This is a genomic window from Scytonema hofmannii PCC 7110, from assembly GCF_000346485.2.
Taxonomy (GTDB): domain Bacteria; phylum Cyanobacteriota; class Cyanobacteriia; order Cyanobacteriales; family Nostocaceae; genus Scytonema; species Scytonema hofmannii.
Window position 1 is genome coordinate 6,925,954 of record NZ_KQ976354.1, and the last position, 57,671, is coordinate 6,983,624.

Consider the following 57,671-nt stretch of genomic DNA (forward strand, 5'->3'; position numbering starts at 1 on the left):
TTGAAGTGATGGATACCATCCCCGCCATCCCCGAACCTACCACTCCCGCCGGATTAACCCCAGCTACTGCCAAAGGACGGATTGTATTTGAGGATGTCAGTTTCAGTTACCCCAGTCGAGATGGGCGGCTGGGGCGACTCGTGTTACAAAACATCAATCTGACGATCGAACCGGGACAAACGGTGGCATTCTTAGGGGCAACAGGTTCCGGCAAATCCACCTTGGTGAACCTGATTCCTCGTTTTTACGATGTGACGGCTGGACGAATCGCCATCGATGGGATCGACGTGCGGGATATTCCCCTGGAAACCCTGCACCAAATCGTGGGTGTAGCCCTCCAAGAGTCGGTACTGTTTAGCGGCAAACTGCGGGAAAACATTTGCTATGGCAAACCGGATGCGACTGAAGACGAGATGATTGAGGCAGCTCGGGTGGCAGATGCCCACGGGTTTGTGTCAGCCATTCCCGAAGGCTATGATGCTACAGTGGCAAGACGAGGAGCCAACTTTTCAGGCGGACAACGACAACGCCTGTCCATCGCCCGTGCGGTTGCCGTCAAACCCAAGATTCTCATCCTGGATGACAGTACCAGTGCCCTGGACATGGTAACGGAAGCACGGGTACAAGATGCTTTGAAAAGCCTGATGGCAGACACCACCACGTTGTTTGTCGCCCAACGGATCGGTACGGCAATCGCCGCAGACAATATTTTCCTGCTGGAAGCTGGAGAAATTATTGCTCAAGGAAACCACGAGCAACTCCTTCACAGCAGTTCCCTGTATCAGGAAATTTACCATTCTCAATTGGGAGGTGTCCTCGGATGAAAAAGCCTTTGCTGCACCGAAAGGTAAAATCCAAAGCTGGGGAACCTCCCGCCGCCCAGCCACCTATGAAGGTGTTAGGACGGTTGTTCAGTTACGTCACTCGGTATACCCTGGAGATTGTCGGAGTCATTGCCTTACTGTTGCTGAGCACGGTGTTAAACCTGCTCATTCCCTATTGGCTAGGAGTAGGGTTGAACAATTTAAGCAGTGCTCCCGATCCAACGGCGATCGCCCAACTGGCTATCGGGATGGTAATAGCAGCCATTTGCAGTTGGGGTGCCATGCTCTGGCAAAGTCTGATGCTGAATCGCGTGGTGCAACGGGCACTCTATCGGTTGCGGCAAGAGTTGTTTGAGCGGATGCAAAGGCTGTCGCTGAACTTCTTCGATCGCCAATCAATCGGGGAGTTAATGAGCCGCGTTACCAATGATACGGATGTGGTGGCCCAATTCTTCCGCAACAGCCTCAATTCACTCGTCAGCGAAACGTTACAATTAGTCTTCCTTGTTTTAGCCATGTTCCTACTGAACTGGAAAATGGCGATCGCGGCTTTAACGATTGCCCCAATGGTTGTGGTGTTTTTGGGCTTCATCAGTCAGATTGCGGGGCCTGTGTTTGCCAATCTTCAAGAACAGATTGGTGAACTCAACGGACTGCTGGAAGAAACCGTCAGCGGGCAGAAGGTTGCGATCGCTTATGGACGACAGGAAGAGGCGATCGCGACTTTTGAGGATGTCAGTAAGCTAGTTCGGGACGCAGGTGTCAAGGCACGCTTGCTGGCCTTGGTAAGTCGTCCCGTTACCCTCGTGTTGACGAATCTGGATGTGGCGCTGGTGGCACTAGTGGGGGGACTACTAACCTTGCAAGGACAGGCAAATGTGGGAGTTGTTGCAACATTCTTGCAATACACTCGCCAGTTCTCGATTCCGATCGGGAGTCTTGCCAATAACTTGGATGGTTTGCTGGCAGCGATCGCGGCAGCTGAACGCATTTTTAGCATTTTGGATGAACGGCCAGCCATTGTAGACCAGCCTAACGCTCCAGAAATGCCACCAATTCAGGGTCACGTGGTAGCTCGGGATGTAGACTTTAGTTATGTTCAAGGTAGACCCATCCTAAAGCACAACACCTTTGAAGCTAGACCGGGGGAAAAAATTGGCTTGTGTGGACCAACTGGAGCCGGGAAGAGCACCATCATCAACCTGATGACTCGGTACTACGACCTCGATGGGGGCGAAATTTTGATTGATGGGCACAACATTGCTACCGTCCAACAGGACAGCCTGCGACGGCAAATTGGCATTGTGTTGCAGGAGGCATTTTTATTCTCTGACACCGTTATGAACAATCTGCGCTATGCCCGCTTAGATGCCACCGAACAAGACTGTATTGAAGCGACCAAACAGGCCAATGCTCACGACTTCATTTTGCATCTGCCGGATGGCTATAATACGATGTTAACGGAACGGGGCAGTAATTTAAGCCAAGGACAACGGCAATTGCTGACCATCGCCCGCATGATGATTCAGAATCCCCGCATGGTCATTCTGGATGAAGCGACTAGCAATGTGGACACCCGCACGGAACAGAAGATCCAAGAAGCTTTGGATCGATTAATGCAGGGACGTACTAGCTTTGTGATTGCCCACCGTTTGAGCACAATTCGCAATGCCGATCAGATTCTGGTGCTCAAGGCAGGTGAAATCATTGAGACGGGTTCTCATGACGAACTGATGCAAAAACAAGGATTCTACTATGACTTGTTTATGAGTCAGTTTAAAGGTAAGTTAGTCACCTCATAATCAGGCTTTCAGGCACTAAACTGCTAACTTATGCTTCTAGATCCGGATTCAGTTGTCGTCCGGTGAATTCAATAAAGTATAAATTTAAATATCTTATATTCATGAAATGAGGGACGCACCCTGTTGCACATACCGTGCAAATGAATTATGACAGCTTATTGAGTATCAACAAAAGTACCAATTAGCCGATTTGCGTCCAATGATTTGGTAGATCGACATTTTCTGGTAGACGGGTTGTCACATCACCAGAAGCTACTGTAATCTGATGCGGTTCTAAATTTTTGACACCTGTTAGGATGGCTCCTTCCAGTTTGACATCACTTAAGTTTGTCATACTAAGATTGGCTCCTATAAGGTTTGCCCCGCAAAGGTTAGCTTCATCCAGAATTGCCATTTGGAAGTTTGTCCCCATGAGGTTCGCACCATAAAGATCGGCTTCCCGGAGACTAGCTTCAGATAAGTTGGCAAAAAAGATTTCTGCGTGCTGTAGTTTAGCTGCATTTAAATTTGCTTGTTGCAGGTTCGCTCCATTCAGGTTTGCTTGTTGCAAATTCGCTCCAATCAAACCCGTTCCCTGTAAGTTGGCTTTCCCAAGTTTCGCCCCTTGTAAATTAGCAAGAAATAGCTTTGCCCCTTGTAGGTTAGCAGCTTTTAAATTGGAACCGCACAAATTAGCCTTATATAAATTCGCTCCTTGTAGATTTGCTCCGCGCAAACTTGTTCCTGAAAGATTGGCTGCACGTAAGTTTGCCCCACATACCCAAGCACGATTTAAATTGGCTCCGGAAAGATTAGCTTCCTCCAAATTCGTTGATTGCAAGTTGGCTTCGTACAAAACAGATCCGCAGAGTTTTGCATTCTCCAAATCTGCCTCGGACAAATCCGCACCACGCAAGTCTGCTTCACTTAAATCGGCTCCTCGCAGGTCTGCTTGTTGCAAGTTTGCTTTGTGCAGGTCAGCTCTTTTGATATCCGCATTCCGCAAATCAATTCTTTGGTTGGGCAAGTCTTTCTCTGCTTCGCGCCTACCAATAACAGTCAGCGCCGCTTGAAGATCTGTACGAATGTTTAATCTTTTCTCAAAAAACGCTTCTTGCTGCTCAACAGAATTTTCTCGCACAAAAGCAGTGAGTATTTCCATGATTGTCCAGTATTCTTTGGGACAATCCTGAGCCACTCTTTCTAGGGTATAAATAGCACCTGTTCTTGTGGCAACACTTTCATGTCCAAGCTGGGTAATTGCAGTCATAAATTTTTCTGCAATCAGCTTTTCTTTAGCTAGTTGAGTGTTTTGTGTCTCAATTTCATTGCTTTTTTCTGCTGCGATCGCTCCCATTCTGCTGGCTTCTACACGTTTGGCGGCAAAGTAAGCATTCATCATCACTGCTAATCCTAGAAAGAAAGTGGCAGTTGTTGATATTGCTTGTGTTCTAGTTTCTATCTTTTGTTCTGTTGACAAGCCCTCCATTTTGGTAAATGCGAAGCAAATGAGGATTGGTGATAAGCTAAACGTCGCTGCGATCGCTATCAACCAAATTTTTAAAGGGTCTGTTTTCCTGGCAGACATAACGGTGGTATTTCTCACAACACGGGAGTTTTACGTAGATTATAGGCGAAAAGAGTATACCATGTATCTCAAAATTGTAAGATATACTCCTTAAAAAATGGTTACGCTGATTCTTGTTAACTCAATCATATAAAAACTCTCATGACTAAATAAATTAGAAAATCATAAGTTAGCATAGAGGCTAGGGGTTTATGTTAGTCATGAGACGTTTATTAGCCAGTGAATGTTGCCTTCGCAAATGACAGTAATTTTCAGGTTAATAGACTACAGGGAGTGGAGTGGGCTTCCTCGCCCGCCCTCTCGAATGTACGGGCGGGGACGCCCGTACCACAAGAGCATAGTGTGGTTAATTTATCTGAAAACTACTGTAATAAGCTAGAACTACGAAGGCAAAGGGATTCACTGGTCACTGGTCACTGGTCACTGGTCACTGGTCACTGGTCACTGGTCACTGGTCACTGGTCACTGGTCACTGGTCACTGTAGAACTTGTTCGTATCTTTTACCAGCAGTTTCCCAAGTAAAATCTGTTTCTACAAGTTGCCTGCCATTGTGAGATAATTCTGCTCGTAACTGCGGGTTTTCAAATAATTGGCTGATGGCATTAACATACTCGGCTGGTTGATTGGCTCGTAATGCTCTGAGTGGTAAACCCGCTTCATCGACAGCTAGCCCTTCTAAACCGCGATCGCTTGCAACAACAGGTACACCTGCAGCCATTGCTTCTAATGTTTTATTTTTAATCCCAAAGCCACTTCGCAGTGGCACTACGCAAACGGTAGATTGATGTAAATACTCTGCCATTGAAGGAATGCGACCAGTCACCACTACTCCTGGGCGATTCTTCAGTTCCAAAACGGATGGTGTAGGTCTAGCACCGACAATACTAAATGTAGCATTTGGATAGCGTTTTTGCAGTTCTGGTAACACTGTTAAAGCAAAAAAACGCGCCGCATCAATGTTGTGAGATGCATCCATCGCTCCCACAAAAATTAGCTGATGTCCCCTAGGATCGTGAGAACGATAGGGAAATAAATCTAAATCGACACCATTAGAAATTACCTTAATGTCAATATCTGGACGGAGTTTCAAAAATTCTTGTCGGTCGTCTTCAGTCGTAACGACAATGTTGGAAAATTTAGTACAGTAGCGTTTTTCATAACGTTTTAGGACGAAAGACAAATACAGGCGATCGCGTAGCGCATTCTGCGAAGCCCCCATCTCTAAATGGTCGCGTATCCAACCATAGACTGAACTGTGGACATCCACAACGGTATTTACACTGTTACGAAATTCAGGGCGAATATATATTTCGTTGACACTATGCTCGCAAGTGATTGCGTCACACTTTTGCGCCCGGACATAATTATCTACCAAAGCTTGAATTTCTGGTGAATAGCGATATAAAACATTAGCTGGAATCGCCTTTAGCACTGAATTCGTGAAGCGTCTCGCTTTTGCCAAGAGACTAGCCATACCACTTCTGTTCTGAGGTTCTGGGGGTAGGGGAAAAACCACGAGTTCACTAACCCAATTGCGTAATTCTTCTACTTCTGCATCAGATACTGCCTTATGGCGTTGTGTCACAAGAGTCACCTCATGATTTTGATGCAGGTATTTAAGTAAGTTAAATGTTCTAATTTCTGTTCCACCCCGACTTGGAGGGTAAGGAAATGTGGACGATAGCATAAGGATACGCATATAATTTCTGTTATCTGTCTGGTTATTGGTATATTCTTATTCCAGTATAACCGGGCTACACTTGCATAGATTGGAATGCAGGCGGTAAGAAAAGCCAAGGCTACATATTAGTTTTAACATCTAATTTTCAATTGTCTAATATTTAACTGCCTTGAGTATTTGTATAAATAGAGTTAACACTGACAGCAAAAAAATGAGCAACCAACCATTCTTAACAATTGTTACCGCCACCAGAGGCAGTTTTAGTGATTTTTGGTTAGAACAGTTATTGAAAATTAAGGGAGATGTGCAATTTATTTTAGTTTATCCTCCTGAGGCAAGTGTCAAAAAAATTGATGACCCTAGAGTAGAATTTTTAACGAGTCCCTTTAAGGGTGAAGTCATGCAAAGGTTTACGGGATTAATCAATGCTAAAGGCAATTATGTCATGGCATTAGATGACGATGACTTTGCACACCCCGAACTTTTAGAATTAACAGTAAAGTATTTTCAAAGATTTCCTGATAGCTGGGTTTTACGTCTCAAAATTCAAAATATCAATGATGATGATGAAGCACGTATCAAACAAGATTGGGAAACGATCCCTGAAGTAGAGCAATTAGAGATTTGTCAGAAAACTCCAGAGAACCCGTATCCTTTTCAACAAGGAAATTACAAAGGTTTACTAGAAGTACCCATTGCTCCTCTAGATAAACCATTAGACATTCGCCATATTATTTTTCCCTGGAAGCAAAGAACAGACCAAAATGGGATTCATTTTGAGAATTTTAATAACAGAGTCTGGAAAACAGAGCGGGTTAAAGCAGCCCTTCACGAACTTTCAGGGGCGATGAAAATAGTGGGTGCTTTAACCTGGCTACCTGCATGGAGTTTGGATAGATTGTTAGGCTTATTTGTGCAGGCAAAGTTTTATCAAAAGGATGCTATCATCGGTCATGCTCCACCCAAGCCCGAACAAATTAGATACATTGTGAGAGACTCTTCTTTAAAGGAGACTAGACTCTATTTGATGGCAGACCTACTATTAGTTAAATGTTATCCTCAGTATGGATACTTTTGGAATTTGATATTTTGGCAATTATACACTATACCTAGGATAATAGGTAAGTCAGTCAAATTAAGATTTTTCAAATTAAAAAAGAATAAAACTGAAAACACGATAGCAATAGAGGGGTAGTTTGGTTGTTGGTTTGTTAAGACGGGTACGTTCATCAAATCTTTGCAATATACTTCAGTACTCTCCCCGATGTTACAGAGTTTGAAGATCAATTAAAAACAAATAAATTACCAAAACAATTTACCATCCCATATCAATACTGCAAGGGATAGCGAAAATGAGAGGTTAAGCAAAAATGAGAAACCGGGTTTCTGAACCTTAACTATCGTTAACCGACAAGTATTGGATTCACTGCAACGCGCTACCTTAGCAACAGTAAAGAAGCCCAGTCATGCGGGCGATCGTACCCTTATGGAGAAAAAGCAACTTTTATTATGAATATTATTTTAATGGGTTATTATGGGTTTAAGAATGTTGGTGACGATTTGTGTATCCAAGAACTAATTAAGTATTTTTCTGACCAAGAAGTCATTACAAAAATATTTGTGTTTTGTGAAGACAATTATTATGAAACAATGAATAGTCAAGTTGTCTTTTGCAACACTCGGAAATTATCAACAATTCAAAAAGCTTATATACTTTCTCAAAGCGATTATTTAATTTGGAGTGGTAGTACTTATAACTTAAAAGATAACTCTGGAAAATTGTTGATGATGCAACAATTGGCAAAAATGATGGGTAAGCGTTTCTGTTATTTAGGTGTAGGTTTAGAAGCTTTTGAGTCGGAAGAATTAGAAACAAAAGCCAAGTTTTTGCAAAATGCAGATGTACTATACTTAAGAGATAAAGATTCCTATGGCTTGGCTGTTACTCAGCTAAAGTCTGTTAAATCTTATTTAGGAGGTCATTTAGCATTTCTTAACGTGGATGGATATGAAAAGTTTATTAAAAGCGATCGCTCAAGTCAAATAAAAAATATTTCATTTACAGGAAACTTTTGGTGGGGTGAAGGAAGGGCTGAGTTTTATTCACAACAGCTACTCCCATTGATTGAAAACTTTAATTCAGTAATTCATTTATTACCTGCTCAAGTAGATGAAGAGAAAAATGATAATAATTTTCACAAACTATTGAAAAATTACTTACCCGATCAAAATTGCAAGCTGCACTCATGGAATCAACCAGAAGATTTTGTGGAAATTCTCAGCCAGATGGATTTTCACTTTGGAAATAGGCTTCACTCTATCATACTTGCCGATATTTTGGGAATACCCAATGTAGGAATTGATGAATATATTTCTAAAAACTCTAAAATCAAAAACTACATCGATAAAACAGAAATGTTGCATTTACACAGGATGTTAAATTTCATGGAACCAATAGACATTTGTATACTTGAAAAAGTATTCCATGAATATCAAAGACCGAGTGAATTTGTTTTGAACGAGTCGAAGACCGCGAAAGAAGGTATAAACTTGGTTTTGCAAGAGCGAACGCAGACCAGTTTACCAATATCTCCTGTACCAGTTGAGTTGGGTTCTTAAAGCATATCTGAAATATTTCCCACTTGCCAAACACCAAACAAAGTATTAAAACCTGAGAATTTCTCGCTCATAGTTTTCAGGAAAAGGTGTTATTTCCCAGACTATGCCTTCTTGTGGTTCTAAAGCAACTTCCACAAACAGTTGTTTGACTGTAGTTGTAGCTACATCTTCATTATTAGGGAATGGCTGCAAATCTTCTGTCAAGAGTCTGAGTGTAAAGCCACCAGGAATAGCTAATTCCTCCACAGCGTTACGCAACTCAAAGCGCCAAATTATGACCTCTTCTTGTTGTTTTGGTAATATTCTAAGTTCGTATGATTGACCTGCGATCGGCAATTGGCGAGAGAAGAATGTATCTAATTGTATTTTTTCTTCCGTACTTCGCGCTCCTGCTGCACTGTGTTGTAAATTAAACCTTTCCCATCCAATGGCTTCAGCCAATTGGGAAACACCGTTTTCCAGCCAAGCTAAAAGCGACCATTCTTCTTGTATTCCCAAGCGTCGCTGATATAAGCTTTTTCGCCAACCCCCATGCTCCATTAATCCACCCCAAAGTTGAAAAGGGATTTCCATCCTGGGTGAAACAATCTCGCTCTTTTCCAAACGGGAAATGAGGTTCTGTGCTTGTTCTTGTAATAAAGTTGGCAATGGTTGAATGCTACTCCGTGTAACTTCTGGCGGGCAAAGTTGATATGCTACTGCTAAAGTACTGATATCCTCAATGATATCTGTTGCTTCTAAAGAATAAGTGCGATCGCCTGCGTCATAACTTCCTTTATTTTTCAGTTGTTCGTGAGTACAATAGCCCCAAACTTTAACGTATTCATCATCTGGTTCGACTTGTACTGCTAAATAATAATCCCCTGCCCAACTGGGTATATCTACCCATTCTTGTGGAACGCGCAATTCACTCATATCCATTTCCTCACTAGGAACCAAAATCAATCGAGTTTCGCCGATCGCGATAGCGGTTCCATTGACAAACTCCCAAAAACTTGGTAAAGCCGCACTACCTAACCAAGGCTTTGCCTGGGATGCTAAGTCTTCTTGCAACCACGGTAAGATAGCAAAAAGGCAAATTTTATTGATATAGGCTTGATAGCGAGAAGTTTGGTGAGAAAAAGACGTATTTTCTTGCCAAATCTGATTTTGAACGTTTTCTGGTACTTCTAAAATCAAGTGAGTTGGCGAAGCAAAGGTAAAAACGGTAGGGTTTCCAGTCATGGCAGTTATTTTAGGGACTAAATGTTTTTACGGAGCAAATAAAGGTTATAAGACTTTTTGATTTTTGTCTTGCATATAGTAAACTTGCAGCCATTCCTCCATTACAGCGCTGGTACTTTTAAGTATGTCTGGTGTCATAGAAATATGCAGGTTTTCTTGACTCCAGCTAGCTAAAGACTTCAGCAATGTTTCCCTCGTTTTTGTCAACCGTCGCGAAACAGTATATTGTTGAACTTGTAGTTGTTTAGCAATCTGTTGTTGAGTTAATCCTTGAGTATAGTAGAGTTGCAAAATTTGTCGGGCTTGCGGATCTAATTGGGTAAGCGCCTCTATCAAGACTTGATTAATCTCAGATTGGCGAGAACCCCTTAACTGTTGTTCTTCTTGGGCAATAATATAAGTGAGGGGAGAGTCTAGTTCATTTGATGGTATATTATCTAGCCACTCACCGGAATCTTCTGAGTTAACGGGAGCGTTAAAAGAAGTCACATTAGGATAAAGGTACCTACGTACAGCTTTGGCAGAAGCAAGTAGCCAGGTTTCTAAAGTTTGGGGGTGAACTTGCTGATGGGTTTGTGAGTTGTAAGCTTTTGCGATCGCCTCCCAAGTTTGATTATCTGGTTTGGACAACTGACGACTGGTATGGGCTTGAGTTGGTACGTAAAGCAACTTGAAGCAGTTCCAGACAGTCATGTAAGCAACAATAGTGTCTCTAGGAAAGCTCTCAGCTTGCAATGACTCTTCCAATCGCTTTTTACTAATTTTTCGCAAGAGTCCCCAATCCGTACAAATATCTATTTCATGACGTTGCCTGAAAGTTTCGCGAATGGCAAGCCCGAAGACTGTACTGGCATAGTTTTTTAAGCTAGAACCACTATTAGGGTTAAAACCTTTGAAGATTTTATCAACTTGGGTAATAGCTATCTGAAAACAGTCCGATAGCTTGTACTGGGTTGTGGCAAAGCTAGCAACTATTTTTTGAGATGTCCAGTAGCAGGGTTCTTGTAAGTAAGCAATGGTATGTTCTTTGGCAAGTGTTACTGATGACGATTTGCGTAACTGATTATATAAGAAGCTAATCCAAAAGTCTTCGTCTGTTTCTTGTGGGGTTTGCTGTATTGCGTTTGCTATACTACGACGTAGCTTAGCATCCGTTACCCAACGACAAAAGCGATCGTCGGCAAATACTAAAAAAGTCGAAAAGATTTCAACAAGGTTGTTTCGAGGGTGCATAAAAATACGCAATCTGACCTAATAACAAGTGTAGGGTCGAGCAAAGACGCTTCCCCAAAACTTTACTACAAACAGCTAAGGTAATTTTCAGAAAAAAAATGTGTCCACGCGCAGTTGGTACTAGTCGCTCAACCTACACTCAACAAACAAGTGCTGCTAAACTTTGGCTACTACTGGTGGGAGTTAACCAGTACCAAGATGAGCGACTCCCAAATCTGAACTACTCAGCCTTGGATTGTCAGGGGTTAGCAAAAGCTTTGGTTGGAGCAACCGAGCATTTTCCGCAAAAAGAGATAAAAATTTACCATGATTTTGCTCCACAATTACCTTACTTAGACACTGTTCGTGCTAGCCTTCAAGAAATCTCCACGGCTGCTCGCCCACAAGACACAATTCTATTTTATTTCTCCGGTCATGGAATATTTGTGCCAAACACTTATCAAACATTCCTATGTTTGGCAAATACTCAAAAAGATGACATACTCAACACGGGTTTAGCCATACAAGAACTGTTGCAATTGTTGGGGAAATGTCCGGCACAAAATCAGCTAGTCTGGCTTGATGCCTGTCATAGTGGTGGAATGACACTTAGGGGCGCAACCGTAGCAGAACCTTTACTGAATGCTACACGTCAACTGGTGGAAGTTTTGCAGAAAGTCGCTGCGACGAGTAAAGGATTTTATGCCCTGCTTTCTTGTGACACCGATCAGCAATCTTGGGAGTTTCCAGAACTAGGGCATGGGGTATTTACTTATTATTTGATGCGCGGATTGCAGGGAGAGGCAGCAGATTCACAAGGAGCGATTTCTGCTGATGGTCTTTATCGCTATGTTTATCACCAAACTCTACAATATATAGATAAAACGAACCAACAACTGCGCCTGATTAATCAGCAGAAACGTGGCAAAGGGGACACTCAGTTGTTTCGGGAATATCCCTTACAAACTCCTAAACGAATTGTTGAAGGCGTTGGGGAACTGATTCTTGGTTCAATTGGGGCAATTGAGGAATCACGTCCCAAAAGGCAAGCACTTGTTGCAGAAGGATGGAGCGGTACTCAAACAACACTTGCTTTTTGTAAAGTTTTGCGTAGTGCTGGTGGCTTTGAGTTGGAGTATTTACCTCGACAGGGGAAAGCAACTGCTAAAGAGGTTCGAGAAGCAATTCAAGAATTTTTGTATTTACCAAACCAAAAACAACATAAAACTGAAAAACCAGCAACAGTATTGTTGTATTTGCGCGGACGATTGGAGGAAACCCCTACAGGAGAAGTTGCCTTAGTACTTTCAGAAGATGTTTGGTTGAGCCGCGCTTGGTTGAGACAACAGTTACGTCGCTCTCAAGCCGCCCAACAGATTATCATTTTAGATTTTTTGGCGGGGGAGAGCGATCGCACCCTCCTACAGGAATGGATTGAAGATTTGCAAATCGGCTCTGAAAAAGCACAATGTATTATTGCTGCGAACTCGCCCCGTCACAATTTAGAACAATTTGCAGATGCTCTGGTAAATACTCTCACAACAGCTTCTAAACCGAATGGCTTATCAATAGCGGGTTGGATTACTCAATTGCAAGTCCGCTTGGCTGGAGCTTTTCCACTCCACATTTGGCTATCAGGTACGCAAGGTATTATCGAAATTATACCTGCATTTACCGAGACACGCAGTCAGAAGAAAGCGGCAGCATTGGACTTAGGTATTTGCCCTTACAAAGGTTTAGAAGCTTTTGGTGAAGAAGACGTTCAGTATTTTTACGGTAGAGAAACCTTAACCCAACAGTTGATTAACGACTTAGCACGCAATTCATTCCTGGCGGTGGTAGGAGCTTCTGGTAGTGGGAAATCCTCCGTCGTACAGGCGGGATTAATGACTCAACTGCGTTCTGGTAAACAATTACCTGGTAGCGAAAATTGGTGGATCAAAAGTTTTAGACCTAGCGCCCGACCCCTAGAAGCGTTATCGCGACGATTGGCGGCTTCGGGACAAGAGGACAAGGGGACAAGGGGACGAGGGGAAGTAGGGGGAGAAATGACCTCCTCATCTCCTCACCTGATACTAGAAGGGTTACTCTACCAAGGGGTAGAGGGTTTTGTCTACTGGGTACGCAGCCGCCCGGAACCAATGGTAGTTTTGGTGGTAGATCAGTTTGAAGAACTTTTCACTCTTGCTCCTGATGAAGATAGAAAGCGATTTTTAGAACTTGTGTTGGGTGCGATAAAATACGCTTCTGACAGGTTTAAATTAGTCATCACTTTACGAGCAGACTTCATCGCCCCCTGCTTGGAAGTACCAGCACTGGCTATACTACTACAACAGTCGAGTGTACTGGTTCCTCCCAGATTGAGTCATGATGACTACCGCCGTGTTATTGTCAACCCAGCCGAACAAGTCGGTCTAAAAGTAGAATCTGGACTCGTGGAAATTCTTTTACAGGAGTTAAACGACTCTGTAGGAAATTTACCGCTCTTAGAATTTGTACTGCAACAGTTGTGGGAATACCGCCAGGAGGGCGAGCTAACTTTAGCCGCTTATCAGCAACATCTTGGGGGAATTAAAGGTGCTCTAGAACAAAAGGCACAAGCAGTTTACGATGGTTTAGATAGTCTTGCACGAGATTGCGCTCGCTGGATTTTTCTGTCACTGACTCAGTTAGGAGAGGGTACAGAAGATACAAAGCGAAGGGTATTGAAGTCGGATCTGGTTGTGAAAAAATATCCCGCCCCTTTGGTGGAAAGAACATTGCAAGCTTTAACTGCGGTAAAACTCATAGTCGTCAATCTGGAGGATGAGGGGAAAGTAGGCGGGGACAAGGGGGACAAGGGGAACCAGGAGGAAATACCACCTGCTTTGTCTCTACCTGCAAATGCGGTGACTATAGAAGTTGCTCATGAAATTCTCATTCGTCACTGGTCAACATTGCGTTGGTGGCTGGAGGAAAATCGCAGTAAATTGCGGCTACAACGTCAAATTGAGCAAGCAGCCGTTTTGTGGAAGCACAAAGACGAACAATCTGATTTTTTATTGCGGGGCGTGCGTCTGGCTGAGGCGGAAGAAATTTATGTCAAATACACTGATGAATTGTCTGACGATGTCCAACGGTTTATTGCGGCTTGTCTGGAGGAAAGACAACGACAACAACTCGAGCAAAAGAAGCGATTGCGACAAGCTCAAAGGGCTGTTGCAGTTATGAGCGTACTTGGTGTTACAGCGACGGGTTTTGGTGGATTGGCTTATTTCAAACAACAAGCAGCCCAGGTTAGGGAAGTTGCTGCTTTGAATGCATCATCTGAAGCGCTGCTATTATCCAATCGTCAGATGGAAGCATTAATCGCAAGCGTGAAAGCTGGGGAACAGTTTAAGCAAGTTTTTGCACCTGCAAAAGATGTGGAGCTAGCAACTGTGGCGACTCTCCAGCAAGCCGTTTACCAAACTCAAGAGATTAACCGCTTGCAAAGTCACGCTCAACAAGTGAATGCTGTTAGTTTTAGCCCTGGGCGTAAACTTCTCGCCTCCGCCAGCGATGATTCTACTATAAAAATTTGGAGTGAAGATGGCAAATTAATCTCTACTTTCCCAGCCCAGGAAGGTAGAGTGACGAGTATCGCTTTTAGTCCGGATGGTAAATTTCTTGCCTCTGGAAGTACTGATAAAACTATCAATATATATTCTATTGATGGCAAGGTAGTACAAATTTTGACAGGACATAGTGATATCGTTACGAGTGTTAGTTTTGGGACAACCCTTGTGGAGACGCGCCATGGCTCGTCTCTACATTCTTTTTCGGAGAGGGGAAGACAGGGCGGAGACTTTATCATTGCATCTGGTAGCAGAGATAAAACTGTGAAACTCTGGCGCATGGATGGCGGGTTAATTAACACATGGAATGCCCATAACGGCTGGGTTAATAGTGTTACCTTTAGTCCAGATGGTAAGTTTCTTGTCTCTGGTGGTGAAGATAACGTTGTCAAACTTTGGAATGTAGCTGATGCTAAATTAATGAGAACTTTTACCGGACATACAGAACGGATTACTCGTGTCAAATTTAGCCCTGATGGTAAAATTATTGCCTCTGCTAGTGGTGATAAAAGTATCAATTTATGGAAGTTGGATGGTAAATTATGGCAAACTCTGGGGGGTAAAAAGGGTCATACTCAGCAAGTCAACAGTATTAGCTTTAGCCCGGATGGTCAACTTGTTGTTTCTGCTGCTGCTGACGGTACTATTAAGTTTTGGAGTTTAGATGGTACTTTGTTGGCAGCTATTAAAGGGCATGATGAACAAGTTAGAGATGTAAATGTTAGCCCTGATGGTAAAATTCTTGCTTCTGCCAGTGATGATAAAACTATTCGGTTTTGGAACTTAACCAATAGTAGCAGAGCGCAAGAAGATAGTATTTATAGTGTGAGTTTTAGCCCGGATGGCAAAGTTTTGGCCTCTGCTGGATGGAATGGAGAAGTCAAATTATGGCAGCATAAAAAAATGACGAGTGCGTCTTTATTGAAAGCTTTTAAGAGCGAGCAAGATATCATTTATGCTGCGATTTTTAGTTCTGATGGGAAAACTTTAGCAACAGCTGGTGACAATAAAAGTATTAAAATTTGGAATCTAAGAAATAACCAGTTAATTAAAACATTAACAGGGCATGAAAAAAGAGTGACTAGTATCAGTTTCAGCCCAGATAATGAAATCATTGCCTCTGGAAGTGCAGATAAAACAATTAAGCTATGGCGTCTTGCTGATGGCAAGTTATTAAAAACACTGTCAGGACATAATGATGAGGTGACAAGTGTCGGTTTCAGCCGGGATGGTAAGATGTTAGCTTCTGGCAGCTATGATAATACTGTGAAACTTTGGGGTGTGGATGGCACTTTGGTGAAAACTTTGAAGGGTCATAGTTTAGCGATCGCACACCTTAGTTTCAGTCCAGATGGCAAAACCATAGCTTCAGCAAGTTGGGATAACACCATCAAACTTTGGAAAGTTCCAGATGGTGGGTTAGTTAATACTCTCACAGGGCATACAAACGGTGTAAAGAGCTTGAGTTTCAGTTCAAACAGTCAGATACTAGCTTCTGGTAGCGCTGATGGTACTATCAAACTATGGAACGCCATGGATGGTACTTTGATGAAAACGCTATTGGGACATACTGGTGAAGTGAATAGCGTCAGTTTCAGTCCAGATAATAAACTGTTAGTTAGTGGTGGGAATGCTGGCATGATGTTGTGGAATTTAGACTTAGATAATCTTATGCAGCAGGGATGTACAAAGCTAAAGAATTACCTAAAAAATAATCCGAATGTGAGTGAGAGCGATCGTAATATTTGTCAAGCATCCAAATAAAGGATTTTGTAAGGGACTTCCAAATAAACAATATCCAACTTTCTCTTGTGGTGTGGGCTTCTAGCCCGCCACTGATATAGGGGTTGCACAAAGTTTTACAACCCTTGGTTATGCGCTACAAAACTTTGGCAATGGAAGCGCTTATTGAGGTGGACTGCTACCGCCATTGCGATCGCGTAGATATTCCCAAATCCGCCGAATCTCGGATCGGAATTCTTGGCGATCGCGCTCAGCTTCCTGGGATGCAATACGTAAAGCAACCTGATGGTCACGGGCAATGTCAGCAAGTCGGTTGACAGTTCGCTCCAATCTAGCGGCTGTCTGGCTATTGGCACGGGTTTCCCGTCTATTTCCATTCTGGATTGTGCGAATTAGGTCAATTTCGTCCCCTAATTGCTCTAATTGCTCGTCAATGTTGTCCAAGCGTGCGGTTATGTCTTCTGGTTGTGCGTTGGTCATTTGTTTTTCTCCTTAACTTGCCCTTGGCGTTCAGCGATCGCAAAGCACATTCAACGAATAATTCAGAATTAATCGAAATAATAAGGCTTTCAGCCTCTACGGTGGGGGGCAAGCTTTTACTTTAAAAAACGGCAATCTTTTCCTTTAAGTCACACACATATACTTTTACAACATACTTTAAGAAAAATTAGAAGGAATTATGGCTCTTGCGTACTTAACGTGCTAAATTGAGTGGCAAAAGAAAATGACTGACCTGCTCTCTGACCTGGTATAGCGCGACAAACTTCTTAGCTTAGGCATCCACATAGCGATACGCATGGACGGCGTTAGCGCTTACGCTATCGCCCATCTCAAGTCAAAAAGACTGCACAAAATTACGCACTCTTGGGAGAAATCGCCACCCTACCACAGGCACTTTGTCAGCAAGTCATAATGATGTAGGGGTTGTTTGCGGTAATTTATGGGTGTATGGCGCGAGAAGTCCGCTAATTTGGTCAAATTCTTGTCCGTTAGGCGAAAGCTATTGATACGAATTGCTACCCTAGCTGCCTTGCTTGGAGCGATCGCAACTTTTGCAAAACTGTATCCCTTTGAGGGTGTTGGTGAGTGGACTGGTATCGGAAAAGACTCAAATAAATCAGTAACCACAGAGCAAGAAATCAATCCCAAAACTAAAGAAGTTATTAAAATAACAAAGAAGGAAACTGAAAACTTCCAATCTTCCAAGACTCTGTGGGATTGGTTGCAACTTGGTGGCGCGATCGCTATTCCTTTCGCACTATTTTACTTTGAACAAAGGGAACAGAGACGTTCTGATAAACGCGCTCAAGAGGAGAAAGAGCAGGCGGAAGAACAAGCTAAGAGTGAAAAAGAAATAGCAGACAAGAATTTACGTGAACAGGCGCTTGAAGCTTATATTGACCAAATGTCCGAACTGCTAATTGATAAAAAACTAAAAGTATTGATTGATAAAAAATTAGAAAAATCAGACCCCGAATACCTTGTGCTAGATGCAGCGCTTGATATAGTGCGTGCTAGAACATTATCGATGCTGCGAAGGTTAGATAAAGACGAAGAACGGAAGGAAAGCATTGTTCGATTTCTGGTTGATGTAGGACTTACAAGTAATCTGGATTTGAGCACTGCCAACCTCAGTGGTGTTAACCTCAGTGGTGTTAACCTCAGTGGTGCCAACCTCAGTGGTGCTGACCTCAGTAGTGCTGACCTCAGCAGCGCCAACCTCAGTAGTACCGACCTCAGTAATGCCAACCTCAGCAGTGCCGACCTCAGTAGTACCGACCTCAGTAGTGCCGACCTCAGCAGTGCCATCCTCGGTGATGCCATCCTCATTCATGCCAACCTCGTTAATGCCAACCTCAGCAGCGTCATCCTCAGATATGCCGACTTCGTTAATGCCAACCTCAGCAGCGCCATCCTCAAAGATGCTTACCTTAGAGACGCCGACTTCAAGGATGCCGTTCTTATCGATGCCAACCTCTTTGATGCTTGCCTTAGAAACGCCAACCTCAAAGATGCTAACCTCAAAGATGCCAACCTCAGTCTTGCCGACCTCTTTGATGCCAACCTCTTTGATGTCAAAAACCTAACTCCTGAACAAGTTAAAGAAGCCCAAAACTGGGAGAAAGCAAAGTATAGTGAGGAATTTCGTAAGCAACTGGGCTTGCCACCGGAACCTGCTAAGTAGATCGGGAGAGAGTGCCTGCTTGAGCAATTCGGCAGTATAGCCGTTACCGAAGGTATCGCCTACCCTGTATTGCCAAATCCCGCCAAAAGATGTACTAGTATCTTGCGGAGTTTGGCGAGTTTTTATGAATAAGGCGCAAGCAGCACAATTCCTTGGGGTCAGTGTCTGATTGCTAGAACGTTTCGTCCAGCAAGGAAAAATCAGCGTTCGGTATGAGAAAGGTAAGACCCGACCTACAGCCAATTTTGATGAAACGGAACTGGCAAGATTTAAAGAGGAATTGAATCAGCCTGGTTACAAACCTGCTGTAGAATCCCGCCAAATAGCGTCAGTGGAACACGGGCAGAAAGATACAGAAAATTCCCAGAGTGAGGAGTTGGCGGATTTTGACGAAGATCCACCAGATGATGTTCGCCAAATCACGACAATCAAACACGACCAGCAAGATACAGAAGTTTACTCGGTTGGCGAGATTGCGGAGTTTGGCGAGAATCCCAAAGTGATCGAACAACTGTCAGCAGTCATTGAAGCGTTATTAGCTAGGACTGGGGATGATACTCGTGTCCGCGTAGGTGAAAAGTTGCTACTAACCATTGCTGAAGCTCAAGAGTTAACTGGGTTACCTCGCCAAATTCTGAGAGACGCCATTACAGAAGGAACTCTTAAAGCCAAGCTAATTGGTCGGACTTGGCGGATTAAGCGATCAGACCTGGAAGAGTTCGTAGAACAGTTGTTCTGAAACTCGCCAAATGCAGCCGTATTACTTTGAAGCCTTAGACCTTCTTGCAATTAATGCACAAGCTATTGATTTAGTTTGATTCGTGTTTTTAGGGTTAAGGCTAGAGACGCTGAGATGAAGTGCCAACACTATAACTGATCTTCTATCGAATCTTTTATCAGCTTAGCTCCTTTTGCAATGTCTTTGCGAATTCCATCCAATTTTTCTGAAGGTACCCAATCACCAATGTGAGTAACTCGGTACTCATCTGTACGTCCTGTTCGTTTAGTCTGTGTAACGAGATTCGCTTTGACAAGAACTTTTACTGCCTGCTGAGCTTTCCGCATACTCATTTTGCAAATCTCTGCTGTCTTACGAAGGCTTGCAAAGCAGACTCCTTCAGGCTTACCGCCTGTTCTACGGACTATATGAGCATAGATTCTAAACTCATAGGGATCTAGTCCATATTCGTCTAAAAGGTTGTGAATAAATGCGACGGATGATGGGAGAGGGGTTGCTACTGTAGAAGATTTAGACTGTTTGCCTGACCTATTTTCCTGAGTTGGCATACTACGTATATTGTACTTGCATATGAACATTGTAGCTTTACCCACGCATTATATGCCATAGCTCTGTTATTGTTTATATGTATTTTTTAGTAGTAAGAACTTTAAAGTTATTCCTTGGGCTGTGCAAAAAATTGGTATGATAACAATACAAGGTACGACTGGAACGTTTAAGGGGCTTCCCTAGATACCTTAAGTTCGTGAAAACAAATATTTTTACTTTGGGATAATCAAAAAGGAGAGCAGCAGAAAGCAGAGAGCAAAGGGTTTTCAATTCCTTCATCTTTCTTTATCTAGCTATATTGATTATCTTTACCAAAGTTTGCTATATCTCATAACATCAAACTTACTTACCCAGTTTTTTGTTATAAAAAATTTTATATAGTAAACCATGCCACACCCGTAGCACTTGCTTTTACAGTTTGCTAGTATTATGATGTCTTTAAGTATTAAAAACCCGGAACCTAGGCAAATCTCAAGCCCAGGCAGCCGAGCTCTTTTCTCATGTGTTTTTTTAATTTTATCACGATTGGGAGCTTGGCGGAAGCTTGGCAGGAGCTTTTTTCTATCCAGAGGTTTTTTATAGGCTAAAACCTACTGTTAAAGGAAGTAATAGTGAATACACCAAGCCACAATCAAAATCCTTCGCTCAATTGTGATATGAACTCAAACATTAAATTGACAAGCGAAACTAAGGTTAGTTGCCCTGATGAAGGTTTGCATCTCGAAATTAATGGTGAAGATTTCAGTGGTCAAAATTTGACTAATCGTCGGTTTAATGGAACAAGATTTAATGGGTGCAACTTCAGCTACTGCATTCTCAATGGTGCAAAATGCCAGGAAGCACAATTTACGGGAGTCAACCTATCTAACGCTAAATTCATTGGAACTAATTTATCTAAAGCAAAGTTTAGAGAAGTTAATCTAAATTCAGTTGATTTTACGGGCGCGGAAGTGAACAACGCCGAGTTTGCCAAGTGTAAAGGCTTGCATTACGAGGTGAAGCGGGATTTAGAATCTAGGGGTGCAAAATTTTTTGAGGATGTTGATTCTCCGACAGGTAAAGTCCAGATACTGGAAAAAATTATTATCCCCCTGCTCATTGGGCTAATTGGGAGTGGTGGCATAATTGGGCTTTTTTCGTCAAAGGAGCAACCTTCTCCCATTATTGTACCATCCACCAGCAAATCCCCACCACCTAGAAACAACTAAGACCAGATTGGCACCAGGACGAGTTATCGTCCTGGTGATACTATGTCTAGGTTCATAGTCTCCTTCCTGTACAGATGTCTTATTTTGGAGCGATCGCCCAATACCAAAAAAATACACCTCATATAACCTGTAATGCAGGTTATATGCACCGTTATGGAAATTTTTCCTTAACGATATCAACTTGGCAACTTGCCAGTAATTTTAGCTGTAGCGAACTTACCAAGAAGCTCAATAATTTTTGCAAGGCTATTGATAATTTTGGCATCTTCCAAGGTTTTTGCGTTCTACCCAGCTTTTTTTTGCAACGCCGTCGATTTTGAAGTAACGGTCGGTCGATTTTGCTCGTTTGGCTCATCGCATAGGTGAGACGTTGACAGCCGCGACACGCCAGTTTTGAAAGTTTCAGGTACAGAACTCCCACTTTTTTACCGCATTTTGGACAGAGAATCCACGGTCTTAAACCACCGTAGTTACACTGGTACCATGTCAATTTGACGACAAACTCACGCCGACAGAGATTGAGCGTCACGTGCTCAAGTCCTTCATGAATCTTGTTTTTGAGGCTTGCCACTTGAACTCTTGGACACGATTCCACAGTATCTTTTCTAGCCAAATAGCTTGGTTTTCTCCCCGATCCAAACCCACCCATAAGTGTTTTTATCCAAATAATTAGGGAATTTTTGCAGATTCTATCACGAACATCGCTCAAAAGTCTTATTGGGCAAAGGTTTCGAGTGCAACCCTTGTTGTCGCGCTTCTTAGCACTCAAGATCGCGTTCTTTTATGCAGTCTTTAACGGCACCAAGCAAAGTGGAGAAAGACTCATCCAGCGTCATTTCATCATCGCTCTTGTACTGCATCTCATTGGCTAGACTTGCCAACTTACCAAACTGACGGCACGTCCACTTGGTAATGACCAATTCAGCCAGGGCATCAATATTGACGCCGCTAACCGTCCGATCCACAAGCGATGCCAGCTTATTTCTGCCGCCGATACGCTCAAGCAAGCCATTGTCAGCCAGCCAACTGGTAACACTAAGTAAGTCAGTTGGCTTGTGTTTGGCAGCCAACGCAGCACAAGCCTGGTAAATATCCCTATGGGCGCTGATGTAAAAATGCTCCGGTTTGAGGCGATCTCCAACACGCATAAAAGCATTCTCATCTAACAAAATTCCACCTAAAACCGCCTCCTCAACCTCAATGTTCTGGGGCGGCAGCTTCCAGGGTTCAGCCGGGATAAGCGCAAAACAGGACACGTTGTAAATTTTTGTTGCAGACCGTGTTTTATTGATTTACCAACTTGCCTATAAATGATACTGGAGCAATCAAAATTTTGCACGGGAAAACTAAGCTTTCACCCCTTTTCGTCACTTACACTTGCTCATAAATAATCATTTTTGGTGATGTTTTGATATTTAGCCGACATCAAGCCACGTTTGAAACAACGGTAAATCAATGGTTTTGACCAGATGCGTTACAAAACTTTACAATGTGTCCCAATTTGCACGTATCCCGGCGGACACCCAATTAGTTTCAACTCTTGTTTAGTTTTAAGGTGAACTTGGATTTTTAGGTTTGATAAAAATACAATTGACCGTGACATGACCATTAGAAGAGTAGGTACAAGTTGTACAACGGTTAGTACCATTCACTCCCTGTTTATTGGTGCCAGGAGCATTGGTGGTTTCACAACTTTTCTTTTCAGTTGAACCACCTTGTGGCGCTGCAATGGGTAGGTTGGAACCGGGTTTTGCTGGACGTGAACTGGCTAAGGTGTATTTTGTGGAGTGAACGGCATCGCTACAGCTTTGGGATACAACTTCCGCTTGGGGTTGTGTAGCTATTGCTGTAGTGGAGACTAGCGCAGTTGCTAGAATAGTGATGCCCATAATGGTTGTGCGAATGCGATTTATCATAAGACGTGATTTGGATTTGTTGTAGTAAAGTTTGTTTGGGTTTGGTTTAACCCCTTCATTTGTTTCTATGTCCGGTTCCTATTTTTTATGCATCCCCAACAAAGCACTTCCGATCTGTAACGGGCGAGACGCCCGTCCCACAAGAGATTTTTTGATACTTGTTTATTTGGAAGTCCCTAAGCAAAAATTAGAAACCCGGTTTCTTGAAGAAACCGGGTTTCTGGCACCTCAAGTGTCATTAACCGAGCAGTATTGGCATGGAATAGTTTCAGTTAAAATAAAATTTTGCGGATATTGAATAATCGTAATTTATAACTATATATTTGCCAAGCTTAACTATAAAAATCAACTAATGTAATTTCTTTTATACGGGTAGCACCGCTTTCTCGACGCTTTGGAATGCCACAACCACAATTTAGATGTCTTCGAGCTTGGATTTGTTCCAGATTAATAATTACAGGTTTTGTCTCTAGGTTTTCTGGAAATCGAAATGAATTGTATTTGTCTGAGTGGTTAGCAGATATAGTCATTATTCCTATAGCTACCATTGAAGCAATTAAGTATTGGTATTTCATGTTTCCTCTGAAAAAACTAATTGCACTAGACCAATACCGATTTGTATGTGCCTTACTGAGGAAATATGCAGTTTCAATTACATAAAAATATGATTTAGTTAAGGATTTTTGGTGAGAATTCCGTAATGTATACGCATACGAGATATTAAGCTTTACAACTCAGAGAAACTTCTATACGCAGGATTATATTTTGAGGCGAAAAATCAACCAGAGCGAGCACAGAGCTAATCCAAAAAGTAGTTAGCGAACAAATTGATGATTGTCTGTGGCACGTGATAACATGAAATTTAAGTATGAAACTCCACGCAAACACATAAAAAACTCAATTGAGAAGTTGTCCAGAGCATTTATGGAAAAAGTGGCGATTATTGGTGCTGGGCTTGGAGGTTTGGCTGTTGCTGTAGCACTCCGGAAACTGAGGTATGATGTTCAAGTGTACGAAAAAGCACAAGATTTTCGTCCGGTTGGTGGTGGCTTGGGTTTATTACCAAATGGTTTAAATTTCCTTGATGCTATTGAACCTGGGATAGTAGAAACTATCAAAAATTCAGGTTGCGAGGTGAGCACAACTGTTTTAAAGAATACTCAAGGTGAAACAATTCGCACTAACCCAGCAAGTAGATATCAGGATAAATATGGTCAGCCATTAATTACTGTTTGGTGGTGGCGTTTGCAGCAAATTCTGGCATCTAAACTCCCGTCGGAGAGTATTCATCTTGACCATCGCTGTATCGGTTTTGAACAAGACGATCGCTGTGTATCAATATATTTTGAGAATGGGGAACAAGTTAGTGCAGATTTACTCATTGGAGCCGATGGTATCAACTCTGCGATTAGAGAAGCTTTAATTGGAGACGGCAAACCCCGCTATTTAGGAAGTATGTCCTGGCGTACTGTGATTAATTGCAATCAAGAAGTACTTAATCCGGGTGAACTCGGATTTGTTAAAGGCGATCGAGAATTTATGTATCTGCTGAATGTTGGGGATGGGTATATTTCGTGGCTATATCGTAAGTTATTACCAGATTTTACTCTTTCCCAAAATGTGGCTGAGGTTAAATCTAGGGTTCTCGATCGATTAGCGGACTGGGGAGAATCATTGCGATCGCTTGTGGAAGCAACTCCAGCCGAGCAAATTTTGGAAGCACCGATTTGCGATCGCTTACCGCTCAACTCTTGGAGTCAAGGAAGAGTGACTCTATTAGGTGATGCGGCTCACCCAATGGCACCTGCTTTGGGACAGGGAGCAAATAGCACGTTTGAAGATGCGTATGAATTAGCGTTGTGTTGTTCCCAATCATCCAGTATTCCAGAAGCTTTAGCTACCTACGAACAACGCCGCATTCCCCGTACACATCTGATACAAACTCGTAGTGCATTGGGCGAAATGCGTTACTACACAGCCGACACAGAAGCTGCTAATCAGCAAATGCAGGAGCAGTCACAGATGAGTCCTGAAGAATTTCAAGATTGGATTTTTAATTACAAGCTTTATTGGTCGAAATTACTGCCAATTGGCGAATAAAACTCAAGAATAACTGGATTTTGTTCATTTATACGCTAAAAATCTGTATAATGTCTAAATCTGTACGTTATATAGGAAATTTCTGTATATCCCTTGGCGTTATACAGAAGCTTTCTGTGTAATCACTATCGGTGAAAGAAAAATCAATGAACACAATTATCTGCAACTGCTTGGCTAAAATTGCCTTATTAGCTACAGTCACCTCTATGACTGTAACTTTACCTTTAGTACAGAAGGTCACTGCTCAGTCAACTTATCGTTTAAAAACACAATTTACGGGCAATAACAAATGTTTGGACATTATTAACGATGGCGTAAATAATCAACCTATTATGGCTGATTGTGGGAATTTTTCCGGACAATTGTGGAACGTAGAATCTACAGAGTATCCAGGTTTTTATCGTTTGAAAACACAATTTACGGGCAATAACAAATGTTTGGATATCATTAACGATGGGATAAATAACAAACCTATTATGGCTGGATGTGGTAACTTTTCTGGACAATTGTGGAAGGTAGAACCTACAGAGTATCCAGGTTTTTATCGTTTGAAAACACAATTTACGGGCAATAACAAATGTTTGGATATCATTAATGATGGGGTAAATAACAAACCTATTATGGCTGGATGTGGTAACTTTTCCGGACAATTGTGGAATTTATCTTTCTGAGTTTTATAGCACCTTACAAAAAACTGTGGACTAGTCGCAGGTAGAAGAAGCATACAAGGCAAGCAAGAGTATCAAGATTGAAGTTGCGATCGCCCATGGCGGGCGATCCGCGCCATCGCACTCACACGTTTCTCAGTAGTGTTTGCCTTGTATGCGATATTAGAAGTTAAAAGTTGTACGAATAGCTCCTACAAAAATATCGTTGTTTCCAGAAATGTGTCCGGGGTCGGTGACAATAAAAAAGCCAGGAGTAATTGCTATGTTTTCGTTGACGAGAAAGCGGTAGAAAACTTCATAGTGAGTAGAATTTCCGGTATCTGCTTGTTCAATTAAATAACCAGCATTTAATTTTGGGGGTAAACCGAATAAAAATCCAAATAAATCTCCTCTTCTGCCAAAGGGGTCGTATACGCCTAAAGACAATAAATAAGTGCTACTTAATACAACAGCATCTGACTGTAAGGAGTTTGTCACCATTAAACCTCCCCAAGCACCAAGAATAAGTTGATCTGTTAATTGCCATCTTATACTCGTGTTGATAGCATGAATCTGAGAAGGTTCGTTGATTCCTCCAGAGGTATCAGCATTGCTACTACCTGTACCAGTGTCTAATTGACCATCACTAGAATAAGCATTCACATAAGCTAAACCTGCAACCAATGAGCTTGTTGGTTTGTATAAAACTTGCACTCCTAAAGCACTATGGTCTGCACCAAACAGACCGTCTCCACTACTGTTACTATTCCGAGTCCCATAAGCAAATTGTAAGCGCATACGATCAGAAACTAACCAGTCAAAGCCCAAACCAGCATCAAGACTCCCAATTTTAAAGACAGGAGTTGAACCAGCAAATAGGGAAAGCGCTCCCAAACCAGCATCGGCGTAGGGTGAGGAGTTGGGGGTGAGAACACTACTTAAACTAAAGCCTACAGGCTTGAAGGTGAAAACGACGCGATCGCCTAGTGCAGCAAATCGGTATTCTAGAGAATCCAATAATACATCGTTGTTATAATCTGCTTGCCAAGAAAGCCTTGCCATGTTGGTGTTAAACGCATCAGGATTTCCAAAACCATCATTGGCAGTATTACCTGTGACCAACCCTACACGAAATAGGTCTTTGCCGGTGAAAGAGGAAACAAGTTGTAATTGTGTCAAGTGACTGAGAATAGTGTTTGCTTCTCCTTTCCCTGGTGGATCGCCTCCAGAACCTGTCGCTAGTCCAAAGATAACTTGTCCTCCCAACCGGGCTGTAGTTGAAAATTGTTGTGCTTGTATATTTGCAGTATGAGCTTCAAGAGTATCTATACGACTTCGTAAAGTGGCTGATTCTGGTGCAAATTCTGCTTGCAACTGTTGTAACTTATCTAAATCTTCTTTTTTGACTTTTTCGATTAACCCAGCAGCAAGTAATTCATTAACTTTATCTAGTACGGCGTTCAATCCAGCAGCGAACTCATAACGAGTTAAGGTACGGTTACCTTTAAAAGTGCCATCAGAATAACCAGCAATGACACCATATCGTTCTACTAAAGATTGCAATGCAGCAAAAGCCCAGTCATTCGGTTGCACATCAGACAATTGCGATACTGATGTTAAACGTTCCATAGTGCTTGTATCTGGAGCTTTTGATTCTTCTCCCCTTTGAGTGACTTCGCTTAAATTCTTTATATTATCTTCGGAAGTCATGGGAAGTGAGAAACTAGGTTCAAATTGTTCTGGAGCAGTTATTTGAATGGTATTCTGCTGTGGGGAAAAAGAGTCAGTATTTGGCAAATTTTCTGGAATAAATTTGTTATCTTCTACGTCTTCATTTGTATTGGCTGCTATAACTGGTGTAGATAAGAAAAATAGAGAAACTCCAGATAGGAGTAATAAATCTTTTATAACCACAATCACACCCCCACACCGAATATTTGTTATGAAAAATCAAAAATTAGCGATCGCGTATAACTCCAGTGGTTAAACTTCCACGATAAGGAGCGCCCACGGCTGGTTCTTCACCGTTTACACCAAAAACTTCTATACGCCTCGCTTGACCATTACGTTCAATCACTGTGCCACTCGCGTTGTTCCCACTCAACCCGGCATTATTTGACACACCTGTGCTACCATTAATGTTAATGGTCTGCTTGTCAAAATTTACTTCAATGGGAATTGAAGAGTTCGGATTATTATCAGGTATGAACTGAGCAGTATTGTTGTCAATTCTTCTAAAAATACCAGTGAGAACTTGTGGGTTTCTAATCCTAACTGTTGGTGGTTGGCGAGGATTCAAGTCACCTTCTGTACCACCAAGCGCATCTCTTAAGAATGAGCTAGTAAATCCCTTCATTCTTTTGGCTTGATTCTTCAGCGCTGCTAAAGTTTCAATCCGAACCGCTTTGAGTGTCTGCTGCACTGGAGGAGATTCTTGTGCTACCAGGTTTTCTTCCCCTGCTCCAAGACCATCTGTCAGTGCAATGATTTTATAAAACCCCTGCAAGTCGAATTCTTGAACATTTCCCACCAATCCATTTTTGACTGCTACTGTCTGACCGCCAAGGAGAGAAACGGTTTTTTTCAGTTGGCGATCGGATATTTTGATGTCCCCGTCAGTGAGAGCAAAAACTTGTGTGGTGTTATCTGTAGCATTATGTACAACCATAACCGCGCTCCCCTTCTGTGCTGGTAGAAAGAGATTGGGCGTTGTAGATGGCGGTTTAACAGTGTCGTTGTTATTTTGACTTAATTTGATGCTTTTGTTGGCGGCGAGACTGATAATCTGTGCTGGTACTAAGAGATTTGAAGTTGAGGAAGATGTGGTTGCGGGGCGTGCTGCTAGGATGCTGATTTGGCTTTGAGGTGTCGCGACTTCAGTACCAACACTACCAGGTGGACTCAAAATCAATGCTGTGCCATTCTCAAGCTTAAATATCATTTCATTCAAGGCAATGCGATTTGGAACCTGAAAACGGCGTAACCCTGGTTCAAAACGGAAGGTGGTACTTTCATCAACCCTAGCCACAGTCTTTTCATTGAAGAGAAGTTGCGCCTCAGAGTTTGTCCCCGTCTTGATTGCATCTTGAGGAACTATTACATCTTTCAATGCGGCTCGACGTGGAGACTGGTTTTTTAGTAACAAATCCACTATACCCATACGCAACAGCTTGTCAACTTCTGCACGGGTTAGCTCGGGGTTCTTTTGAGCCAGCACAGTTGTTGTCCAACATAGCGCTAGCAAAATGCTGACAACTAACTTTTGAGCCAATGACGACATTTGTAACCCCATAACAGCCTTCCTCATGGAAAATACTGGATATATTTTTGATTTGATGTAATGTGATTCATTTAAATATAGTTATTTTCCGTATAAAGTTTATAAAATTTTTACTAAACTCAGTACAAATCGGTGTGTTCAATCAGCTTAATTACAAAAAGTTTTATGTATAAATGAACCGCAGAGGACGCAGAGAGCGCAGAGAAGAGAAGCGGAGCATAGGGAGAAATTTTAGAATGAGAAGGAAAGGTTTGAGCAGAATAAAAAGCAATCTGCAATTACCCACTAATTACGGGGAAGCGCTCAAATTTATAAAAGCGCGTATTCAGTCTGCCCAAATTTAAGCTGTAGTAACAGTCAACAAAGAACTGATAGTACTTTGTCATAGTTTTGGGCTAATGTCGGCAATTCATCAAACAAATCGTCTGGATCGATGGTCGTTTTGCACGGCAGTTGCAGGTCTTTCATCCAGTTCGTGCTACTTTGTTGTGCCTTGAATTCTTGCTTCCTGACTCTTTGTGCTTTCTTACTGATTTCTTAAGAGCTATAGTATAAGCTATTTGGTTGCTTTGATTCTAAACTTATTTTTTATTTTTTGGTTACTATTTACGCCACAAAGCTGAAGTTGATGAGTATCTTGTAGAGCGCCAAAACCGTGCAACTGAGGTTCGTCAGGAGGCTGAGAAGCGTTTCAACCCGGTTGGGATACGCGAGCGTTTATTAGCTCGGCGTAACCAGCAAGGGTAATCTGATATGTTGCGATTCCTGGCTGACGAGAATTTTAACAATCAGATTGTCCGTGGTGTTCTTCGTCGAAACTCCAACATTGATATTGTTCGTGTTCAGGATGTAGGTTTATCTGAGGCAGAAGATCCAATTATTTTAGAATGGGCGGCACAACAAGCGCGAGTTGTGTTAACTCATGATGTGGAAACGATGACCAACTTTGCCTACTCGCGAGTGCAAGCAGGTTTATCAATGCTAGGGGTATTTGAGGTGAGTCGCCGTGTCCCAGTTGGTTTAGCAATTGAAGAGATTTTACTGCTAGCAGAGTGTAGCTTGGAGGGTGAATGGGAAGGGCAGGTACGGTTCTTACCTTATTATGGCTCACAGACATTGAACGGTTCCTTAATTATTGTTACTAACAGGTTGATCTGGGTAGCTACTCATATTAGCCTTAGTCCATGAGCAATGTATTGCAGTGTATCCATAGATGAATAAATTATGTGCGTAATTTAGCGTAGAGTATGTGATGTATAGTGTGACACGTTATACAAAAATCGGATCTATTTTATTCATCAGAGCATTACTTAAGGGTAAATAACCATGTATTATTCAGGGAAAAGTTTATATTCGGGAAAGTTTAAACAAACAGGTAATTCGTGTGCCGCTTCAACATTAATGATTGCGCTTCACGAAAGAGATTCTAAAAATTCAGTAGATGCTACTCAGGAAGAAACGCTGTACGCTGAAACTGTTGAAAAAGTTGATCCACGCTTAACACAGCATCAATATTCATCGCCCCAAAATATTCTTGCTACTGCCCGAAAAAACGGGCTTAACGCCGCACTCTATAAAACAGAAGAAATTAGGTTAAGCGATTTAGCCGATGGACAGGAGCAACAACTGAAGGATTTCGTAGATACGCAAAGTCCGACAGTTGTAGATCGAGCTCAACTTATTAAACTTTTGGACAGCGGCTGGTTACAGGTCTTGACTTATGCAGATAGAGATCAAGAGAAGAAGCACTGGCTTCTGTTGCGGAAGCAAGGCAGCTCGTATTACCTGTACGACACAGGGCGTGGGGTTAACCAAGAAGTGGTAAAAATCGATGATATACTGGCTTTTGATCAACTATTTGAAATCAATAAACCCAATAACGACGAATACTGTTTTTTGGGTGTTGCAATTCATCTAACATAATTCACTCATTTTTTGATCGAAAGATGTGTAGACCTGAGCGTGGTTGGTAAAGTAAAAGCTGCTAGTACAGGTGATTGGAATACTTGATTTTACAGGGTCAAAACTATGCCAATTCTTAAAACTCCTGCTCTTCGCATGTATGCAGCAGAACATGCTGCGTCGTGGCTTGCGGGACAAACCCTCGACATGACAACTAAAAATGTTTGCCAGGTTGCCTTAGCTGCTTGCGGACGGTTCCCCTAGGATAACTTGCACGATAATCTTCTAGGGGTAAAAGTAGCGAAGAGAGATTTTGCCGCCACGCGACGGCTGAAACATTTACCCAGATTAGGCTTCTGAAAAAAAACCGAAATTAAGCAGTATCAATTTGCAATCGCTCGTTCATATCCAGTCGAAAAGTGCCGTAAGGATTAACATATACCCAAATCAACGGTGATAGCGCCCGCAAATCTTCTTTTTTCATCCGTGTCATCCAGTCTGCTTCTGCCAAAACTCTCTGAATCATCAAAGTATTGATGTAAACAAGACTTATTTGCACTTCTGTGGAGGCACAAAACTGATAATTCTTGTTCATCCAAGCGGTTAGTAGCAATCTCACTGTTTTTCCCGTAAAAAATCAAACCATTAGCACTATTCCAGTTCTCCACCACATTCAGACCTTCATTAATCTCACGTCGTAAAGCTTCAAAATGGAGGTAGTGACGCAAGAAGATTGTTTTGACTGCTTGCTATGACTGGGTTTGAGGTCGATTGTAGGCAGATTTTGTAACCCCTTTAAACGGCGCAATTGCGTTGGCTGCAAATGCCAAATCCGGAACGAGGGTTTGATTGCTGATGAGAAGGAAGTGTGCAGTTTGCCAAGTGGCTGCGAGGAATTGGGCAAGTCTTGTGTGAAGCTACTGTGAAGTAAACACAATCACCAAAGCTATCTTATGTCCCCCTTTCGCCCATACTTCACCTCAGCTACCACCAAGCGCATCATCAGTTTGTGTAACGTCTTCACCAGCAAAAAGCTAACTTACGAGCAGAAAATGGCAGCCATCGAAATGCTGTTGCGTCATCACGAGAATCACGTGGAGATGCAAGCTTTAGAATCTACTGTTCACCGCCAACAGAAAATGCCTACTGAGAAGGTTGTCATTGTTGTGTTTTCAACTTTCAGTAAACCAAAAAGTTTTTTCTAAAAAGGTGATTCTCAAGAATTTTGTATTCTGCAATACTTTTTGAAGTCAATTTCTGATTCCCGCAGGCGTAGTATACATTAGGGATACTTATAGCAGCCTGGATGGTAAAATGTTGATATTAACTTGATGGAATATAAATACCTTCAACGACTTGTTCTTGACGTTCGCGAAGCGTCCGGGAGGCAATTGCCTTTGGGAAAAACTTTTTGGTTTACTGACAGTAGTTTTGGCTTGATGCACCTGCTCTTTGTCCTGTGTCATCAAAGGATGAGCATTGTCAACAGTCCAAATATTATCTGGAGAAATCGCGGAACTCTCCCGTATAATACTTGGGCTAGCATTGCCCCTAATTACCTGTTCCAAGTAATCAGCTCTACTCATCCCGAAGCATTCAGCAGCGAGGGAGCAATGCAATTTTGTTAGATGAACCCAAATTTCAAGCGATCGCTAATGTATTGAAGTGCGAAATCTTCGCCAAGCGTAGTAGAGCCACATATCTTAACTGTCGCTTCAGGCTTAAAGATGGAAAAACGAATTGGTATAGACGCAGTATATGCCGGAGGTACTACCGGAAGCTTTAAAAGCGGCTCGCAATATTGAAGATAATTCTGCTCGTGCTAAAGCTCTAAGTAAGCTAGCATCTCGTATACCAAGTTTACTACCAGAAGTTTTGGAAGCAGTTCGCAATATTAATCCTAAATAAAAGCCATAAAGAGATAGACCTTTCTCACTTGAGAAGAGATTACCACAGTTTGGCATGAGTGGGATAAGTTCATCGGTTTAAACAAAACCCACTTAATGCATATTTTTATCCCACATTCCGCACCTAGTGATGTCATTAAAGTATTTTCAGCTTTACCGAAAACTTTTGTAACTTGACGAAATCATCAGGGTTTGAGCCGTCGTTTTTGGGACTGACGAGAGCGATCGCTTGCTTCAGCAGAAGAACTGATTTACAACTCTATTGCTCAAAAAGCAGATGATACGGGCATTCTGGCGGATTGTATACAATCCGTCAAATGAACGGATGGTAAAATCTTTTCAGTCTACTGATAGTTATTGGGGCAAGGCGTCTGAAGTGGAAGTTATTGTTGAGTTGAACAGCACGATCGCTCGACGGATTATGTAGGGGTCGTTTACTTGACGCAGCGAGCAATCGGCTTGCTCGAACTTGTACCGAGTTTGAGCTGATGCGTCTGGATCGGGAGCTGCATAAACCACATGTCGTACTCCTGCCCGAATCAAGTTAGTTGTACAATCCCCCATATGTTCGCCCACTCCAGAGGGAGTGCGCTTTCCACATGGCTCTACTGTTGTATATACGATGTCGTCTGGAAGAACTTGGAGGGCATTGAGTTCGATCTGACGCAGAAGTACATATTCGGCATGTCTGCCGTCGTTACAACTAACCCCTTCAGCCACAATGAAACCTTGTCGTACCAAGCACGAACTCACCACTCCACCAGTGTCGTCGGATTGAGCGGCAATGGTGAATAGATGTTCAAATATCTCTTGCTCTATCATAAGAACCACTCTCTCATTGGAAGGTGTTGGTATATTACTACTGTTGACAGTAGTCAGACTAGAGGTTGAGGGTACTGCGATTTTTTAAGTGGTGCGCTTCATCCACGACTAGCAGATCCCAAGTGCGGCTGGTAACGTGGGGGTAGTGTTTGGCAGATTTTGCCGTGTTTAGTGAGGCGATGATTCGGGGGTTATTCGTCCAAAATTCGTCTATAGGTTCTTCACCTGCTATGATTGCCTTTGTGCGATCACTCCCTTAGTTGGGGTAACAGTTGTGTCAAATGTTTTTTCTCTCACCAAAGCACAACAGTCGAGAATTAAACTGTTTTTTTCAAAAAATTAATTATGAGGATTTCTCTGACCAAGGATTAATAATAAAAATTCCGCAGTCTACAAAATCAGAAACATTACGAGTTGCTATAGCTGCGTTACGACAGTAACAAATAGCAGCAATTTGAGCATCAGCTTGAGATATGGGAGTTCCACTAAGTCGTCTTTGGGCTGAAATATTAGCAAAAGCGACAGCAGCAGATTCATCAAATGCAAGAACACGTTCTATAAAATCCTCTGCAAACATTAAAGTAGCGGCACCTTAGAGTTCATATTTACGCTTTCCTTCTGGTAAAATGGCGATGCCATAGAGTATTTCGGCGCTTTGTAATTGTTGTAGTAAACAAACTTGTTACAGGTTGTTGGGCTGCCCAATAAAAGTTCCTAGTAAAAATTTTAGCTAGGAGCGCTCTGCATTTTAGCTACGTGACATTCCGATGTTTATGATAACGATAGCTATCTTGGTTAGTAGTCGATTAAGATAAAGAGGGGTGTAAATTGTTGCTACCTAAACTAAAGTGGTGCTGATTTAACTATAGGGATAAAAAGTTACATGGATACGAATGAGTTAAAGTTCCTACTAAAGTTACTAGGATGTGTTAATTACCGATCTGGTCTTAGCACAAATATCTTCAATTCTTTTAAGGGCAAGGATAAAATTTGTAAAAATTTAGGCGATCGCGAGTTAATAGGCTTTTCCCTTGAAATTGCTTCTGTGAAAATCCTACCCCCTGGTTGTGCTCTCCTAAATACTGATGTAGGTGAGATACCGCTTACACCTAATGAATTGAAGTTGTTAGAGCATATAAATAAGGCTTCTGGAAAAATTTCACCAAGCAAAATCAGTGTCAAATCTGTGAAGTCAGAAGAAAGAGACACTATCTTGCAAGGTTTTCATGAAAAGGGATTGATTGAAGTTGAAACCAAAATAAAAAAGACTAAAGCTGAAGTATGGCTCACTGAACGTGGAATCGAGTATTTGAGAGACGATTACAGTCCTAAGGGATCTGCAAATATTAGCTTGGATCTACTTAATAATTATTTGCGTTTTCTACGTAAATCTTTACATAGTCAAGCTGAGTCGGTTACTACAACAGCACCTACGCCTGGTGAATCACCTGCACTAACTATTATCAATCTCACTGATGAAGAAATCTTACATACTATTCAGAAATTAGATCGGGAACTAGGTACTGATAACTATTTGCCAATCTTCCATCTGCGGCAAAAGTTACAGCCCCCACTATCACGAGATGAATTGGATAAGGTATTGTATCGCTTGCAAGCCAGCGATCAAATTGAGTTAAGTTCATTGCAAGAAGCTAACGCTTATACACCAGAACAGATTGAAACTGGAATTTCACAAAACATTGGTGGTCCACTGTTTTTCCTGAGTGTAACTGAACTTTAGAGATGTTCTTTTTTACTGAATTCTATTTGTTGGCTTTAATGGAGCTACTGTATGAAATCAATTGAGGATATTATCAAACATGAGGTGAACCCTTTTGACCTAATTAATTTAAAACCTGGTAACTTCTGGGGAGAACAAGAAGATCTATCGCTGTTAGTAGAGTCTATACATCGCGAAGCAATAGCAGAAATAGAAGAGCAGCTTGATTTAGTTGGAGCTAACCATCGTAGCAGAACTGTACTACTTTTAGGTGACTCTGGTTCTGGCAAAAGTTTTTTATTAGGAAGACTTAAGCGTACTTTTAACGCTAAAGCCTTTTTTGTTTATATTGGTCCTTGGGCAGATAGTGAACATATTTGGCGTCATATTCTGCGTTACACTGTTGATAGCCTCATGCAAACTCCAGAGGGTAAACAAGAGTCTCAATTAATACTTTGGCTGAAAAGTTTATCTGTTTTTACTAAACGCAGTCTAAAACAACGTATTTTTAACGATAATATCTGGCAAGTATTACAAAGCGATCGGCAGAAATTTATCAAATATCTTCAAGAAAACTACAGACAACAAGGTATCTACAGTTCTGATATTTTTTTTGGTATGTTGCACGATCTTACCGAGCCAGAACTATATCCCATAGCTTGCGAGTGGTTACGAGGAGATGACTTAAGTGAAGAGTCTATGCAAGCGTTAAAGGTAAAGAATTGTATTGATAGCGAAGATGGCGCTAAAAATATATTATCTAATTTCGGTAAAATTTCCTCTGAAACTCAACCAATTGTTCTATGTTTTGATAATTTAGATAATATTCCTCGATTACCAAATGGCTCTCAAGATTTTCAAGCCTTATTTAATGTGAATACAACTATTCATAACGATCGCCTCAAAAACTTTTTAATAATTATTAGTATAATAACGAATACGTGGAAACGCAATACATCTCAAATTCAACAAGCTGACAAAGCTCGTATCGATCAACCAATTCAACTAAAACATATTACATTAGAACAAGCGAAAGCACTTTGGGCTGATCGACTTAACCCACTACATCAACAAGCAAATCCTCAACCTTCTTCAGTCATTTTTCCATTGGAACAGCAATTATTAGTGCAAAATTTTCCTGGTGGTAAAACGACTCCCAGATCTGCAATGCTGTTGGGGCGGCTTGAGTATCGAAAATATAAAATAGCTTTATTAGTGAAAAAACACGCTACTTCTACGAAACCTCCTGTAGCTCCACCACCACCACCGCCTGAAGCTGAATTTCAACTCCTTTGGCAGCAAGAGTATAAAAAAGTTCAGACAAAAATTACAAAAATTACTTTGCTATCAACAACCGAACTTATACGAATGCTACAGGAAGCCTTAGAAGCTTCACAAGTACAAGGAATTAAGCCTAAACTTTTAACTGGCAAATATGCTAGCTATTCTTTAAGTTATCAACATTTTAATAAATGCGATCGCGTAGGAATAGTTTGGACAGAAGACGCAAATATGACTGCTTTCTATAACGTAATGAATGCTTGCCAAAAAGCAGTTCAGAAGAATTCTTGTCAAATTATATATTTAATACGAGATGGCTCTGTAGGAAATACAAAACTTGCTGGGAATCAAATATACAGAGAAGTTTTTACACATACCACTCATCAACATATTCAACCAACGTTAACTTCTGTTCACTATTTAGCAACATACCATAGTTTAGTAAACTCCGCACTCGCTAATGAATTAGTGGTTGCAGGTAAAACAGTTTCTTTAGAAGAATTGCAAGCTCTTATTCGTAATTCTCAAATTTTCCTAAAGTGTCATTTATTACAAAAAATAAATATTCTTTCTATTGAAGACGATGAAGAAAAGGAAAATGGTAAAGAAAATTTCTTGCAAGTAAAAGAATTCTTACTAAATATAGTCAAAATACAGGGTTACATGGGTATATCAACTTTAATTCAACAAGCAGAAAGTAAGTTTCCTACAGTAAAAAAGTCAGAAATTACAAACTTGATAGCACAACTTTCTTACGAACATAAAGTCAAAATTATCAATCCTAAAGCAAATTTACAAGAACAATTAATTTGTCTTGTGGCGAAAATTTAATTAGATGTCAAAACACTGAAGTATTATCTAATGCAATATCTTGTAGAAGTTAATGAAATACGAACGCAAATTGCTAGATTTGCCTTATCTAAAACGCTATGGCTAGATACAGAAATAGCTGATTGGAATACACCATTACCAAGGTTGTCCCTAATTCAAGTCTTATCTGAATCCACAGACTTGACAGGTAACTCAGCTTATATTATTGATGTACTAGACAAACCAGATTTAGCAGTAGATTTTATCAATAAAATTATAATTAATCCTCAAATAGAAAAAGTCTTCCACAATGCTGACTTTGATTTAAAGTATCTGGGAGGAAAACTAGCACCGAACGTGACTTGCACTCTCAAGCTAGCGAGAAAAATCAAACGAGAAGTGTTGCAAGTAACCAACCTACAATTGAAAACACTCGCAGTGGAACTCTGTGGATTCTCTAATGTAGATAAGGAAGAACAAGGTAGCGATTGGGGACAACGTCCTCTTACTCAGAAACAACTGCATTATGCGGCAATGGATACAGTCTATTTGGCTGCTGTCCATCAGCGCTTATTAGAAATATCTAAACCATCTACTACAAGCTATACTTTTGATATGGGTTCTAATGCTTCAAAGAGATCTACAGGACAATCTAAAAATAAATCTTTAACTGCTACTAATATAAGAGTTGCTTTTGAATGTCCCCGGTTGTTTTACCTAAATCAACGCTTTGGGGGAAATACTTTATTTTTACCACCTGATAGTGCTGTTGGTATTGGGAATTTATTTCATCAGTTAGCGGATGAATTTGTGAATTGGATTGTTCGCGAACCACGATGTCAAGACTTGTTTAAACCAGTAGCAAAGCAGTTGCAGGCTGAGGAAGTAGCTTCTCAGTTACAACAAATTTTCTATGAAAAAAAATTTTTCTCTTACCTAGAAGAAGTATCTCACAAGGAGAACAGTCAAGCACAAGCATTGCTAAAAGTATGGCAGGCATTACGAGGTCTGATTAGACACTTTGCCGAATTGCTTGTCACTAATAGGAATTATTGTACAGCAGAAACGGTAATTCATAACACCTTTGTTTTTGAAGAACGAAATCTTGAATCCTACTTTCAGCTTCCAGATGGAACACAGCAACGAGTAGCGGGAAAATTTGATTGCTTGGTCTTCAATTTTAATAAGAAGCGCCTGTGTGTCGTAGAGTTTAAAACTTACCAGCCTGCTGACCCCTCAGCACAATTAGCTCAGGTTGCTTTTTATAGTTATATCCTTTGGGAAAGGAAAAAAATTGGGGTTGATGCAGCAGTTTACTGTGTTGTACCAGAGTTGAAGGAGTATCACTATTCCTGGGAAGAGTTAGAAAATACAGTGCATCAACTGATTCCATATAAATTACAACAAATGCAGCAATGGCTGATTTGGGAACCACCATTACCTAATCCCCCACCCCTCACGACTCAACCTCACCTATGTGAAATTTGTCCGCAGCAGCAAAAATGTCAAAGTTATTTTGTCGAAACATCTAAAGCTGAGGAATCTTTAAACAAACAGCCACAAAAGACAACAGGTCAGCAAGATAAGCCAATCAAAGTGAATGCTGATGTTTTGGGTGCAAAGTTAGTGTCTACCTTGCAATCTTTTGGAATTGGAGTAGATTATCAAGGGGCTGCTGTCGGTCCGGCTTTTATTCGGGTAAAACTCAAACCATATCCCGGCGTGAAAGTTAACGCCTTGCTAAAACTATCAGCTGATTTGCAGGTTCAGTTGGAGTTAGCTAATCCACCTTTGATTTCTCCTCAAGCTGGATATGTCAGTGTTGATTTGCCACGTCCAGATAGGCAAACAGCTCAATTTGAGGATTATATAAAGACGCAAATTTTATCTCCAACAGCACCGGTGAAAATTGCGATTGGGGTTAATTTGGAGGGACAAATCTTAGAAGCTGATTTGTCCGATCCAAATACCTGTCATTTCTTAGTTGGGGGTACGACAGGAAGTGGTAAGAGTGAGTTTTTGCGATCGCTCCTTCTAAGTCTGATCGTTCGTCATTCCCCAGAACACCTAAAGATAGCCCTTGTCGATCCTAAAAGAGTTACCTTCCCTGAGTTTGAGGTGATGCGGTGGTTGCATTCACCAGTTGTTAAAGATAGCGAACGCGCGATCGAACTTATGGATGAATTGGTAGCAGAAATGGAATCGCGTTACCAGCGATTTGAAAAAGCTGGATGTGCCGATCTAAAAACTTACAATCAACGTTCTCGTCAGCTTTTACCTCGTGTTGTCTGCATTTTCGATGAATACGCGGACTTTATGGCAGAAAAAGAATCTCGTGCAGCATTAGAACAAAGCATTAAAAGGTTGGGTGCAATGGCGAGGGCTGCTGGAATTCATTTGATTATTGCCACTCAACGCCCAGAAGCTGGAGTTGTCACTCCCATTATCCGTTCTAATTTACCGGGACGGGTTGCACTCCGAACCGCAAGTGAGGCGGATTCAGCAATTATTTTGGGAGGCAAACAAACAGATGCAGCTCGCTTACTGGGGAAAGGGGATTTGCTTTACTTAGCCAGTTCTCAGTTACAACGTTTACAAAGTCTACTAGCAATAAATATTCAGTTATTCTCAACCTAAAGTTTGTCTGCAAAATTAACTCTTTGGGTTGTGCTCTGTTAGCAAAATTTGAGATATGTAAAGACGTCCCATGGCGTGTCTCTATAAAGAATATTTGTATGGAATTAGTCATCGAATTAATGAAAATTAATTCTAATAAGCGTCAGTGTTATCAACAAGGTTTAAGGGCTATGATGCTTATAAAATCTACGCTTTAGCTGATTCCGTCGTCCCCTCAGCACAAACAATTACTTTCATAATGTGCCTCTTGTGTCGATTTGCTGCATAATATCTTTAAGAGCATTAACTGTAAATAACTGTCGGCGAGGCAAAGAGACCGTCACGCTTTCAGTATTTTGCGTTTCTGGTTGTCCTTTTAATGACATCCAGTAGCCGCAACGCTGCATAAACAGTTCGATTTACTGAAATTAGCTAGCCTAAAGAGGGGTGTTAAGTTCTTCCAACTTCAGCTACAGTGATGCAGATTCAAATACAGGAAAAAATATTTGCATGGATACCAATGAGTTAAAGTTCTTACTAAAGTTACTGGGATGTCCCAATTACCGTTCTAGCCTTAACACTAACACCTTTCAGTCTTTCAACGGAAAGGAAAAAATTTGTCAAAGTTTAAGCGATCGCAAGTTAATAGACTTTTCTCGTGAAATTGCTTCTATTAAAATCCTACCCGCAGGTGATGATCTCATAAAAACGGAGACAGAGCAACTAGCAATAACACCTAAGGAATTGAAGGTATTGAAAAAAATAAGTAATGCTTCCGAAACAATCACACCAAGCAAAATTAACATCAAATCTCTCAAGTCAGAACAGCGAGACGCTATCTTGCAAAGCTTATGTGAAAAGGGGCTTATTGAAGTTGAAACAAAAATAAAAAAGACCAACGCTGAGGTATGGCTAACCGAAGAAGGAAGTGAGTATTTGCGGGATCGTTACATCCCTGAGGGGGTTGCAATCATTAGCTTGGATTTGTTGACAAATTACCTGCTCTTTATCAGGAAATTCCTCCCCAGTCAGCCAGAACCATTATCTACTTCAGAACCTACCAATGGCGGCTCTGCTGTTGCAACGATTGTCAACCTTACTGATAAGGAAATTGTACACACTATATAACAACTATCGCTACATTCGGTCTGATACTTAGCCGATAAATTAGTTTGCTCAGATACCCGACTTCTTAAAAAAGTCGGGTATCTTGCAGTTACTCATAATTAATGCGATGAACCACTACATTATTACTTTTACTCTTCGTCTTTTTGAGGTTTCTCGCTAGGGCGCTCAAGAGCTGGAGGATAATCAACAAATTCTTGAGTTCTGGTTGTCTCAGTTGTTAAAACGCCTTCTTGCAAAATATCTTCAGGGTCTGATGATTTATCAGCAGCTGATAAGTTAATTTGACCGCTTGCATTGACGTTGGGTTTGTCAGAAGTTCCTTTGTGATTGGCATGACCACTAGGCATAGTTTTTTCCTCAATCTATAAATATATCATCAGCCTAAACTTACTTGTTATGCAGAATACACTGTCACAAGTCTTAAACTTTATTAAATCGTTCGCTTAACTTTGGGGGGATTTCACCAGTACAAACCCCATCAACCATCAATACTGCAAGAGATTACAATAATTGAGGTGTCAGAACCCCGGTTTCTTAAAGAAACCGGGGTTCTAATTTTTGCCGATCCAAGTAGTATTGCATTAACCATCCTGTCAGGTGATGTTGCGGAAAAACTATAAGCGCTATCTTAAAAATCAGGGGAGTTCTTTAAAGTAAACGTCTCCCTTTAGTTTGTGTTCGCTGCTTGTAAGGCTTCCAACGGAGGTCAGAATGAAAAAAATTATTATTGCCAGTCTATTAGCTTTAGCCACCACAACTGGATTTTTACTTAACAATGAATCGGCTCAAGCAAACCACGGACGCTATTATCGCTATCCCCGGTACAGACAGCGAATCAGCTACTGCTACCCTGTCACTCAATGGCATATAGACGAAGACCCTAGTTATCATCCTCAAGCTTATGCTGATGGTTATCGCCAAGGACAACACAGTTCTAGAAAAGGCAATGAGTATAAACCTCGTACTGCTGGAGGTGAATTTGGGCGCGGTTTTGATGACGGTTATTACGGAAGGGAATTTAAAGGTCAGAGAAATGTGGTTCCTAATACGGTTTTGCCATACACAACAACACAATGCAGTTGGTGGTAAGTAATACCATTTTGGACTTTAGATGCGTGGATTTTGGAATCAAGTTCTCACGCTAACACCATCCGTATCTTTTATGGGACTTCCAAATAAAAAAATATCCCAAAATTTCTTGTGGTGCGGGCGTCCCCGCCCGCCACTAGCATAGGACGGGCGAGGACGCCCATCCCACAATCACCGGATAATTTATTTCTTGGAAGTCCCTATACAGATGGAAATTACTGGTGTAGCGATCGCTATTTTTCATAAGTTACTTTTTTAACAATTTAATATAATATAAATACGGTTGACAAAGCCAGATTCCCAGAAAAACCATGTATCTCAGTTAAAATTAACCCCAGAGATAGATCAAATCAGGGACAAAAATGACATCAGAGACAGAAGAATTCACACTGCTAAGCTCCATACAATAGTGCCAACCTTAAATAAATCGGAGTGCAGTTATGGCTAATCCAGAGAACGAAAAAGTAACAAACAACGAACCTCAAGCACCCAACGCTTCCGGTGGATATCAAACTCCTCTTGACGAAGAAATACGCCTCACTGGTACGGCTGAGAAAAGCAAAGGTAAACCATCTGCTGTACCTGAATCTGGAAGCAGCGACCAATTGACTGAAGGTGGTGGCAATCAGGGTACTGAAAAGCGTTAGTTTCAACTGCTAGGGCTAGCTGTGTTGAGTGATTATAAGGTGGAAAGATATGATGAGATCGTCATTATCTTCCATCTATTTTTTTGTAACCCAAACTGTCACTTTTTACCGCCTTTTGAGACAATAGACATCCTTGTTTGAGAACGTCCAAAAAAGCAAAGACTCTTTTTGGTAATATGGCATCGGCTAGAATAATCACTCCAATAATTCGCTCTAGAGGAACTGGCAAACTCCTAACTTGTATCTCTTGTGGTATGGGTTCGGCGGTGAGTCGAGCCATCACAGTCGCCCCTAGTCCCTGCTTCACCATACTGAGAACTGTTGAATCTTCCCTAACTTTGCGGTCAACTTTCAGCGTTTGACCAAATTGTAAAAAATGCTCTTGGATGACTTTGTTATGTTGTGGACTCCGCAGATTGACAATCATTGGATACTCTGCTAGCTGTTCCCAACTGAGTGGTACATTAGAAGCAAGCACTCCTGGTGACAGCAGCGCCACAAACTCGTCTCGAAATAATTCCCAAGCCTCAAACTGTTTTCCTGTTGGAAGCAAAGTAAAACCTACTTCTGCTTGACCTTGTTGTAATGCTTGTTCTACTTCCGCATACCTGTCATATTCGGTAATGACAACGCCCATCATGGGATACTTCTCGCGAAAACGAGCGATGACTTTTGGGAGCACGTGGGTTGCGATACTCCGAACGCAAGCAACTCGCACTTGTCCGCTTTGTAATCCTTTTTCTCGTTCGGCTTTTTCGAGGACGTTCCCCAACAAACGTAAAATTTGTTGTGCTTCCTCAAAAATGGTCTCTCCAATTGGCGTTAACGTCGCACCGTGACGCCCTCGCAGCACGAGGATAACTCCTAGTTCTTCTTCCAATGTCGCGATCGCATAACTTACTGTTGATTGAGATAAACCTAACTCCAAAGCAGCTTCGCTAAAACTTTTGCGATCGCCAACAGCCACCAAAGCACGTAGCTGAGAGATTTTTAGATTACAGTCGTTGATTTTGTCCATCAAACTCAAGAAAGCATTCTATCTATCGATTCTATCGATAGAAGGTATCGAGGAGATCGTTTGTTTTTTAATTCAGTCATAAATAAACTGTTTATTATTGGTAAAGAAATTCAAACAATGTCTTCATTATTTTCTCTCACGCTTTGCTTTGTGATTTTATTGGTTAGCGTGACTAAAGGATATTTTGTTGCTTATTCTCTCGGTCTATCTTTAGTCATACTGCTGGTCACCTTTACTTACCAAGGCTTTCCTTTCGCAAGCCTGTTAAAAATGGGTTATATCAGCAGTCAAAAAGCTTTTTCCATCATCACAATTTTATTACTTATAGGAGTTGTCACATCAATTTGGATGGCATCTGGAACAATTCCAGCATTGGTTTATTATGGAACTCAATTCATCAATCCTCAATACTTTATTCTTTCAGCCTTTCTTCTTACCTGTATTATTTCCGTACTTCTAGGGACTTCCTTTGGGACTGTCAGCACTGTAGGTGTCGCACTCATGATTATGGCAAAAGAAGGAAACATCGATCCTCACATTATTGCTGGAGCTATTATTGCAGGAGCCTATTTTGGAGACAGATGTTCCCCTATGTCTTCTAGCGCTCATTTGATTGCAAGTCTTACCAAAACCAATCTATATAAAAACCTCGCATATCTCATGACGACTGCTTGGTTTCCATTCATCGCTTCTACCATAGTTTACTTTTTTCTTTCCCTTGGCAATCCCATTCAAGCTACGAGTCATAATTTGCTGGCAGAAATTCCTCAAATCTTTGACATCAACTTTCTAGTCTTGTGTCCTGCTCTTGCTGTTTTCTTCCTTTGTCTCATGAAGATAGAGGTGAAAGTTACGCTGGCGATTAGTATTGCGATCGCATTATTTCTAGGAATCTTTGTTCAAAATTATTCCTGGTTACAAATGTTTCAAGTTATTGTCTTTGGATTTCATTTACATTCACAAACTCAACTTGCTGAAGCTCTCACTGGAGGAGGCATTGTATCAATGCTGAGAGTTTCATTAGTTGTCATTATTTCCACATTTCTTGTAGGAATTATCGTTGGGACAAAGACACTAGCATCTGTAGAAAAACTCTTCAGAAGAATTTCTTCTAAAAGTGGCTTGTTTCTCAGCACTATTGCAGTTGGGTTGGTATCTGCTGCTTTTGGTTGTACTCAAACACTTGCTATTCTCATGACTTATCAACTTATGAAAGACAAGTACGAGCAGGAAAAAATGAGCCATTATCAACTTGCGATCGATATTGAAAATACTGCTGTTGTGCTTGCACCTCTTGTTCCCTGGAATATTGCTGGTTTAGTTCCGGCGACTGTTTTAATGACTGATTCGGGATTTATTCCTTATGCGGTTTATTTGTATCTGATTCCTGTTTTTAATTGGATTGGGTTTAAGTTTGTTGAGTTGAGGATGCAACGTAAGTTTGAATAGAGATTATTTATTTTTATGAACCGCAAAGACGCAAAGAGCACGAAGAGAAGAGAGAGGAACAATATATGAATGAGCAACAGATTTTAATTAGACACGCGACAACAGATGATATATCGACTATTATGGAGCTTATTTTACTGAAGGCTGAGTTTGATGGATGTCTCGATTCTTTGGAAGCAACGCCTCAGAAACTAGAAGATACAATATTTTGTCAGAATCCTCTTGCTTTTATTTTGTTGGCTGAGATTGATGAAAATGCAATTGGATTTGCAAGCTATCACCGAATCTACTCTACCTTTCTTGCTAAGCCTGGAATTTGGTTGGACGATCTATACATTAAAGCTGAATACCGCCATTGTGGAGTTGGGACAGCATTGATAAATCATTTGTGTCGAATAAATGAAAATATGGGAGGTGCAAGAATTGATTGGATAGTTAGAGCCAATAATTTGCCAGCAGTCAAGTTTTACGAAAAAATGGGGGCGAAAATTATCGAACGAGTCAGGTTGTGTCGTTTGGAAAGAGAGGCGATCGCAACTACAGCAAATGAATTAAGTTATCAAGGCAGAATAGAATAAGATTACACACCTTGGAAGGTGCGCTAGGATTTTACAGAAAGCTGCAAGTGGGATACGTACACAAAACGGAGTAAAACAATGCAAAATATAAAATTACGTTCGCGTGTCGGAAAAGATGGAGTATTACACCTTGATATTCCAGTAGAAATGACAGATACAGAAATCGAGGTGACAGTAACAATTCATAGAGTTATACCACAACAACGAGGCTGGATGCCTGGTTTTTTTGAAGAAGTCATTGGCGGTTGGGTGGGAGAACCGCTACAAAGACCAGAACAAGGAGAGTATGAGACAAGGGAGCAGCTATTTTGACTTATCTTCTTGACTCAAATGTTTGCATTCGCTTAATAAATAATAGCAGTTCTACAGTAACAACTCGACTTGCAGCCCAACAGCCAGAGGATATTTATGTTTCCACAATTACCCAATTAGAACTTTATTATGGGGCGTATCGTAGCGCCCAACAGGAAAGAAATTTAGAAATATTACAACGCTTTTTTAATCAGTTTACTATTATATCTTTAGACCCACAAGCCGCAAGGGTAGCTGGGAGAATTCGGGCTGAATTAGCTGCTACGGGTACGCCAATTGGTCCCAATGATTTGCAAATTGCGGCAATTGCTTTGGCGAATAATTTAATATTAGTTACGCATAATGTCCGTGAATTTAATAGAGTGAATGGGTTGCAGATTGAGGATTGGGAGGAAGAGGCTTAATGCCTAAGAGACTTTCAATTAAAAAATCATAGCATCGTAAGGGCGCAATGCCTTGCGCCCCTACATTTTAATTTTGGATTTCTCCTAATCTTGCACCATTGTTTTATTGCAAAAATCACGAACCCGATTAAAATTCAGCGCTTTCAGGTGTGCGTGGGAAGGGGATGACATCTCTGATATTGCCCATCCCCGTCATAAATTGCACGAGTCTTTCAAAACCAAGCCCAAAACCCGCGTGTGGAACAGTACCAAAGCGGCGCAAATCTAGATACCACCACAAATCCTCTGGCTTCATCCCTTGAGCAAGTATGCGACGTTCTAAAATTTCTAAGCGTTCTTCCCTTTGGGAACCACCAATGATTTCACCAATTTTGGGTGCAAGAATGTCCATTGCGGCTACGGTTTTTTCATCATCGTCCAAGCGCATATAGAAAGCTTTGATTTGCACTGGGTAATTGGTGACGATGGTTGGCTTTTTGAACAGATGTTCGGCTAAGTAACGCTCGTGTTCTGATTGTAAATCCAGTCCCCAACTGACTGGATAATCAAATTTAACGTCAGCTTTCTCTAATAGTTTGATAGCTTCTGTATAAGTTACACGCTCAAATTCATTATTAATAATGTTATCTGCCGTTGCTATAACAGTGTTATCAATGCGTTGGTTAAAAAATTCCATATCTTCGGCGCAGGTTTTCATCACATATTTGAATATGTGCTTGAGAAATGCTTCTGCTAAATCCATATCTCCTTTGAGATCGCAGAATGCCATCTCTGGTTCTACCATCCAAAATTCTGCAAGGTGACGGGATGTGTTGGAATTTTCTGCACGGAAGGTAGGACCAAAGGTATAGACGTTTGTAAACGCCGTCGCCATCACTTCGGCTTGTAGCTGTCCGCTTACTGTTAAGTATGTTGGCTTACCAAAAAAGTCTTTACTGTAATCTACAGCTTTGGTTTCCTTTCGAGGCACATCTTTTAAATCTAAACTGGTGACGCTGAACAGTTCACCTGCACCTTCACAATCATTGGCGGTGATGATGGGTGTGTGTATCCACAAAAAACCACGTTCTTGGAAGAATTGGTGAATGGCTGTAGCGCATGCATTTCTGACTCGGAAAACTGCACCAAAGGAATTGGTTCGCGATCGCAAGTGTCCGATGCTTCTGAGAAACTCAAAGGAATGACGTTTCTTTTGCAGGGGATATGTATCGGGATCGGCTCCTCCGTATACTGTAACCTGATTAGCTTTTAACTCTACGCGCTGCCCTTTTCCTTGGGAAGCAACCAATACTCCTGCAATTTCTACTGACGCACCTGTGTTGATCTGTTTCAAAATACTGTCGTAGTCTGGCAAATCTTCATTGATTACGACTTGCAAACTAGCCAAGGATGAGCCGTCATTAACTTCAATAAAAGCAAAACCTTTTAATTCCCGTTTTGTCCGAACCCAGCCTTGAACTACCAAAGATTCATCAGGTTGACCATTTCGCAATACTTCTGTAATCCGTTGCTTGACCATATCTTCCAACAAATTTACTTTAATAACCAGCCTATGATAACGCCCAATCCCCCAAAGCGAACTGCCATCCAGAAAGGTTCTTTTAAATTTTTCCAAGAGAATAACTTGCTTTCCAATCTGAGTTCTAGTTCTTCTAGTTGCTGTTGAATTTGCCTTAACTCCGTTTTCATTCCGGGCTGTTTGCTCTGATGCAATTCGTCAAGGTGCTGTTGCAATTCTTGTTGATGCGATCGATCTGCTTGCACTTGATTGTAACGTTCTTTGAATGCAGCAAGTGCTTGCTCCACTTCCAAGAGTTGCTCTTCCAATTCTGGTTCTGAATTTTCCCCATCCGTTGGCGGTTCAGATGGTTTTTGATACGGTTTCATATATAAGTATTAGGCTATTATTATATGTGATTCTGCCAACACTCAGGCTAAATTTGTCTATAATAACTCACTCGAGCACTTATATCATGTCTCCATCAACCCAGATCCCCAAAACTAATGACCTGAGTCAATTTAGTACTTTAGAATTAGCCCAAGCCCTTATGGAGAGGCTGAGTATTTCGCCTAACGATTGGCATCGCCTTAAGTCTAACCGCAAAGTTCGTGCTGGCGAACAAGCCGCAGCCGCTCTCGTCTTTCTCCTCAAAGACAACCCTGAGGAAGCTTTGCAAAAACTCCAACAAGCAAGCGGTTGGTTGGATAAATCTCTTTCAGCTCCACCTTGTCCAACTCATGGGAATGGAGGGAGTAGGGAGTAGGGAGTAGGGAGTAGGGAATGAAGCAAAAAACTATCCCCACTCCCCACTCACCATTCCCCACTCCCTAATTAACGTCTTAAAGATAATTTAGCTCTATGTTCTAATTGTTTGCATAATCTTAACTCTGTCCCTTTCCTGTTCCACTCCACTTGATCGAAAACTTGATGCAGAATACACAAGCCGCGACCATTTTCGGACTCGTCAGGTGGTAAATACTCTGTGGGATCTTCATGACAAGGATCTGAGGGCATGAAGCCATTTCCTTGGTCTGATATAATCCACCAGTATTGATTGTCAATCAAGGAGAATCGAACTATAACTGTTTTCCCAGGATCGAGATTATTACCATGCTTGGCTGCATTCACTAGAGCTTCTTGAAGCCCAAGGCGCAATTCGGCTTGTAACATTGACGGAATCTCTGCCAATAATAAGTCTAATATTGGACAAAGATATAGTGTTGAGGCGAAACTAATTGTACCCCAATTACGTCCTGTTGGACGGAGCGAGATATTAATCACAGTGAGGAACCCCGTAGCTTTCAGAGTTAGCTAGACATCAGTTTGCTGTCACAGGCACCCTGATCTTGTGTGAGGTGGTCGTGTTGCCTTCAAACTTGCGTCTGTTGAACTAAATTTTGAAAATGCTAGGGCGCATAGACTCTCTTAAAGGGCATGAGTTGATTATGCACAGTACAGCTAGTGAGCACCAATCATAAAATCAGGTAATTATTATTGTGTATAAAAGAGCATACTTATACTCCTTTTATTGCTGAGCATAAGCCAGACAACTCGATTCATAACTCCAAGAGAGACATTGCTTTTTACTGCTTTGTGCAAAATGAATTGCACAAAAGGAATCATATTTTTAGCTTAATTCTATAATAGCATCTCTCGCCTATAACGATCCATAAATTTTGTTTTTGAGTTTTTGTTAAAGACAAGGGAATTCAGAGCAAGGTTGATAATGTGAGGAACGCTGCTGCTTCTACGTGGGCTGTCTGTGGAAAGAAATCTGCAGGTTGCACTCGTGTCAGCGTATACAATCCATCCTCACAAAGTAATTTGAGGTCACGAGCCAGGGTGGCTATCTTACAACTGACGTATACAATGCGAGGAGGTTTCGATTGTCGTAAGGTTTCGATAACAGAGCGATCGCATCCTTTGCGTGGAGGGTCAAGCAAAACTATATCTGGTGAGATGTCCATGTTGGGCAGTAATTCTTCTACCGAACCAGTATGAAATATGACATTCTCAATACCGTTAAGTTTTGCGTTTAAATTCGCCTGTTCTACTGCTTCTGCTTGAAGTTCCAATCCCACAGCTTGCCGTGCTTTTTTGGCTAAAGGTAGAGTTAATGTTCCAATACCACAATAAGCGTCACATAGCACTTCACTTCCTTGTAAATTGAGTTCTGACTCAATGACCTGCAACAACGCTTCTGCTGTTTCCGTATAAATTTGGAAAAACGTATCGACTCGCACGTGAAATTCTAGTCCGGCAAATTGTTCTTTTAAGTAAAAAACACCAGCAAGACAACGGGTTTCCTCCCCAAAAATAGCATTGGTGCGTTCTGGATTGCGGTTTACACACACTCCTACTAAATGAGGATAGCGATCTAACCACTCTTGCGCTTGGTCGTAAATTCCAGGTAGATTCCAATCTTTAACCACTAAAGTCAGCAACATTTCCCCTGTATGGCGACCAATCCGTAAACCGAGATGGCGTATTAAACCTGTATGATTGTGCTCGTTGTAAATTTGCCAACCATGTTTTTGAATGTCTTGTTTAACTTCCAACAGCAAGGGGTTTAATCGGGGATCTTGTACGGGGCATTGATTTAAGTTAATTAATTGGTGGCTGCTTTTTTGGTAGTAACCTGTTTGGACAAGTCCTGTACGAGATAATCCTACGGGATATGTCGCTTTGTTACGATAACCCAAGCATTGCGAACCAGACAGCATTGGATCTACTGGTGGTTGAGCAAAACCGCCAATACGTTGCAAACCTTGAATAACCTGATGGCGCTTGGCTTCAATTTGATATTGATAATCAATATGTAACCACTGACAGCCACCGCACTTGTCAGCGACGATACAACTAGGTCGAATGCGGTGGGGTGATTGTTCTAGCAGCTGTTGAATTTGTCCGCGAGCATAGCTGGGTTTGACGTAAACCAGACGGACAACAGCGCGATCGCCAGGTACGGTATCCGGTACAAAAACGACGCGATCGTTCCACCGTCCGACACCATCACCAGTATCAGTTAAGTCCGCAATCTCTACTTCAATAAATTCGCCTTGTTTCCACATAGTAGTTAGTCGTTAGTGGTTAGTTGTTAGTGGTTAGTTGTTAGTGGTTGGTGGTTAGTGTCCCCCATTGCCCCTTATCCCCAGAGGGGGCCCCGAGTTCCCCATTGCCCCTTATCCCCAGAGGGGGCCCCGAGTTCCCCATTGCCCCTTATCCCCAGAGGGGGCCCCGAGTTCCCCATTCCCCACTCCCCTTTATTTATGTCCTCAAGACTCGTTAAACTAGCAAATAATAAAATAAAATCACGTCCTACGCGATAACTAACCATGACTGTAGTAAGCCAAGTTATTCTCAAAGCCGATGACGAACTGCGTTATCCTAGCAGTGGCGAACTCAAGAATATCAAAGACTATTTGCAAACTGGCGTACAACGGATTCGCATTGTCGGTATCCTAGCCGAAAATGAGAAAAAGATAGTTCAGGAAGCTACCAAGCAGCTTTGGCAAAAGCGTCCCGATTTTATTGCTCCAGGTGGCAATGCTTACGGCGATCGCCAGCGTGCTCTATGTGTCCGTGACTTTGGCTGGTACCTGCGCCTAATTACTTATGGGGTACTTTCTGGTGACAAAGAACCAATTGAAAAAATTGGTTTAATTGGTGTCAGAGAAATGTACAACTCGCTCGGCGTACCGGTACCTGGAATGGTAGAAGCTATCAGCTGTCTGAAGAAAGCTTCTCTTGACTTACTTAACACAGATGATGCTGTAGAAGCCGCTCCTTACTTTGATTACATTATCCAAGCAATGTCCTAGTACTTAGCGATCGGCATCACTAATACATCTATATTAGCTGGATTTTCCCCACACCTGGTGGTGGCTATGGCAGGTTTTCTGTCAGGTTACTAGCGGGTTGTGGGGAAATTTTGTTGGGGCAACTAACCCTAAAACAAAAAGCCGACAGTCCATCTGTTGGGCTGTCGGCAATTAGTGTGTTCCCTATTAATGACTCGGCTAGAGTTCAGTTGTTTGTATTCTCCCAATTTGACTGTATGAAGAATAGGATCTTAATCATGAGCACTGGTGATTGTCATCACCACAATTATTTGCAGTAGACTATACTGACAAGTTCAACTTTATAAGTCTAAGGTGCATTACCACTATTTTAGATCTAAAAATGTAGTTTGTATTACAATAAAATTGTTTTTCTAAGTAAGTAGCCATTATGACCTACGTACATCAGAATGGATGAAAAAATAATATACATAGCGGCTTTCCATCTTTTACCTTTGCTTTTTTAAAGTTAAAGTTTACGGAAGCTACTTCATGCTGGTAAATAAGTAAGTGTGTTCTAGTGTTAATATATTGGAATTGTCAAGCTAAAATTGATTCCCTAGCATTTCTATAATTTTTGTTGTGCGATAAACCACCAATCCAATCTTTAGGTTTTCTGTAACAATTCTGTTAAGTACTACTGTAGTAACACCCAAAAAAATTAGAATTTCATTAACTAAAGCAAGCATGACACTTGTCTGCAATGGTTGGATACGGAAGCTAGCGCATTCCGAACACCATTGTAAGTAAAATTGCTGTACCAACAATTACTTAAAATTTCATGCTTTACTCAAGCTAATTTCTATTGTATGAAATAGTCTTTATAGTTGAAATGTTGAAAATACTTAAATGCACCCCATGACCTTGGGCTTTACCCAGGAAAATACGTATTTCCACAGTAAATTCAAATGAAACATCATGAGCATTAGCAGACTCTGGCAGTTATGTCACCAACACTGGTAAGTACATTGGTCTGTCTGATTTCTTCTATCTTACTCCCTTCCCGCTATAAGATTACCTATCTTCTTCTCCTCTTTCTTCGTGTCCTTTGCGTCTTTGCGGTTCATTTAAATAAGTCATCTTTGGGCGGGAAAGGAGTATCTCGGCTATGGTGTAAATTCTTCGATAATCTTAGGGTTCTTTAGAAGAATAAAGAATACCTACCCATTCATGTTTTTCTGTTAAGAAATAGTGGAAATACTTGGGTAGTTTTCACCAAACTAATAATCCCTCACGTTTTCAAGTATGGCACTATACAAGCAATCCTAAATCATTCATGAGAAATTAAGTATTTTCTCGCAATTCAATTAGGATTGCTATGGTCTAGGAGTTATATGACTGCGAAGCCATTCAGTAAATTCATCCCGACTTAACCGACCAGAAGCTACTTGTAAAATCACCTGTTCTTGTTCGTCCACTGCTGCGTTAATCTCATAGCCGTTTAAGATAAGGAAAACTTCCATTGCAGCATGACCAATACGTTTGTTACCATCTATAAAAGGATGGTTTTTAATCAAAGAAAAACAAAGTGCTGATGCTTTTTCAATAATGGTAGGATAAAGTTCTTCTCCACCAAAGGTCATCTGCGGTTGAGCTATAGCTGACTCTAATCCACCTGTATTAGCAATACCTACAGAACCACCAGATTGCTCAATTACACGGTGATAAAGTTCTACAATCTCGGTTAGAGTTAGATAACGCATTAGGCTAACCGTTGATACAGTTCAGAATTTTTTTGAAGAACATAATCTGTAGCTTCTTTAAAAGTCACTTCTGACCGCTCCAGTAACTCTTCAACACTCTTCAGTACTAATTCTTCTAACGACATCCCAAGATGAGTAGCTGTTTCTTGCAGTTTTAACAAATGCTCGTCAGTAAGTTGAATTGTAACCGTATTCATAACTCTTTACAGATTTAATTATACTACTAATGTAGCACTAAAACATTTTACATCTTACAAGTGGTTGATTTTTCGGCTTGTTTGATGATAATTATTATATTTTGCAGGATTTTTTATTAATAATGGGGAAAATACTTGAATATATGCTTAGTTATTTGAAGCTTTGGTTAGAAAAGAAGACGTGTTTTTAAACGTGTGAGTGGGCTTTAGTCCTAGAGCATCAGTCCAGTAATCTCAAAAACCCGGTTTCTTCAAGTTGAGCATACGAGATATCAAGCTTTCCGACTCATAGAAACCAGGTTTTTTGCCTCCTTTGTGACTAATAGACCAATGCTCTAGCTACTGTACTTAAAATTTTTCTGACATGAGACGGGCAAGATGCCCGTACCACAAGAAATAGCAGGTGACTTTAATGACGCAAAAGGTTCACAAATCGCTAAAATAAACCTCTGTCCCCTTGGTGCGTATTTCCATGACCAGCATCTCCTCTGCTCCTTTTTCTCCTGAAGAAATAGCTGATGAAGGTTTAAAACCAGAAGAATATGAAGAAATTGTGCGACGATTGGGACGCCATCCCAATAAAGCCGAACTGGGTATGTTTGGTGTAATGTGGTCCGAACATTGTTGCTACAAAAATTCTCGCCCTTTACTCAAACAATTTCCCACAACAGGACCTCGCATTCTCGTTGGTCCGGGTGAAAATGCAGGTGTTGTCGATTTAGATAATGGTTTGCGACTTGCGTTTAAGATTGAATCTCACAACCATCCCTCTGCTATTGAACCCTTTCAAGGCGCAGCAACAGGTGTGGGCGGCATTCTTCGCGATATCTTCACAATGGGTGCGCGTCCCATTGCTGTTCTCAACTCCTTACGCTTTGGTTCCTTAGAGGATGCTAAAACACAACGGCTGTTTAGTGGGGTGGTAGCCGGAATCTCTCACTATGGTAATAGCGTTGGCGTTCCCACTGTTGGCGGTGAAGTATACTTTGACCCTGCTTATTCTGATAATCCGCTTGTGAACGTCATGGCACTGGGATTGATGGAGACAACAGAAATTGTAAAATCTGGTGCATCTGGTATAGGAAACCCCGTACTATACGTAGGTTCTACGACCGGACGCGATGGTATGGGAGGTGCAAGTTTTGCCAGTGCGGAACTGAGTGAAGAGTCTATGGATGACCGTCCTGCAGTGCAAGTGGGCGATCCTTTTCTGGAAAAATCATTAATTGAAGCTTGTTTGGAGGCGTTTAAAACAGGCGCTGTTGTGGCTGCACAGGATATGGGCGCTGCTGGGATCACCTGTTCTACCTCAGAAATGGCAGCCAAGGGGGGTGTGGGGATTGAGTTCGATTTAGATAAAATTCCTGTTAGGGAAACGGGAATGGTTCCTTACGAGTACTTGCTTTCTGAGTCGCAAGAACGGATGCTGTTTGTTGCCCATAAGGGACGCGAACAAGAGTTAATTGATATTTTCCATCGTTGGGAATTGCAAGCAGTTGTTGCAGGAACTGTCATTGCCGAACCTATTGTTAGAATTTTATTTCAAGGAGAAGTGGCTGCAGAAATTCCTGCTCAAGCTTTGGCAGAAAATACGCCACTATATCATCGAGAATTGTTGGCAGAACCACCGGAATACGCTCAAAAAGCTTGGGAGTGGACTTCTGAAGCTTTGCCGCCTTGTACTGCTGCGGGTATTGAGATTCAGGGGCAGTTCTACAGTTGGAATGATATTTTGTTGACGTTACTAGATACGCCAACTGTTGCTTCCAAACGCTGGGTTTATCGTCAATACGACCATCAAGTACAGAATAACACTGTTCTGTTACCGGGCGGTGCTGATGCTGCTGTTGTGCGGTTGCGCCCTCAGGAGGGGGAGTGGGGAGTGGGGAGTGGGGAGTCGGGGAAAGAGAAAGAATCTCCGAGCCAAAATCCAAAATCCAAATCCCAAAATCCAAAATCAGCCGTAGCGGCTACAGTTGATTGCAATCCCCGTTATGTTTACCTCGATCCCTATGAAGGAGCTAAGGCAGTTGTGGCTGAGGCTGCACGCAATCTCAGTTGTGTGGGGGCAGAACCAATGGCTGTAACTGATAATTTAAATTTTGGCAGCCCGGAAAAGCCTGTTGGTTACTGGCAATTAGCAGAAGCTTGTCGCGGTTTGGCTGAAGCTTGTCGCGAACTCGCAACTCCAGTGACTGGTGGTAATGTTTCTCTCTACAATGAAACTCTTGATTCTCAAGGAAACCCACAACCCATATACCCTACTCCTGTTGTGGGTATGGTGGGATTGATTCCGGATCTTACTCAAATTTGCGGTCAAGCTTGGCAAGCAGAAGGCGATATTATTTATCTTTTGGGTTTACCTGTAAATCCAAAATCCAAAATCCAAAATCCGAAATCCGAAATCCCCCAATCCAAAATCCAAAATCTAAAATCCAAAATCGAATTGGGTGGTTCGGAGTATCTAGCAACTGTCCACTCTACTGTGGCTGGTAAACCACCAAAAGTGGATTTTGAATTGGAACGTCAAATACAACAAGTTTGTCGTGAAGGTATTCGTCGGGGTTGGATTCGTTCGGCTCATGATTGTGCTGAGGGTGGATTGGCTGTTGCTCTTGCTGAATGTTGTATTACAGCTAAACTTGGTGCGGAAATTAAGTTATCAATATCAGCTAATGACCAAGCAGGAGATTTTTTCTCTCTCCGTTGGGATGAAGTGCTTTTTGGTGAGGGTGGTGCGCGAATTGTAGTCTCTGTTGCATTAGAACAACAAGAAACCTGGGAGACTTTCTTAGGGGGACAAGTAGCTAATCACTGGCAAAAACTTGGCAAGGTGGGAAAATCCCAATTGGGTTTGCGGGTTTTAACAACTGATGACCAAACTTTAGTTAGCGTTAGCATAGATGATGTAAGCGATCGCTATTTCAACGCGCTTGAAAGACGTTTGACCATCCAGAATACTTCCTCTAGTTAGAAAAGAATGAGTTGTAAGGAGGAAAAAATCAAAATATCAACTCCTTTCTTCTCAGGCTATTGGCGTTCCTGATAAGGACTGCAATACTGTTTTAATGGATGGTTAAGGTTTTTTTAAGACTTCTCCGACTATCCTCTTAATATATCCCCAAAAATTTAACACCTCATCAGGAGCATAGCCAGCATGATCCCCAAGCATTCCGCCCATGCAGACCATCCAGAGTCGCTCAATAACTTAATGAATAACGAAGAAAATCGCCCGGATAAACCAGAAGAAGCTTGCGGTGTTTTTGGTATTTACGCACCAGAACAAGACGTTGCAAAACTAGCCTACTTTGGATTGTATGCTCTCCAGCACCGGGGTCAAGAATCGGCTGGGATCGCCACATTTGAGGGTGAAAGAGTTCATTTACATAAAGACATGGGGTTGGTTTCCCAAGTCTTTAACGAGTCAGTTTTGCAAGATTTGGTAGGAAGTCTAGCCGTCGGTCATACTCGCTATTCAACAACGGGTTCGAGTCGCAAAGTCAATGCTCAGCCTGCTGTGGTTGAAACTCGTTTGGGTTCTCTGGCACTTGCACATAATGGTAATTTAGTCAATACGGGACAACTACGCGAGGAGTTGGTGAACAACAACTGCAATCTCGTGTCAACCACTGACTCCGAAATGATTGCTTTTGCGATCGCGGAAGAAGTCAATGCGGGTAAAGATTGGTTAGAAGGTGCTATTCGGGCATTTCATCGTTGTCAAGGAGCCTTTAGTTTAGTCATTGGAACTCCCAGTGGGATGATGGGAGTCCGCGATCCCAACGGTATTCGTCCTCTTGTGATTGGCACTTTAGAAGGGAATCCAGTCCGTTACGTTCTCGCCTCTGAAACTTG

At 41.6% G+C, this 57,671-nt stretch carries 51 protein-coding genes and 2 pseudogenes (2 of these 53 only partly in view); 28 read left to right on the plus strand and 25 right to left on the minus strand.

Translation table 11 applies throughout. The features are described 5' to 3' along the window. Positions 1–824, plus strand: the 3' end of a protein-coding gene (locus tag WA1_RS28900) for an ABC transporter ATP-binding protein (protein WP_158516713.1). The gene continues 928 nt to the left of window position 1, outside the view; 824 of the gene's 1,752 nt are visible here — the last part of the coding sequence; its start codon lies beyond the left edge, outside the window; its stop codon occupies positions 822–824. 8 nt (positions 825–832) lie between these two features. After that, positions 833–2,626, plus strand: a complete 1,794-nt coding sequence (locus tag WA1_RS28905) for an ABC transporter ATP-binding protein (RefSeq protein WP_158516714.1) — start codon at positions 833–835, stop codon at positions 2,624–2,626. Between the two features lie 181 nt (positions 2,627–2,807). On the opposite strand, the gene WA1_RS28910 is transcribed toward WA1_RS28905, so the two are convergent. Together WA1_RS28910 and WA1_RS28915 are read right to left on the minus strand one after the other, a co-directional pair. Continuing rightward, entirely contained in the window at positions 2,808–4,193 is a 1,386-nt protein-coding gene (locus WA1_RS28910) for a pentapeptide repeat-containing protein (RefSeq protein ID WP_017747113.1), read from the minus strand. Positions 4,194–4,669: 476 nt separating this feature from the next. After that, positions 4,670–5,893 (minus strand): glycosyltransferase family 4 protein, encoded by a 1,224-nt coding sequence (locus WA1_RS28915; protein ID WP_017747112.1) that lies wholly within the window; start codon positions 5,891–5,893, stop codon positions 4,670–4,672. Between the two features lie 193 nt (positions 5,894–6,086). On the opposite strand from WA1_RS28915, the gene WA1_RS28920 reads away from it, so the two are divergent. Together WA1_RS28920 and WA1_RS28925 are read left to right on the plus strand one after the other, a co-directional pair. Further along, positions 6,087–7,070, plus strand: coding sequence for a glycosyltransferase family A protein (locus tag WA1_RS28920; protein ID WP_017747111.1), 984 nt, complete (start codon positions 6,087–6,089; stop codon positions 7,068–7,070). Between the two features lie 314 nt (positions 7,071–7,384). Beyond that, positions 7,385–8,494 (plus strand): polysaccharide pyruvyl transferase family protein, encoded by a 1,110-nt coding sequence (locus WA1_RS28925; protein WP_017747110.1) that lies wholly within the window; start codon positions 7,385–7,387, stop codon positions 8,492–8,494. A 45-nt stretch (positions 8,495–8,539) separates the two neighbouring features. Here the strand turns inward: WA1_RS28925 and WA1_RS28930 are convergent, their stop codons facing one another. Both WA1_RS28930 and WA1_RS28935 read right to left on the minus strand, forming a co-directional pair. Then, positions 8,540–9,718 (minus strand): DUF1822 family protein, encoded by a 1,179-nt coding sequence (locus tag WA1_RS28930; RefSeq protein WP_017747109.1) that lies wholly within the window; start codon positions 9,716–9,718, stop codon positions 8,540–8,542. A 45-nt stretch (positions 9,719–9,763) separates the two neighbouring features. Continuing rightward, a complete protein-coding gene (locus tag WA1_RS28935) occupies positions 9,764–10,951 on the minus strand; it encodes a sigma-70 family RNA polymerase sigma factor (protein ID WP_017747108.1) in 1,188 nt (395 codons plus the stop codon). A 98-nt stretch (positions 10,952–11,049) separates the two neighbouring features. Between WA1_RS28935 and WA1_RS28940 the strand changes: the two genes are divergently transcribed. Continuing rightward, positions 11,050–16,290, plus strand: coding sequence for an nSTAND1 domain-containing NTPase (locus tag WA1_RS28940; protein ID WP_017747107.1), 5,241 nt, complete (start codon positions 11,050–11,052; stop codon positions 16,288–16,290). Positions 16,291–16,431: 141 nt separating this feature from the next. On the opposite strand, the gene WA1_RS28945 is transcribed toward WA1_RS28940, so the two are convergent. Beyond that, positions 16,432–16,749, minus strand: coding sequence for a hypothetical protein (locus WA1_RS28945; RefSeq protein ID WP_017747106.1), 318 nt, complete (start codon positions 16,747–16,749; stop codon positions 16,432–16,434). A gap of 502 nt (positions 16,750–17,251) precedes the next feature. On the opposite strand from WA1_RS28945, the gene WA1_RS28950 reads away from it, so the two are divergent. Then, positions 17,252–18,454: a pentapeptide repeat-containing protein gene (locus WA1_RS28950; protein WP_272819250.1), complete on the plus strand. Its 1,203-nt coding sequence runs from the start codon at positions 17,252–17,254 to the stop codon at positions 18,452–18,454. A 169-nt stretch (positions 18,455–18,623) separates the two neighbouring features. Then, positions 18,624–19,193, plus strand: a complete 570-nt coding sequence (locus tag WA1_RS28955; RefSeq protein WP_017747104.1) for a helix-turn-helix domain-containing protein — start codon at positions 18,624–18,626, stop codon at positions 19,191–19,193. A 128-nt stretch (positions 19,194–19,321) separates the two neighbouring features. Here the strand turns inward: WA1_RS28955 and WA1_RS28960 are convergent, their stop codons facing one another. Next, the gene (locus WA1_RS28960; protein ID WP_017747103.1) at positions 19,322–19,741 is read right to left on the minus strand and encodes a helix-turn-helix domain-containing protein; all 420 of its coding nucleotides are present in this window, start codon (positions 19,739–19,741) and stop codon (positions 19,322–19,324) included. Between the two features lie 657 nt (positions 19,742–20,398). On the opposite strand from WA1_RS28960, the gene WA1_RS28965 reads away from it, so the two are divergent. Next, a complete protein-coding gene (locus tag WA1_RS28965) occupies positions 20,399–20,950 on the plus strand; it encodes a pentapeptide repeat-containing protein (RefSeq protein WP_158516715.1) in 552 nt (183 codons plus the stop codon). 151 nt (positions 20,951–21,101) lie between these two features. Here the strand turns inward: WA1_RS28965 and WA1_RS28970 are convergent, their stop codons facing one another. From WA1_RS28970 to WA1_RS28985, 4 genes are all read right to left on the minus strand, one after another. Next, entirely contained in the window at positions 21,102–21,521 is a 420-nt protein-coding gene (locus WA1_RS28970) for a hypothetical protein (RefSeq protein ID WP_158516716.1), read from the minus strand. A 187-nt stretch (positions 21,522–21,708) separates the two neighbouring features. After that, positions 21,709–22,206: a DnaB-like helicase N-terminal domain-containing protein gene (locus WA1_RS28975; protein ID WP_017747100.1), complete on the minus strand. Its 498-nt coding sequence runs from the start codon at positions 22,204–22,206 to the stop codon at positions 21,709–21,711. 294 nt (positions 22,207–22,500) lie between these two features. Continuing rightward, the gene (locus WA1_RS28980) at positions 22,501–22,866 is read right to left on the minus strand and encodes a hypothetical protein (protein WP_017747099.1); all 366 of its coding nucleotides are present in this window, start codon (positions 22,864–22,866) and stop codon (positions 22,501–22,503) included. 332 nt (positions 22,867–23,198) lie between these two features. Continuing rightward, a complete protein-coding gene (locus WA1_RS28985; RefSeq protein ID WP_148662787.1) occupies positions 23,199–23,396 on the minus strand; it encodes a hypothetical protein in 198 nt (65 codons plus the stop codon). A gap of 394 nt (positions 23,397–23,790) precedes the next feature. Between WA1_RS28985 and WA1_RS28990 the strand changes: the two genes are divergently transcribed. Together WA1_RS28990 and WA1_RS28995 are read left to right on the plus strand one after the other, a co-directional pair. After that, entirely contained in the window at positions 23,791–24,966 is a 1,176-nt protein-coding gene (locus WA1_RS28990; protein WP_033336285.1) for an FAD-dependent oxidoreductase, read from the plus strand. A gap of 146 nt (positions 24,967–25,112) precedes the next feature. Beyond that, positions 25,113–25,637, plus strand: a complete 525-nt coding sequence (locus WA1_RS28995) for an RICIN domain-containing protein (RefSeq protein ID WP_017747096.1) — start codon at positions 25,113–25,115, stop codon at positions 25,635–25,637. A gap of 159 nt (positions 25,638–25,796) precedes the next feature. Here WA1_RS28995 and WA1_RS29000 read toward each other — a convergent pair whose 3' ends face one another. Continuing rightward, entirely contained in the window at positions 25,797–27,533 is a 1,737-nt protein-coding gene (locus tag WA1_RS29000) for an iron uptake porin (protein ID WP_017747095.1), read from the minus strand. A gap of 37 nt (positions 27,534–27,570) precedes the next feature. Then, positions 27,571–28,920 carry a FecR family protein gene (locus WA1_RS29005; RefSeq protein WP_272819252.1) on the minus strand — a complete coding sequence of 450 codons (1,350 nt, stop codon included), beginning with the start codon at positions 28,918–28,920 and terminating at the stop codon, positions 27,571–27,573. 726 nt (positions 28,921–29,646) lie between these two features. Here WA1_RS29005 and WA1_RS29010 point away from each other — a divergent pair. Both WA1_RS29010 and WA1_RS29015 read left to right on the plus strand, forming a co-directional pair. Then, positions 29,647–30,081: a DUF5615 family PIN-like protein gene (locus tag WA1_RS29010; protein ID WP_017747093.1), complete on the plus strand. Its 435-nt coding sequence runs from the start codon at positions 29,647–29,649 to the stop codon at positions 30,079–30,081. A gap of 138 nt (positions 30,082–30,219) precedes the next feature. Then, positions 30,220–30,816 (plus strand): hypothetical protein, encoded by a 597-nt coding sequence (locus tag WA1_RS29015; protein ID WP_148662788.1) that lies wholly within the window; start codon positions 30,220–30,222, stop codon positions 30,814–30,816. Positions 30,817–31,168: 352 nt separating this feature from the next. Here WA1_RS29015 and WA1_RS53400 read toward each other — a convergent pair. After that, positions 31,169–31,544: pseudogene (locus WA1_RS53400) on the minus strand (Tn3 family transposase); the annotation flags it as partial. Positions 31,545–31,748: 204 nt separating this feature from the next. Between WA1_RS53400 and WA1_RS55525 the strand changes: the two are divergent. After that, positions 31,749–32,000, plus strand: a complete 252-nt coding sequence (locus WA1_RS55525) for a hypothetical protein (protein WP_148662789.1) — start codon at positions 31,749–31,751, stop codon at positions 31,998–32,000. Positions 32,001–32,087: 87 nt separating this feature from the next. On the opposite strand, the gene WA1_RS29025 is transcribed toward WA1_RS55525, so the two are convergent. Further along, positions 32,088–32,381 carry a hypothetical protein gene (locus tag WA1_RS29025; RefSeq protein WP_017747090.1) on the minus strand — a complete coding sequence of 98 codons (294 nt, stop codon included), beginning with the start codon at positions 32,379–32,381 and terminating at the stop codon, positions 32,088–32,090. Positions 32,382–32,553: 172 nt separating this feature from the next. On the opposite strand from WA1_RS29025, the gene WA1_RS57355 reads away from it, so the two are divergent. Continuing rightward, positions 32,554–32,703, plus strand: coding sequence for a hypothetical protein (locus tag WA1_RS57355; protein WP_017747089.1), 150 nt, complete (start codon positions 32,554–32,556; stop codon positions 32,701–32,703). A 353-nt stretch (positions 32,704–33,056) separates the two neighbouring features. Here the strand turns inward: WA1_RS57355 and WA1_RS29030 are convergent, their stop codons facing one another. Both WA1_RS29030 and WA1_RS61850 read right to left on the minus strand, forming a co-directional pair. Next, on the minus strand, positions 33,057–33,524 hold the full coding sequence (locus tag WA1_RS29030) for a hypothetical protein (RefSeq protein WP_017747088.1): 468 nt from the start codon (positions 33,522–33,524) through the stop codon (positions 33,057–33,059). Between the two features lie 343 nt (positions 33,525–33,867). After that, positions 33,868–34,249: pseudogene (locus tag WA1_RS61850) on the minus strand (PIN domain-containing protein). A gap of 158 nt (positions 34,250–34,407) precedes the next feature. Between WA1_RS61850 and WA1_RS29040 the strand changes: the two are divergent. From WA1_RS29040 to WA1_RS29050, 3 genes are read left to right on the plus strand one after another with little or no spacing between them, the layout of a single operon-like run. Then, positions 34,408–35,265: a hypothetical protein gene (locus tag WA1_RS29040; protein ID WP_017747086.1), complete on the plus strand. Its 858-nt coding sequence runs from the start codon at positions 34,408–34,410 to the stop codon at positions 35,263–35,265. Between the two features lie 51 nt (positions 35,266–35,316). After that, complete coding sequence (locus tag WA1_RS29045) at positions 35,317–37,356, plus strand: ATP-binding protein (RefSeq protein WP_017747085.1); 2,040 nt, start codon at positions 35,317–35,319, stop codon at positions 37,354–37,356. Between the two features lie 30 nt (positions 37,357–37,386). Further along, positions 37,387–39,972 carry a DNA translocase FtsK gene (locus WA1_RS29050; protein WP_017747084.1) on the plus strand — a complete coding sequence of 862 codons (2,586 nt, stop codon included), beginning with the start codon at positions 37,387–37,389 and terminating at the stop codon, positions 39,970–39,972. Positions 39,973–40,205: 233 nt separating this feature from the next. On the opposite strand, the gene WA1_RS53410 is transcribed toward WA1_RS29050, so the two are convergent. Next, entirely contained in the window at positions 40,206–40,358 is a 153-nt protein-coding gene (locus WA1_RS53410) for a DUF4365 domain-containing protein (RefSeq protein WP_017747083.1), read from the minus strand. 103 nt (positions 40,359–40,461) lie between these two features. Here WA1_RS53410 and WA1_RS29055 point away from each other — a divergent pair, with 103 nt between their 5' ends. Beyond that, positions 40,462–41,079, plus strand: a complete 618-nt coding sequence (locus WA1_RS29055; protein ID WP_017747082.1) for a hypothetical protein — start codon at positions 40,462–40,464, stop codon at positions 41,077–41,079. 128 nt (positions 41,080–41,207) lie between these two features. On the opposite strand, the gene WA1_RS29060 is transcribed toward WA1_RS29055, so the two are convergent. Then, a complete protein-coding gene (locus WA1_RS29060; protein WP_017747081.1) occupies positions 41,208–41,426 on the minus strand; it encodes a hypothetical protein in 219 nt (72 codons plus the stop codon). A 364-nt stretch (positions 41,427–41,790) separates the two neighbouring features. Between WA1_RS29060 and WA1_RS29065 the strand changes: the two genes are divergently transcribed. Both WA1_RS29065 and WA1_RS29070 read left to right on the plus strand, forming a co-directional pair. Continuing rightward, positions 41,791–42,168 (plus strand): hypothetical protein, encoded by a 378-nt coding sequence (locus WA1_RS29065; RefSeq protein ID WP_017747080.1) that lies wholly within the window; start codon positions 41,791–41,793, stop codon positions 42,166–42,168. Positions 42,169–42,608: 440 nt separating this feature from the next. Further along, positions 42,609–42,815 carry a hypothetical protein gene (locus WA1_RS29070; RefSeq protein WP_017747079.1) on the plus strand — a complete coding sequence of 69 codons (207 nt, stop codon included), beginning with the start codon at positions 42,609–42,611 and terminating at the stop codon, positions 42,813–42,815. 64 nt (positions 42,816–42,879) lie between these two features. Here WA1_RS29070 and WA1_RS29075 read toward each other — a convergent pair whose 3' ends face one another. Continuing rightward, positions 42,880–43,833, minus strand: a complete 954-nt coding sequence (locus WA1_RS29075) for a LysR family transcriptional regulator (protein WP_017747078.1) — start codon at positions 43,831–43,833, stop codon at positions 42,880–42,882. Positions 43,834–43,893: 60 nt separating this feature from the next. Here WA1_RS29075 and WA1_RS29080 point away from each other — a divergent pair, with 60 nt between their 5' ends. The 4 genes from WA1_RS29080 (at position 43,894) to vapC (ending at position 46,576) form a co-directional block, all read left to right on the plus strand. Beyond that, entirely contained in the window at positions 43,894–45,282 is a 1,389-nt protein-coding gene (locus tag WA1_RS29080; protein ID WP_017747077.1) for a Na+/H+ antiporter NhaC family protein, read from the plus strand. Between the two features lie 65 nt (positions 45,283–45,347). Next, positions 45,348–45,860 (plus strand): GNAT family N-acetyltransferase, encoded by a 513-nt coding sequence (locus WA1_RS29085; RefSeq protein WP_017747076.1) that lies wholly within the window; start codon positions 45,348–45,350, stop codon positions 45,858–45,860. A 78-nt stretch (positions 45,861–45,938) separates the two neighbouring features. Further along, complete coding sequence (locus tag WA1_RS29090) at positions 45,939–46,172, plus strand: hypothetical protein (RefSeq protein ID WP_017747075.1); 234 nt, start codon at positions 45,939–45,941, stop codon at positions 46,170–46,172. After that, positions 46,169–46,576, plus strand: a complete 408-nt coding sequence (gene vapC, locus WA1_RS29095; RefSeq protein ID WP_017747074.1) for a type II toxin-antitoxin system tRNA(fMet)-specific endonuclease VapC — start codon at positions 46,169–46,171, stop codon at positions 46,574–46,576. The genes WA1_RS29090 and vapC overlap by 4 nt, the downstream gene beginning before the upstream one ends. A 127-nt stretch (positions 46,577–46,703) precedes the next feature. Here vapC and asnS read toward each other — a convergent pair whose 3' ends face one another. Beyond that, on the minus strand, positions 46,704–48,095 hold the full coding sequence (asnS, locus tag WA1_RS29100; RefSeq protein WP_017747073.1) for an asparagine--tRNA ligase: 1,392 nt from the start codon (positions 48,093–48,095) through the stop codon (positions 46,704–46,706). Between the two features lie 14 nt (positions 48,096–48,109). Then, the gene (locus WA1_RS29105; RefSeq protein WP_017747072.1) at positions 48,110–48,463 is read right to left on the minus strand and encodes a sll0565 family protein; all 354 of its coding nucleotides are present in this window, start codon (positions 48,461–48,463) and stop codon (positions 48,110–48,112) included. 86 nt (positions 48,464–48,549) lie between these two features. Between WA1_RS29105 and WA1_RS29110 the strand changes: the two genes are divergently transcribed. Beyond that, positions 48,550–48,840: a DUF6439 family protein gene (locus tag WA1_RS29110; protein WP_017747071.1), complete on the plus strand. Its 291-nt coding sequence runs from the start codon at positions 48,550–48,552 to the stop codon at positions 48,838–48,840. Positions 48,841–48,908: 68 nt separating this feature from the next. Here the strand turns inward: WA1_RS29110 and WA1_RS29115 are convergent, their stop codons facing one another. After that, positions 48,909–49,358: an ATP-binding protein gene (locus tag WA1_RS29115; RefSeq protein ID WP_026135068.1), complete on the minus strand. Its 450-nt coding sequence runs from the start codon at positions 49,356–49,358 to the stop codon at positions 48,909–48,911. A gap of 428 nt (positions 49,359–49,786) precedes the next feature. Further along, positions 49,787–51,148: a 23S rRNA (uracil(1939)-C(5))-methyltransferase RlmD gene (gene rlmD, locus WA1_RS29120; RefSeq protein ID WP_017747069.1), complete on the minus strand. Its 1,362-nt coding sequence runs from the start codon at positions 51,146–51,148 to the stop codon at positions 49,787–49,789. Positions 51,149–51,412: 264 nt separating this feature from the next. On the opposite strand from rlmD, the gene WA1_RS29130 reads away from it, so the two are divergent. Next, positions 51,413–51,898, plus strand: a complete 486-nt coding sequence (locus WA1_RS29130; protein WP_017747067.1) for an allophycocyanin subunit alpha-B — start codon at positions 51,413–51,415, stop codon at positions 51,896–51,898. 1,334 nt (positions 51,899–53,232) lie between these two features. Here the strand turns inward: WA1_RS29130 and WA1_RS29135 are convergent. Then, a complete protein-coding gene (locus WA1_RS29135) occupies positions 53,233–53,619 on the minus strand; it encodes a type II toxin-antitoxin system death-on-curing family toxin (RefSeq protein WP_017747065.1) in 387 nt (128 codons plus the stop codon). Beyond that, complete coding sequence (locus WA1_RS29140; RefSeq protein ID WP_017747064.1) at positions 53,619–53,816, minus strand: hypothetical protein; 198 nt, start codon at positions 53,814–53,816, stop codon at positions 53,619–53,621. The genes WA1_RS29135 and WA1_RS29140 overlap by 1 nt, the downstream gene beginning before the upstream one ends. A gap of 472 nt (positions 53,817–54,288) precedes the next feature. On the opposite strand from WA1_RS29140, the gene purL reads away from it, so the two are divergent. Together purL and purF are read left to right on the plus strand one after the other, a co-directional pair. Further along, on the plus strand, positions 54,289–56,790 hold the full coding sequence (purL, locus tag WA1_RS29145) for a phosphoribosylformylglycinamidine synthase subunit PurL (RefSeq protein WP_017747063.1): 2,502 nt from the start codon (positions 54,289–54,291) through the stop codon (positions 56,788–56,790). A gap of 183 nt (positions 56,791–56,973) precedes the next feature. Continuing rightward, on the plus strand, positions 56,974–57,671 hold the beginning of the coding sequence (purF, locus tag WA1_RS29150; RefSeq protein ID WP_017747062.1) for an amidophosphoribosyltransferase. Its footprint extends 799 nt past the window's final position; 698 of the gene's 1,497 nt are visible here — the first part of the coding sequence; its start codon is at positions 56,974–56,976; its stop codon lies off the right edge, out of view.

Bases quoted from the DNA above. Each gene is read 5' to 3' on its own strand.
- WA1_RS29050 (WP_017747084.1), top strand. From the start codon at position 37,387: ATGCAATATCTTGTAGAAGTTAATGAAATACGAACGCAAATTGCTAGA.
- WA1_RS57355 (WP_017747089.1), top strand. From the start codon at position 32,554: ATGCCGGAGGTACTACCGGAAGCTTTAAAAGCGGCTCGCAATATTGAA.
- WA1_RS55525 (WP_148662789.1), top strand. From the start codon at position 31,749: ATGTCCCCCTTTCGCCCATACTTCACCTCAGCTACCACCAAGCGCATC.
- rlmD (WP_017747069.1), bottom strand. From the start codon at position 51,148: ATGTGGAAACAAGGCGAATTTATTGAAGTAGAGATTGCGGACTTAACT.
- WA1_RS29075 (WP_017747078.1), bottom strand. From the start codon at position 43,833: ATGGACAAAATCAACGACTGTAATCTAAAAATCTCTCAGCTACGTGCT.
- WA1_RS28930 (WP_017747109.1), bottom strand. From the start codon at position 9,718: ATGACTGGAAACCCTACCGTTTTTACCTTTGCTTCGCCAACTCACTTG.
- WA1_RS53410 (WP_017747083.1), bottom strand. From the start codon at position 40,358: ATGCAGCGTTGCGGCTACTGGATGTCATTAAAAGGACAACCAGAAACG.
- WA1_RS28945 (WP_017747106.1), bottom strand. From the start codon at position 16,749: ATGACCAACGCACAACCAGAAGACATAACCGCACGCTTGGACAACATT.
- WA1_RS28915 (WP_017747112.1), bottom strand. From the start codon at position 5,893: ATGCGTATCCTTATGCTATCGTCCACATTTCCTTACCCTCCAAGTCGG.
- WA1_RS29045 (WP_017747085.1), top strand. From the start codon at position 35,317: ATGAAATCAATTGAGGATATTATCAAACATGAGGTGAACCCTTTTGAC.
- WA1_RS29030 (WP_017747088.1), bottom strand. From the start codon at position 33,524: ATGATAGAGCAAGAGATATTTGAACATCTATTCACCATTGCCGCTCAA.
- WA1_RS29055 (WP_017747082.1), top strand. From the start codon at position 40,462: ATGGATACCAATGAGTTAAAGTTCTTACTAAAGTTACTGGGATGTCCC.
- WA1_RS28935 (WP_017747108.1), bottom strand. From the start codon at position 10,951: ATGCACCCTCGAAACAACCTTGTTGAAATCTTTTCGACTTTTTTAGTA.
- WA1_RS29110 (WP_017747071.1), top strand. From the start codon at position 48,550: ATGTCTCCATCAACCCAGATCCCCAAAACTAATGACCTGAGTCAATTT.
- WA1_RS28920 (WP_017747111.1), top strand. From the start codon at position 6,087: ATGAGCAACCAACCATTCTTAACAATTGTTACCGCCACCAGAGGCAGT.
- WA1_RS29130 (WP_017747067.1), top strand. From the start codon at position 51,413: ATGACTGTAGTAAGCCAAGTTATTCTCAAAGCCGATGACGAACTGCGT.
- WA1_RS29040 (WP_017747086.1), top strand. From the start codon at position 34,408: ATGGATACGAATGAGTTAAAGTTCCTACTAAAGTTACTAGGATGTGTT.
- WA1_RS29140 (WP_017747064.1), bottom strand. From the start codon at position 53,816: ATGAATACGGTTACAATTCAACTTACTGACGAGCATTTGTTAAAACTG.
- WA1_RS28910 (WP_017747113.1), bottom strand. From the start codon at position 4,193: ATGTCTGCCAGGAAAACAGACCCTTTAAAAATTTGGTTGATAGCGATC.
- WA1_RS29070 (WP_017747079.1), top strand. From the start codon at position 42,609: ATGGCTAATCCAGAGAACGAAAAAGTAACAAACAACGAACCTCAAGCA.
- WA1_RS28965 (WP_158516715.1), top strand. From the start codon at position 20,399: ATGAACTCAAACATTAAATTGACAAGCGAAACTAAGGTTAGTTGCCCT.
- WA1_RS28925 (WP_017747110.1), top strand. From the start codon at position 7,385: ATGAATATTATTTTAATGGGTTATTATGGGTTTAAGAATGTTGGTGAC.
- WA1_RS29065 (WP_017747080.1), top strand. From the start codon at position 41,791: ATGAAAAAAATTATTATTGCCAGTCTATTAGCTTTAGCCACCACAACT.
- WA1_RS29135 (WP_017747065.1), bottom strand. From the start codon at position 53,619: ATGCGTTATCTAACTCTAACCGAGATTGTAGAACTTTATCACCGTGTA.
- WA1_RS29090 (WP_017747075.1), top strand. From the start codon at position 45,939: ATGCAAAATATAAAATTACGTTCGCGTGTCGGAAAAGATGGAGTATTA.
- WA1_RS29010 (WP_017747093.1), top strand. From the start codon at position 29,647: ATGTTGCGATTCCTGGCTGACGAGAATTTTAACAATCAGATTGTCCGT.
- WA1_RS28980 (WP_017747099.1), bottom strand. From the start codon at position 22,866: ATGATAAATCGCATTCGCACAACCATTATGGGCATCACTATTCTAGCA.
- WA1_RS28940 (WP_017747107.1), top strand. From the start codon at position 11,050: ATGTGTCCACGCGCAGTTGGTACTAGTCGCTCAACCTACACTCAACAA.
- WA1_RS28995 (WP_017747096.1), top strand. From the start codon at position 25,113: ATGAACACAATTATCTGCAACTGCTTGGCTAAAATTGCCTTATTAGCT.
- WA1_RS29025 (WP_017747090.1), bottom strand. From the start codon at position 32,381: ATGAGTAGAGCTGATTACTTGGAACAGGTAATTAGGGGCAATGCTAGC.
- WA1_RS28960 (WP_017747103.1), bottom strand. From the start codon at position 19,741: ATGCCAACTCAGGAAAATAGGTCAGGCAAACAGTCTAAATCTTCTACA.
- WA1_RS28990 (WP_033336285.1), top strand. From the start codon at position 23,791: ATGGAAAAAGTGGCGATTATTGGTGCTGGGCTTGGAGGTTTGGCTGTT.
- purL (WP_017747063.1), top strand. From the start codon at position 54,289: ATGACCAGCATCTCCTCTGCTCCTTTTTCTCCTGAAGAAATAGCTGAT.
- WA1_RS29015 (WP_148662788.1), top strand. From the start codon at position 30,220: ATGTATTATTCAGGGAAAAGTTTATATTCGGGAAAGTTTAAACAAACA.
- WA1_RS29005 (WP_272819252.1), bottom strand. From the start codon at position 28,920: ATGAGGAAGGCTGTTATGGGGTTACAAATGTCGTCATTGGCTCAAAAG.
- asnS (WP_017747073.1), bottom strand. From the start codon at position 48,095: ATGGTCAAGCAACGGATTACAGAAGTATTGCGAAATGGTCAACCTGAT.
- WA1_RS29085 (WP_017747076.1), top strand. From the start codon at position 45,348: ATGAATGAGCAACAGATTTTAATTAGACACGCGACAACAGATGATATA.
- WA1_RS29060 (WP_017747081.1), bottom strand. From the start codon at position 41,426: ATGCCTAGTGGTCATGCCAATCACAAAGGAACTTCTGACAAACCCAAC.
- WA1_RS28985 (WP_148662787.1), bottom strand. From the start codon at position 23,396: ATGACTATATCTGCTAACCACTCAGACAAATACAATTCATTTCGATTT.
- WA1_RS29105 (WP_017747072.1), bottom strand. From the start codon at position 48,463: ATGAAACCGTATCAAAAACCATCTGAACCGCCAACGGATGGGGAAAAT.